General features: G+C 62.6%; 56 protein-coding genes and 1 pseudogene (2 of these 57 cut by a window edge). 39 read left to right on the top strand and 18 right to left on the bottom strand.

All coding sequences use genetic code 11. From position 1 onward, the window contains the following. The 7 genes from J3R84_RS19545 to J3R84_RS19515 form a co-directional block, all read left to right on the top strand. Positions 1–755, top strand: the 3' portion of a protein-coding gene (locus J3R84_RS19545) for a Gfo/Idh/MocA family protein (RefSeq protein ID WP_025425645.1). Its footprint begins 376 nt before the window's first position; 755 of the gene's 1,131 nt are visible here — the last part of the coding sequence; its start codon lies off the left edge, out of view; its stop codon occupies positions 753–755. A 117-nt stretch (positions 756–872) separates the two neighbouring features. Continuing rightward, a complete protein-coding gene (locus tag J3R84_RS19540) occupies positions 873–1,736 on the top strand; it encodes a MurR/RpiR family transcriptional regulator (RefSeq protein ID WP_025425644.1) in 864 nt (287 codons plus the stop codon). 115 nt (positions 1,737–1,851) lie between these two features. Then, the gene (locus J3R84_RS19535; protein WP_025425643.1) at positions 1,852–3,789 is read left to right on the top strand and encodes a bifunctional 5-dehydro-2-deoxygluconokinase/5-dehydro-2-deoxyphosphogluconate aldolase; all 1,938 of its coding nucleotides are present in this window, start codon (positions 1,852–1,854) and stop codon (positions 3,787–3,789) included. Between the two features lie 88 nt (positions 3,790–3,877). After that, positions 3,878–5,731, top strand: a complete 1,854-nt coding sequence (iolD, locus tag J3R84_RS19530) for a 3D-(3,5/4)-trihydroxycyclohexane-1,2-dione acylhydrolase (decyclizing) (protein ID WP_025425642.1) — start codon at positions 3,878–3,880, stop codon at positions 5,729–5,731. A gap of 244 nt (positions 5,732–5,975) precedes the next feature. Continuing rightward, positions 5,976–6,878, top strand: a complete 903-nt coding sequence (gene iolE / locus J3R84_RS19525; RefSeq protein WP_025425641.1) for a myo-inosose-2 dehydratase — start codon at positions 5,976–5,978, stop codon at positions 6,876–6,878. Positions 6,879–7,113: 235 nt separating this feature from the next. Then, a complete protein-coding gene (gene iolB, locus J3R84_RS19520; protein ID WP_025425640.1) occupies positions 7,114–7,914 on the top strand; it encodes a 5-deoxy-glucuronate isomerase in 801 nt (266 codons plus the stop codon). A 216-nt stretch (positions 7,915–8,130) separates the two neighbouring features. Further along, positions 8,131–8,535 (top strand): GFA family protein, encoded by a 405-nt coding sequence (locus tag J3R84_RS19515; RefSeq protein WP_025425639.1) that lies wholly within the window; start codon positions 8,131–8,133, stop codon positions 8,533–8,535. A 6-nt stretch (positions 8,536–8,541) separates the two neighbouring features. On the opposite strand, the gene J3R84_RS19510 is transcribed toward J3R84_RS19515, so the two are convergent. Further along, complete coding sequence (locus tag J3R84_RS19510) at positions 8,542–9,246, bottom strand: DUF2268 domain-containing putative Zn-dependent protease (protein WP_025425638.1); 705 nt, start codon at positions 9,244–9,246, stop codon at positions 8,542–8,544. Between the two features lie 229 nt (positions 9,247–9,475). Here J3R84_RS19510 and J3R84_RS19505 point away from each other — a divergent pair, with 229 nt between their 5' ends. The 4 genes from J3R84_RS19505 to J3R84_RS19490 all read left to right on the top strand — a co-directional run bounded on the left by J3R84_RS19505 (position 9,476) and on the right by J3R84_RS19490 (position 12,611). Beyond that, positions 9,476–10,288 (top strand): AraC family transcriptional regulator, encoded by an 813-nt coding sequence (locus tag J3R84_RS19505; protein ID WP_025425637.1) that lies wholly within the window; start codon positions 9,476–9,478, stop codon positions 10,286–10,288. Positions 10,289–10,440: 152 nt separating this feature from the next. After that, complete coding sequence (locus J3R84_RS19500; RefSeq protein ID WP_025425636.1) at positions 10,441–11,343, top strand: DMT family transporter; 903 nt, start codon at positions 10,441–10,443, stop codon at positions 11,341–11,343. Positions 11,344–11,377: 34 nt separating this feature from the next. Further along, positions 11,378–12,088, top strand: a complete 711-nt coding sequence (locus tag J3R84_RS19495) for a B3/B4 domain-containing protein (RefSeq protein WP_025425635.1) — start codon at positions 11,378–11,380, stop codon at positions 12,086–12,088. 154 nt (positions 12,089–12,242) lie between these two features. After that, the gene (locus tag J3R84_RS19490; RefSeq protein ID WP_225906196.1) at positions 12,243–12,611 is read left to right on the top strand and encodes a hypothetical protein; all 369 of its coding nucleotides are present in this window, start codon (positions 12,243–12,245) and stop codon (positions 12,609–12,611) included. A gap of 61 nt (positions 12,612–12,672) precedes the next feature. Here the strand turns inward: J3R84_RS19490 and J3R84_RS19485 are convergent, their stop codons facing one another. After that, positions 12,673–14,256, bottom strand: coding sequence for a peptide chain release factor 3 (locus J3R84_RS19485; RefSeq protein WP_025425633.1), 1,584 nt, complete (start codon positions 14,254–14,256; stop codon positions 12,673–12,675). A gap of 96 nt (positions 14,257–14,352) precedes the next feature. Between J3R84_RS19485 and dut the strand changes: the two genes are divergently transcribed. After that, positions 14,353–14,820 (top strand): dUTP diphosphatase, encoded by a 468-nt coding sequence (gene dut, locus J3R84_RS19480; protein ID WP_107026886.1) that lies wholly within the window; start codon positions 14,353–14,355, stop codon positions 14,818–14,820. A gap of 64 nt (positions 14,821–14,884) precedes the next feature. On the opposite strand, the gene J3R84_RS19475 is transcribed toward dut, so the two are convergent. After that, positions 14,885–15,322 carry an Lrp/AsnC family transcriptional regulator gene (locus tag J3R84_RS19475; protein WP_025425631.1) on the bottom strand — a complete coding sequence of 146 codons (438 nt, stop codon included), beginning with the start codon at positions 15,320–15,322 and terminating at the stop codon, positions 14,885–14,887. Positions 15,323–15,455: 133 nt separating this feature from the next. On the opposite strand from J3R84_RS19475, the gene J3R84_RS19470 reads away from it, so the two are divergent. Continuing rightward, a complete protein-coding gene (locus tag J3R84_RS19470) occupies positions 15,456–16,370 on the top strand; it encodes a DMT family transporter (RefSeq protein WP_025425630.1) in 915 nt (304 codons plus the stop codon). Next, positions 16,367–16,672, top strand: a complete 306-nt coding sequence (locus J3R84_RS19465; RefSeq protein ID WP_025425629.1) for an NIPSNAP family protein — start codon at positions 16,367–16,369, stop codon at positions 16,670–16,672. Before J3R84_RS19470 ends, J3R84_RS19465 begins: the two co-directional genes overlap by 4 nt. A 282-nt stretch (positions 16,673–16,954) precedes the next feature. On the opposite strand, the gene J3R84_RS19460 is transcribed toward J3R84_RS19465, so the two are convergent. Next, the gene (locus tag J3R84_RS19460) at positions 16,955–17,587 is read right to left on the bottom strand and encodes a LysE family translocator (protein WP_025425628.1); all 633 of its coding nucleotides are present in this window, start codon (positions 17,585–17,587) and stop codon (positions 16,955–16,957) included. A gap of 174 nt (positions 17,588–17,761) precedes the next feature. On the opposite strand from J3R84_RS19460, the gene J3R84_RS19455 reads away from it, so the two are divergent. Together J3R84_RS19455 and cysK are read left to right on the top strand one after the other, a co-directional pair. Beyond that, positions 17,762–18,379 carry a LysE family translocator gene (locus tag J3R84_RS19455; RefSeq protein WP_025425627.1) on the top strand — a complete coding sequence of 206 codons (618 nt, stop codon included), beginning with the start codon at positions 17,762–17,764 and terminating at the stop codon, positions 18,377–18,379. A gap of 137 nt (positions 18,380–18,516) precedes the next feature. Further along, positions 18,517–19,485: a cysteine synthase A gene (cysK, locus tag J3R84_RS19450; RefSeq protein WP_025425626.1), complete on the top strand. Its 969-nt coding sequence runs from the start codon at positions 18,517–18,519 to the stop codon at positions 19,483–19,485. Between the two features lie 467 nt (positions 19,486–19,952). On the opposite strand, the gene J3R84_RS19445 is transcribed toward cysK, so the two are convergent. After that, positions 19,953–20,321 (bottom strand): SRPBCC domain-containing protein, encoded by a 369-nt coding sequence (locus J3R84_RS19445; protein WP_225906195.1) that lies wholly within the window; start codon positions 20,319–20,321, stop codon positions 19,953–19,955. Between the two features lie 475 nt (positions 20,322–20,796). Continuing rightward, positions 20,797–22,328 (bottom strand): annotated as a pseudogene (locus J3R84_RS19440) (YifB family Mg chelatase-like AAA ATPase). A 331-nt stretch (positions 22,329–22,659) separates the two neighbouring features. Between J3R84_RS19440 and J3R84_RS19435 the strand changes: the two are divergent. After that, a complete protein-coding gene (locus tag J3R84_RS19435) occupies positions 22,660–23,424 on the top strand; it encodes a TylF/MycF family methyltransferase (protein ID WP_225906194.1) in 765 nt (254 codons plus the stop codon). 62 nt (positions 23,425–23,486) lie between these two features. Next, a complete protein-coding gene (locus tag J3R84_RS19430; RefSeq protein WP_025425623.1) occupies positions 23,487–23,861 on the top strand; it encodes a hypothetical protein in 375 nt (124 codons plus the stop codon). 215 nt (positions 23,862–24,076) lie between these two features. On the opposite strand, the gene gshB is transcribed toward J3R84_RS19430, so the two are convergent. From gshB to rsmI, 8 genes are all read right to left on the bottom strand, one after another. Beyond that, positions 24,077–25,024, bottom strand: a complete 948-nt coding sequence (gshB, locus tag J3R84_RS19425; RefSeq protein ID WP_025425622.1) for a glutathione synthase — start codon at positions 25,022–25,024, stop codon at positions 24,077–24,079. Between the two features lie 209 nt (positions 25,025–25,233). After that, a complete protein-coding gene (locus J3R84_RS19420) occupies positions 25,234–26,226 on the bottom strand; it encodes an exonuclease/endonuclease/phosphatase family protein (RefSeq protein ID WP_025425621.1) in 993 nt (330 codons plus the stop codon). After that, entirely contained in the window at positions 26,223–27,338 is a 1,116-nt protein-coding gene (locus tag J3R84_RS19415) for a sn-glycerol-3-phosphate import ATP-binding protein UgpC (RefSeq protein WP_025425620.1), read from the bottom strand. The genes J3R84_RS19420 and J3R84_RS19415 overlap by 4 nt, the downstream gene beginning before the upstream one ends. Positions 27,339–27,402: 64 nt before the next feature. Next, positions 27,403–28,245, bottom strand: coding sequence for a sn-glycerol-3-phosphate ABC transporter permease UgpE (gene ugpE / locus J3R84_RS19410; RefSeq protein WP_025425619.1), 843 nt, complete (start codon positions 28,243–28,245; stop codon positions 27,403–27,405). Between the two features lie 10 nt (positions 28,246–28,255). Beyond that, on the bottom strand, positions 28,256–29,251 hold the full coding sequence (locus tag J3R84_RS19405; protein WP_025425618.1) for an ABC transporter permease subunit: 996 nt from the start codon (positions 29,249–29,251) through the stop codon (positions 28,256–28,258). Positions 29,252–29,256: 5 nt separating this feature from the next. Next, positions 29,257–30,555: an extracellular solute-binding protein gene (locus J3R84_RS19400; RefSeq protein WP_025425617.1), complete on the bottom strand. Its 1,299-nt coding sequence runs from the start codon at positions 30,553–30,555 to the stop codon at positions 29,257–29,259. Between the two features lie 160 nt (positions 30,556–30,715). Further along, complete coding sequence (locus J3R84_RS19395; RefSeq protein WP_025425616.1) at positions 30,716–31,084, bottom strand: YraN family protein; 369 nt, start codon at positions 31,082–31,084, stop codon at positions 30,716–30,718. Next, positions 31,074–32,003, bottom strand: a complete 930-nt coding sequence (gene rsmI / locus J3R84_RS19390) for a 16S rRNA (cytidine(1402)-2'-O)-methyltransferase (RefSeq protein ID WP_025425615.1) — start codon at positions 32,001–32,003, stop codon at positions 31,074–31,076. The genes J3R84_RS19395 and rsmI overlap by 11 nt, the downstream gene beginning before the upstream one ends. 255 nt (positions 32,004–32,258) lie before the next feature. Here rsmI and dnaN point away from each other — a divergent pair, with 255 nt between their 5' ends. The 7 genes from dnaN (at position 32,259) to J3R84_RS19355 (ending at position 37,441) form a co-directional block, all read left to right on the top strand. Beyond that, the gene (gene dnaN, locus J3R84_RS19385) at positions 32,259–33,377 is read left to right on the top strand and encodes a DNA polymerase III subunit beta (RefSeq protein WP_025425614.1); all 1,119 of its coding nucleotides are present in this window, start codon (positions 32,259–32,261) and stop codon (positions 33,375–33,377) included. A 222-nt stretch (positions 33,378–33,599) separates the two neighbouring features. Continuing rightward, positions 33,600–34,202: a phospholipid N-methyltransferase PmtA gene (gene pmtA / locus J3R84_RS19380; protein WP_025425613.1), complete on the top strand. Its 603-nt coding sequence runs from the start codon at positions 33,600–33,602 to the stop codon at positions 34,200–34,202. Between the two features lie 12 nt (positions 34,203–34,214). Continuing rightward, positions 34,215–34,811: a histidine phosphatase family protein gene (locus J3R84_RS19375; protein ID WP_025425612.1), complete on the top strand. Its 597-nt coding sequence runs from the start codon at positions 34,215–34,217 to the stop codon at positions 34,809–34,811. Further along, positions 34,808–35,512, top strand: a complete 705-nt coding sequence (pyrF, locus tag J3R84_RS19370) for an orotidine-5'-phosphate decarboxylase (RefSeq protein ID WP_025425611.1) — start codon at positions 34,808–34,810, stop codon at positions 35,510–35,512. The genes J3R84_RS19375 and pyrF overlap by 4 nt, the downstream gene beginning before the upstream one ends. 140 nt (positions 35,513–35,652) lie before the next feature. Further along, positions 35,653–35,940, top strand: a complete 288-nt coding sequence (locus tag J3R84_RS19365; protein WP_025425610.1) for a DUF1330 domain-containing protein — start codon at positions 35,653–35,655, stop codon at positions 35,938–35,940. Between the two features lie 119 nt (positions 35,941–36,059). Then, positions 36,060–37,040 carry a complex I NDUFA9 subunit family protein gene (locus J3R84_RS19360; protein ID WP_203527332.1) on the top strand — a complete coding sequence of 327 codons (981 nt, stop codon included), beginning with the start codon at positions 36,060–36,062 and terminating at the stop codon, positions 37,038–37,040. Positions 37,041–37,279: 239 nt separating this feature from the next. Continuing rightward, positions 37,280–37,441, top strand: a complete 162-nt coding sequence (locus J3R84_RS19355; protein ID WP_025425608.1) for a hypothetical protein — start codon at positions 37,280–37,282, stop codon at positions 37,439–37,441. 202 nt (positions 37,442–37,643) lie between these two features. Here the strand turns inward: J3R84_RS19355 and J3R84_RS19350 are convergent, their stop codons facing one another. Beyond that, positions 37,644–38,450 (bottom strand): undecaprenyl-diphosphate phosphatase, encoded by an 807-nt coding sequence (locus J3R84_RS19350; protein WP_203527331.1) that lies wholly within the window; start codon positions 38,448–38,450, stop codon positions 37,644–37,646. Between the two features lie 162 nt (positions 38,451–38,612). On the opposite strand from J3R84_RS19350, the gene J3R84_RS19345 reads away from it, so the two are divergent. The 10 genes from J3R84_RS19345 to J3R84_RS19300 all read left to right on the top strand — a co-directional run bounded on the left by J3R84_RS19345 (position 38,613) and on the right by J3R84_RS19300 (position 50,217). After that, positions 38,613–39,305 carry a glutathione S-transferase family protein gene (locus tag J3R84_RS19345; RefSeq protein ID WP_025425606.1) on the top strand — a complete coding sequence of 231 codons (693 nt, stop codon included), beginning with the start codon at positions 38,613–38,615 and terminating at the stop codon, positions 39,303–39,305. Between the two features lie 10 nt (positions 39,306–39,315). Further along, positions 39,316–40,488, top strand: a complete 1,173-nt coding sequence (queG, locus tag J3R84_RS19340) for a tRNA epoxyqueuosine(34) reductase QueG (RefSeq protein ID WP_025425605.1) — start codon at positions 39,316–39,318, stop codon at positions 40,486–40,488. Then, positions 40,476–41,351: an SDR family oxidoreductase gene (locus tag J3R84_RS19335; protein ID WP_025425604.1), complete on the top strand. Its 876-nt coding sequence runs from the start codon at positions 40,476–40,478 to the stop codon at positions 41,349–41,351. The genes queG and J3R84_RS19335 overlap by 13 nt, the downstream gene beginning before the upstream one ends. Before the next feature lie 475 nt (positions 41,352–41,826). After that, positions 41,827–42,201 carry a septal ring lytic transglycosylase RlpA family protein gene (locus J3R84_RS19330; protein ID WP_025425603.1) on the top strand — a complete coding sequence of 125 codons (375 nt, stop codon included), beginning with the start codon at positions 41,827–41,829 and terminating at the stop codon, positions 42,199–42,201. Positions 42,202–42,349: 148 nt separating this feature from the next. Next, positions 42,350–43,639 carry an RsmB/NOP family class I SAM-dependent RNA methyltransferase gene (locus J3R84_RS19325; RefSeq protein ID WP_025425602.1) on the top strand — a complete coding sequence of 430 codons (1,290 nt, stop codon included), beginning with the start codon at positions 42,350–42,352 and terminating at the stop codon, positions 43,637–43,639. Between the two features lie 211 nt (positions 43,640–43,850). Further along, positions 43,851–45,131: an imelysin family protein gene (locus tag J3R84_RS19320; RefSeq protein ID WP_025425601.1), complete on the top strand. Its 1,281-nt coding sequence runs from the start codon at positions 43,851–43,853 to the stop codon at positions 45,129–45,131. A gap of 49 nt (positions 45,132–45,180) precedes the next feature. Further along, positions 45,181–46,719: a di-heme oxidoreductase family protein gene (locus J3R84_RS19315; protein ID WP_057212524.1), complete on the top strand. Its 1,539-nt coding sequence runs from the start codon at positions 45,181–45,183 to the stop codon at positions 46,717–46,719. Next, positions 46,719–47,843 (top strand): imelysin family protein, encoded by a 1,125-nt coding sequence (locus J3R84_RS19310; protein ID WP_025425599.1) that lies wholly within the window; start codon positions 46,719–46,721, stop codon positions 47,841–47,843. The genes J3R84_RS19315 and J3R84_RS19310 overlap by 1 nt, the downstream gene beginning before the upstream one ends. Before the next feature lie 207 nt (positions 47,844–48,050). After that, positions 48,051–49,040 (top strand): magnesium transporter CorA family protein, encoded by a 990-nt coding sequence (locus J3R84_RS19305; RefSeq protein WP_025425598.1) that lies wholly within the window; start codon positions 48,051–48,053, stop codon positions 49,038–49,040. An 85-nt stretch (positions 49,041–49,125) separates the two neighbouring features. After that, positions 49,126–50,217, top strand: coding sequence for a DUF1513 domain-containing protein (locus J3R84_RS19300; RefSeq protein ID WP_025425597.1), 1,092 nt, complete (start codon positions 49,126–49,128; stop codon positions 50,215–50,217). Positions 50,218–50,226: 9 nt separating this feature from the next. On the opposite strand, the gene J3R84_RS19295 is transcribed toward J3R84_RS19300, so the two are convergent. Beyond that, positions 50,227–50,781, bottom strand: a complete 555-nt coding sequence (locus J3R84_RS19295; protein WP_025425596.1) for a GNAT family N-acetyltransferase — start codon at positions 50,779–50,781, stop codon at positions 50,227–50,229. Between the two features lie 84 nt (positions 50,782–50,865). On the opposite strand from J3R84_RS19295, the gene J3R84_RS19290 reads away from it, so the two are divergent. From J3R84_RS19290 to guaA, 4 genes are all read left to right on the top strand, one after another. Beyond that, positions 50,866–51,318 carry a TspO/MBR family protein gene (locus J3R84_RS19290; RefSeq protein WP_025425595.1) on the top strand — a complete coding sequence of 151 codons (453 nt, stop codon included), beginning with the start codon at positions 50,866–50,868 and terminating at the stop codon, positions 51,316–51,318. Positions 51,319–51,408: 90 nt separating this feature from the next. Beyond that, the gene (locus J3R84_RS19285; RefSeq protein ID WP_025425594.1) at positions 51,409–51,861 is read left to right on the top strand and encodes a PaaI family thioesterase; all 453 of its coding nucleotides are present in this window, start codon (positions 51,409–51,411) and stop codon (positions 51,859–51,861) included. Then, on the top strand, positions 51,858–52,496 hold the full coding sequence (locus J3R84_RS19280; RefSeq protein ID WP_025425593.1) for a 5'-methylthioadenosine/S-adenosylhomocysteine nucleosidase: 639 nt from the start codon (positions 51,858–51,860) through the stop codon (positions 52,494–52,496). Before J3R84_RS19285 ends, J3R84_RS19280 begins: the two co-directional genes overlap by 4 nt. A gap of 94 nt (positions 52,497–52,590) precedes the next feature. After that, a complete protein-coding gene (guaA, locus tag J3R84_RS19275) occupies positions 52,591–54,153 on the top strand; it encodes a glutamine-hydrolyzing GMP synthase (protein ID WP_025425592.1) in 1,563 nt (520 codons plus the stop codon). Positions 54,154–54,265: 112 nt separating this feature from the next. On the opposite strand, the gene J3R84_RS19270 is transcribed toward guaA, so the two are convergent. Both J3R84_RS19270 and J3R84_RS19265 read right to left on the bottom strand, forming a co-directional pair. After that, positions 54,266–55,123, bottom strand: a complete 858-nt coding sequence (locus J3R84_RS19270) for a sigma-70 family RNA polymerase sigma factor (protein WP_025425591.1) — start codon at positions 55,121–55,123, stop codon at positions 54,266–54,268. Continuing rightward, on the bottom strand, positions 55,120–55,375 hold the final stretch of the coding sequence (locus J3R84_RS19265) for an alpha/beta fold hydrolase (RefSeq protein WP_239637583.1). 500 nt of this gene lie beyond the right edge of the window; 256 of the gene's 756 nt are visible here — the last part of the coding sequence; its start codon lies off the right edge, out of view; its stop codon occupies positions 55,120–55,122. Before J3R84_RS19265 ends, J3R84_RS19270 begins: the two co-directional genes overlap by 4 nt.

Here is a 55,375-nt window from a genome sequence, read left to right as displayed (position 1 = left end):
GCGTCACGACCCAGGTCGGTTTCAACTACCTGAAAAACCCGCTGATCTTCCTCGCCAAGGACATCATCGAGAGCGGCGAGATCGGCGAGATCCGCTCCATGCGCGGCGTCCATGCCGAAGACTTCATGGCCGATGCCTCGGTGCCGTGGGGCTGGCGGCTGAACCCGGCCAGCGGCGGCGGCGCGCTTGCCGATATCGGCAGCCACATCATCGCCTCCATGCGTCACCTCGTCGGGCCGATCAAATCGGTGCTTGCCGAAACCATCATCCAGATCCCTGAGCGCCCCGTCTCTGCCGGCGCCAGCGAGATGCGCGCCGTCGAGGTCGACGACATCACCCGCGCCTTCGTGCGCTTCGAAAACGGCGCGACCGGCAGCTTCGAGGCCAACTGGATCGCCACCGGCCGCAAGATGCAGCACGATTTCGAGATCTACGGCTCCAAGGGCAGCATCGTCTTCACGCAGGAGCGCCTGAACGAGATCCGCGTCTACTCCACCGGCGACGATATTCGCAGCCGCGGCTTCCGCACCATCTGGGCCGGGCCCGAGCATCCGCCCTACGGCGCCTTCTGCGTGGCACCCGGCCACCAGATCGGCTTCAATGATCTGAAGGCCATCGAGGTGAACGAGTTCCTTGAGGCGATCGCCAAGGGCAAACCGCCATCGACCGATTTCCGCGAGGGTTATGAGGTGCAGAAGGTGCTCTCGGCCACCTATCAATCGGCAAAGACCAACGAATGGGTCCAGATCGGCTGACGAAAAGTCGGAATGGAAAAGGCGGCAAAAAATGGAATGCCTGTTCTATCCCAGCCGCCGCTATTCGATTAGTGTGAGGTCACTAGAGAACACGGGTCAGACTGGAGACAGACAAGAATGGCAACGCCTGAAACGACGACGGAGGTCCCGCAGGATTTCGAAGCGCTGAAGGCGGTCATTCTGGAGCGAAAGGCGCAGCTGCCGAAACGGTTGAAGCAGGTGGCCGCCTATTCGCTTGACAATCCCGACGAGATTGCCTTCGGCACCGCCGCAAGCATCGCCACCTCGGCCGACGTCCAGCCGTCGACCCTGGTGCGCTTTGCCCAGCACTTCGGCTTCGAGGGCTTCTCCAGCCTGCAACAGATTTTCCGCGCCCGCCTGCGCGAGCGCACGCCTGGCTACGAAGACCGGCTGAAGGCACTGAGCGAGAACGAACACAGCAAGCTCGAGAGCGGCTCGATCTTCAACGGCTTCGTCGCCGCCGCCCACCGCTCGCTCGACAACATCGCAACCTCGGTCGACCCGGAAGCCTTTGAGCGCGCGGTCGACATCCTCGCCAAGGCCGAGACGGTCTATCTGATCGCCAAGCGCCGCTCCTATCCGATCTCCAGCTACATGGCCTATGCCTTCGGCAAGCTGAAGGTGAAATACCAGCTGGTCGGCACGGCCGCCGGCATCGATGACGACATGCTGGCGATGGCTGGCAAGAACGATGCCGCGTTTGCCGTCAGCTTCTCGCCTTACGCCTCCGAAAGCGCCACCCAGGCGCGGCTGCTTGCCGAGCGCAAGGTGCCGGTGGTGTCGCTGACCGACTCGGCGTTCTCGCCGCTGGCGGAATCTTCCAAGGTCTGGTTCGAACTGGTCGAGGCGGATCACGCCGGCTTCCGCTCGCTTTCCGCCAGCATGGCCTTCGCCATGGCGCTGACAGTCGCCATTGCCGAGAAGCGTCGCCGCCTGCTTGAAGAGACGAGGACGGAATAGAACGGATAGAATGAAAATTCTATATTGACGAAACGCCGGAATTTATGTTTCATACCTGCATCACCCACAGAACGAGAATGGTCGGGGCCGCAAAGGCGTCCGCGGGGAGGAAGCAGTGAGCCAGAACGTTTCGCCACAGGGAGCAAAGCCGCTCGACCTCATCACCATAGGCCGGGCATCGGTCGACCTCTATGGCCAGCAGATCGGCACCCGGCTTGAGGACGTTGCGAGCTTTGCCAAATCGGTCGGCGGCTGCCCCTGCAACATCTCCGTCGGCACCGCGCGGCTCGGGTTGAAGTCGGCGCTTTTGACCCGCGTCGGCGACGAGCAGATGGGCCGTTTCATTCGTGAGCAGCTGACCCGCGAAGGCGTCGAGACCCGCGGCATGGTAACCGACCCGGAGCGCCTGACGGCGCTCGCCATCCTCGCCGTCGAGAACGACAAGTCCTTTCCGCTGCTGTTCTACCGCGACAACTGCGCCGACAATGCGCTGTGCGAAGACGACGTTTCTGAAGACTTCATTCGTTCGGCGCGGGCCATCCTGGTTTCCGGCACGCACTTTTCCAAGCCCAACACCGATGCGGCGCAGCGCAAGGCGATGCGTATCGCCAAGGAAAACGGCGCGAAGATCGTCTTCGACATCGACTACCGCCCGAACCTCTGGGGCCTTGCCGGCCATGATGCCGGCGAAAGCCGCTACATCGCCTCCGACCGCGTCTCGGCCCATCTGAAGACAGTTCTCGCCGACTGCGACCTGATCGTCGGCACCGAGGAAGAAGTGTTGATCGCGTCGGGCGAAAGCGACCTGCTGCAAGCGCTGAAGACGATCCGGGCGCTGTCCACGGCGACGATCGTCCTGAAGCGCGGCCCGATGGGCTGTATCGTCTATGACGGTCCGATTTCCGATAACCTCGAAGACGGCATCGTCGGCAAGGGTTTCCCGATCGAAGTCTACAATGTGCTCGGCGCCGGAGACGCCTTCATGTCCGGCTTCCTGCGCGGCTGGCTGAAGAACGAACCGCATGCGACCTCCGCGACCTGGGCCAACGCCTGCGGCGCCTTTGCCGTCTCCCGCCTGCTCTGCGCGCCTGAGATCCCGACCTGGACCGAGCTGCAGTTCTTCCTGGAGAAGGGCAGCAAGGAACGGGCGCTGCGCAAGGACGAGGCGATCAATCACGTGCATTGGGCGACCACGCGCCGCCGCGAAATCCCGCTGTTGATGGCGCTGGCGATCGACCATCGCAGCCAGCTGGAAGATGTGGCCGCCGGCAACCCGGAGCTACTTGCCCGCATCCCGGCCTTCAAGGTTCTGGCAGTCAAGGCGGCGGCACAGGTGGCGGCCGGCCGTTCCGGCTTCGGCATGTTGATCGACGACAAATACGGCCGCGACGCGCTTTATGCTGCCGGCGCCCACCGCGACTTCTGGATCGGCAAGCCGATCGAGCTTCCGGGCTCGCGGCCGCTGCAGTTCGAATTCAGCCAGGACCTCGGCAGCCGCCTGATCGACTGGCCGGTCGACCACTGCATCAAGGTGCTGTCCTTCTACCATCCGGACGACCCGGCCGAGATGAAAGCGACGCAGGTGGCCAAGCTGCGCTCGGCCTTCGAGGCGGCTCGCAAGGTCGGCCGCGAAATCCTGATCGAGATCATCGCCGGCAAACACGGCAAGCTCGACGACCAGACCATTCCGCGCGCGCTCAACGAGCTTTACGATGCCGGCCTCAAGCCCGACTGGTGGAAGCTCGAGCCGCAGGCAAGCCGCAGCGCCTGGGCAGCGATCGATGCGGTCATCGAAAAGCGCGATCCGCTCTGCCGCGGCGTCGTGCTGCTCGGCCTCGAAGCCCCCTACGAGGCGCTGAAGGACGGCTTTGCCGCGGCCCGCACATCGAAGACGGTCAAGGGTTTTGCCGTCGGCCGCACCATCTTTGCCGATGCCAGCAAGGCCTGGCTCGGCGGCACCATGACCGACGAGCAGGCGATCGCCGACATGGCCGGAAAATTCAAGGCGCTGGTGGATCTCTGGCTGCAACTGGGTGAAACAAAGGCGGCGTAGGATCGGCGGAGTCCTTAACTCGATTCCGATCTGAGAAATTATACAGTCGGCGAAACGGGACGATTTCGCCACGAGGAGGAAACAGAGTATGAGCCAGAAGACCGTGCGCCTGACCATGGCACAGGCCGTGGCGCGGTTCCTGACCCGCCAGATGACCGTCATCGACGGCAACAAGGTACCGATCTTCGGCGGCGTCTTCGCCATCTTCGGCCATGGCAACGTCGCCGGCGTCGGCGAGGCGCTGCACGGCATCAAGGATACGCTGCCCACCTACCGCGCCCAGAACGAGCAGGGCATGGCCAATGCCGCGATCGCCTTTGCCAAGGCGAGCTTCCGCCGCCGCTTCATGGCCTGCACCACCTCGATCGGCCCCGGGGCGCTGAACATGGTGACGTCGGCAGCCCTTGCCCACGTCAACCGCCTGCCCGTTCTTTTCCTGCCCGGCGATGTCTTCGCCAATCGAAGGCCCGATCCGGTGCTGCAGCAGGTGGAAGGTTTTGCCGACGGCACGATCTCGGCCAACGACTGCTTCCGTCCGGTTTCGCGCTATTTCGACCGCATCACCCGGCCGGAGCAGATCATCCCGGCGCTGCGTCGCGCCATGCAGGTTTTGACGGATCCGGCCGATTGCGGCCCGGTCACGCTCTCGCTTTGCCAGGACGTGCAGGCGGAAGCCTATGACTATCCGGAAGCCTTCTTCGACGAGAAGGTCTGGTCTTCGCGCCGCATCGAGCCCGATGCCGATGAGCTCGCCTCTGCTATTGCTGCGCTGAAGGCAGCCGAGAAGCCGGTGATCGTCGCCGGCGGCGGCGTGCTCTATTCGGAAGCCAGCAAGGCGCTGGCCGCCTTCGCGGAAAAGCATGGCATTCCGGTTGTCGAGACCCAGGCCGGCAAGTCCTCCCTGCCGCACAGCCATCCGCTCAACATGGGTTCGGTCGGCGTCACCGGCACGTCAGCCTCCAACCAGCTGGCGGAAGCGGCCGACGTCGTGCTCGCCGTCGGCTCGCGGCTGCAGGACTTCACCACCGGCTCCTGGTCGCTGTTCAAGAACGAAGGGCTGAAGATCGTCGGCCTCAATGTCCAGCCGTTCGATGCGGCCAAGCATGAGGGGCTGCCGCTGGTCGCCGATGCGCGCATCGGCCTCGAACGCATTTCCGCCGGGCTCGGCAATCACAAGGCCGACACCGCCTGGACCGACAAGGCCAAGGCCGGCAAGGCCGAGTGGCTGAAGGCCGCCGACAAGGCGACGGCAACCACGAATGCGGCGCTGCCTTCGGACGCACAGGTCATCGGTGCGGTCCAGCGTGCACGCGGCGGAGCGGAGACGGTCCTCGTCTGTGCGGCAGGCGGGCTGCCCGGCGAGTTGCACAAGCTCTGGCAGGCGGAAACGCCCGGCGGCTACCACATGGAATACGGCTTCTCGACCATGGGCTATGAAGTCGCAGGCGGCCTCGGCGCCAAGCTCGCCCGCCCCGACAGCGACGTCATCGTCATGGTCGGCGACGGCAGCTACATGATGCTGAATTCAGAGATCGCCTCGTCGATCATGCTCGGCGCCAAGATCACCATCGTGCTGCTCGACAATGCCGGCTACGGCTGCATCAACCGGCTGCAGATGGCAACCGGCGGTGCCAACTTCAACAACCTCTTGCGCGACACGCACCATGTCGAGCTGCCGGTGATCGATTTCGCTGCGCACGCCGCGGCGATGGGCGCGCTCACCCGCAAGGTCGGCTCGATTTCCGAACTGGAATCGGCGCTGAAGGAAACGGCAGGCGAAGCCCGCACGACCGTGATCGTCATCGACACCGATCCGCTGATCACCACCGACGAAGGCGGCCATTGGTGGGATGTCGCAGTCCCCGAGGTTTCCAACCGTACGGAAGTCAACGAGGCCCGCAAGGGCTACGAGAAGGCGCTGACCTCCCAGCGCTTTGGCTGAGATTGCCCTTTCGGCGCCCGCGTTGTCCACGTGGGCGCCGTTGCGCATTTATGCCCCTCACCCTAACCGTCTCCCCGCCTGCGGGGAGAGGGAACTTCGGAGAGCGCGGCATATCCCTTCTCCTGCAAGCGGGGAGAAGGTGGCGGCAGCCGGATGAGGAGCCATCGTCGCCCTCCCCTGCCGTACGAGTGAGACACAACAAACCTTCCGCCCCAAGCGGATGACGCAAGAGAAAGTGAAAGACATGATCCGCTACGGAACCAATCCGATCGCCTGGAGCAACGACGACGATCATTCGATCGGCGCGCATCTGACGCTCGAGGATTGCCTCTCCGATTGCCAGAAGATCGGCTTCGACGGCATCGAGAAGGGCCACAAGATGCCTTCCGATCCGGAAGCACTGAAGGCAAAGCTCGCCTCCTACGACCTCGTCTTCGTCTCCGGCTGGCACTCGACCAACCTGCTCACCCATGACGTCGAGACAGAGAAGAAGGCGATCCAGCCGCATCTCGACCTCCTGAAGCACAATGGCTGCAAGGTGGCGATCGTCTGCGAGACCTCGAACGCCATTCACGGCGATGACACCAAGTCGGTCGCCAACGACAAGCCGGTGCTGCCGGCAGACCAGTGGAAGAAATTCGGTGCAGACCTCGAAGCGATCGCGCAATATTGCGCCGACCAGGGCGTCGATCTCGTCTACCATCACCACATGGGCACGATCGTCCAGACCGGCGAGGAAATCGACCTGTTGATGCAGAACACCGGTCCGGCAACCAAGCTTTTGCTCGACACCGGCCATGCCTGGTTCGGCGGCTCCGACCCGGCCGAGGTTGCGAAAAAATGCATGCACCGCGTCCGCCATATCCATTGCAAGAACGTGCGCACTGCCGTGCGCAAGGTCGTCGAAGGCGAAGGCCTCTCCTTCCTCGAAGGCGTGCGCCGCGGCGTCTTCACCGTTCCGGGCGACAGCGAAGGCGGCGTCGATTTCCTCCCCGTCCTGAAAATCGCCGCCGAACACAATTACGATGGCTGGCTGGTGATCGAAGCCGAGCAGGATTCCGCCGTGCGCAATCCCTTCGAGTATCAGTCGCTCGGACTGAAATCGCTGAAGGCGTTTGCCAAGGAAGCCGGGCTCGATCGGGCTTAGCAGCCCCTCATCCGGCTGCCAGGTTCGAGGGGAACGCCCCTCATCCGGCTGCCGCCACCTTCTCCCGCTCGCGCGGAGAAGGGAAATGCCGCTAGCTCCGCGCCCCCCCTCGCAGCGTAAGGCGAAGAAGATCAGGCGCACTCCAGAATCCCCTCTCCCCGCTTGCGGGGAGAGGGCTAGGGTGAGGGGCAGGCCAAGAATGCCGCCGCCAAGTAAGAAGTCAGGAGACCCCCAAATGTCCAAACTGCTCGTCAAACCGAAGGCCAAGTCCGGCCTGATGCAGAACGTCACACCCGAAAGCGCCGGCTGGACCTATGTCGGTTTCGCGCTCAATCGGCTGAAGCCGGGCGAGACGACGCAGGGCGAGGCGGGCGACAAGGAAATTTGCCTTGTGCTGGTTTCGGGCAAGGCGAAGGTTTCGGTCGATGGCGAGGATTTCGGCGAGCTCGGTGAGCGCATGACGCCGTTCGAGGGGCAGCCCTATGCCGTCTACGTGCCGAAGGGCAGCCGCTGGCAAGTGGCGGCGACGACCGATCTCGATCTTGCGATCTGCTCGGCCCCGGGCGGCGAGGGTTTCAAGGCCAAGGTGATCAAGCCGGGAACACACCCGCAGCTGACCCGCGGCAAGGGCACCAACACCCGCTATGTCACCAACATCATGCCCGAGGACGACAGCTCCGCCCAGTCGCTGCTGGTGGTCGAAGTGATCACGCCGGGCGGACACACCTCTTCCTACCCGCCGCACAAGCACGACCAGGACGATCTGCCCGCCGAGAGCTACCTGGAAGAAACCTATTATCACCGCCTGAACCCGCCGCAGGGATTTGCCGTGCAGCGCGTCTATACCGACGATCGCTCGCTGGACGAGACCATGGCGGTGGAAGACGGGGACGTGACGCTGGTGCCGAGGGGATATCACCCCGTTGCGGCCGTGCACGGCTACGACGTCTATTATCTCAACGTCATGGCCGGGCCGAAGCGGGTCTGGAAGTTCCACAACGCCCGCGAACACGAGTGGCTGTTTACCGGCGTTTAGGAGCGACGTGGCGCACCTACCGATCAGGACCTTAGGTGTGCGCCGATCCGTACGGCACCGTGCCGTACCGTTGCACTGGGATGGACGGAAGCGGGCCGCCCCAGAGCCGTTAGTGCGAAGCGGCTTTCCTTCAGGAAATGCGAAAAATGGAGCGTTTCCGTGACTCCGTTTAGGACGGAAACGCTCTAGGTTATGGTCTTTCAGGGAGGCTTTGCCATGCGGATCGACGGACAATGCCATTGCGGCTTCGTGACCTATGAGGCGGAGATCGATCCGGACGATGTCGCGATCTGCCACTGCACCGATTGCCAGCAACTGACGGGAACGGCCTACCGGGTGTCGGCCGGCACGGCCCGCGAGAATTTCCGACTGACCGGGGGCGAACCAAAGCTCTACGTCAAGACCGCAGAGAACGGCCGCAAGCGGCTGCAGTTCTTCTGCCCGAACTGCGGTTCGCCGGTTTACACCACCGGCACGGACGAGGACGCCGAAGAGGTCGGCATTCGCCTCGGGACGATCAACCAGCGCCGTGAGCTCACCCCGAAATCACAGATCTGGCGCTCGTCCGCCCTGCCCTGGATCAACGACGTCGGTGCACTGCCCGGTCACGACAGGGATTAATCCCGGTCATGCCTCGGCCGTCATCCTTATTTTCAAGTGTGCCCAGGCTTGGCCGATCACCTCGGGTGCCGGGGTTCCGGTCATCTGCGACGGACGCGCGTCCGGGTTGGCCGCGAGGTAGGCTTTGACGAGATGATAGCCGATCGAATAACCGGCCCAGCGGGGAAGCGGGTTGCCATGGCTGCTCCAGCCGAAGAACCAGGCGCTGTGGTTGTAGGCGTCGGCCCAGAGCTCCAGCTCGGCCTGCTCGATAACCCCCAACCAGTCTTCGGCAGGGATAGCGTGGTTCCAGCGATTGCCATCGCCACCGTTGATCTCGGCGTCGAAAGCGTCCGCCAGGCCCTCGGTGACCAAGACTTCTCCCAGCCTGAAACCATAACCGCACATCGCGTGGCGGAAGGAATGGTGAAGTTCGTGCGTGAGCGTCTTTCGCAGCTCGCCATTGGCGAGACTGGCGGCGAAGTTGGGATTGTCCGGATCGAGCGTGACCGTCACGAGCCCGCGGCGGTAGCAGGCACCCGACAACCCAAGCTCCGGAATCGTCTCGCCCGGCCGGCGCTCGACGATGACATCGACGGGCGCAGCCCTGTCGGCCGCGGAAACGCGGCCGCCGACACGCTCTGCCGTCACTTGCACGTCTGCGAGGATCTGCTCGCGCCATTGTGCAAGGGCTCCATCGGCTTCGAGGAAGTGAACGCGCAGGTCCAGCATTCGGCACATCTCCGGTCGTCATCGTCATTCGACGGCGGAATTTAAGCATGCGGCCGTCGATTGCAACGCCGGAAGGACAAAAGCATCAGCCCATGCCTGCGCCCATTGTCGCGCCGACCTTGCGGCCGTCGCAGCGGTTACAGTCGATCGCCATGGCCGGAAAGGCGCGGCCGGTGTAAGAAAGAACTGAAACATCCGACGGGCCACCAGTGCCCGACCAGGCGAGGCGATGGCAAAGGGCCGATTCACGATATTCCCCGGCCGCATTGGCGGCATCGAGGCCGTCGAGGCGGCGTCGGGGCACGTGTTTGCCCGCCACACGCATGAGCAATTCGGCATCGGCCTCATCCACCAGGGCGCCCAGAAATCGCTGAGCGGTCGCGGCATGGTGGAAGCCGGCGCCGGCGACATGATCACGGTCAACCCCGGCGAGGTCCATGACGGCATGCCGATCGGCGATGCGGGACGGTCCTGGCGGATGCTCTATTTCGAGCCTTCCGCAATCGCCGACGCCATGGAGGACATCAGCCAGGGCAGGACGCGAAGTGCAGAATTCACCGCTCCCGCCTTCCATGATGAGCGAACGTCGAAACACTTCCAGGCTCTTTTTAGCGCGATCACCGCACCCGATGGCGATCGGACGGGGATGCAGGGCGAGGAGCACGTCCTGACGCTGCTGGCCGATGTGATGCGCGTGCGTGAGGGGAAAACGCATGGCGGACATGTGCCGTCGGCGATGCGCAGAGCGCAAAGCCTGATCGACGACGATCCGACCGTCGCCATCACCCTGTCCGACCTTGCGCAGGCAACCGGCCTCAGCCGATTTCAGGTGGTGCGCGGTTTTTCGAAAACCTTCGGGCTCACGCCGCATGCCTATCTCGTGCAACGCCGCATCGATCTGGCGCGGCGGCTGATTGCGCGGGGCGTGCCGCTTGCCGAGGCGGCAGTGGAAGGCGGCTTTGCCGACCAGAGCCACATGACCCGAATCTTCGTGCGCAAGTACGGCATTTCGCCGGGCGCCTATGCCGATGCATTCCATTGACCTGAAGACGCGCTTTGCGTTCTTGTTTTCGCGGATGTCGTCAATGCAGAATCGCTACACAGTTTTGCTCGCCACGCCTTAACGCCTGCAATTCCGTTCAAGACCGAAAGATCCGGATGAGGTTTTCTGCGCGCCAACGCAGGAGTGGCCGCATGACGGAAAAAATTCAGGGATACCTCTACCTCTCGCTGGCGATGATCACGGTCGGCAGCACGGTGATTGCCAGCAAGCTGATCGCTTCCGGCTTACCGCCGTTTAGCGCCACCGCCTTGCGCTTCGCGGTCGCCTTTCCGCTGTTCTTCACCTTGGTGCGACTGACCGGCACGCCTTGGCCAAGGTTGGAGCGGCGCGAGTGGCTGATCCTGCTCTTGCAGGCCGGAGCCGGCAGCGTCGGCTACACGACACTTCTGATTGCCGGGTTGCGCTACAGTTCGGCGACGGATGCCGGCGTCGTTATCGGCACTCTACCGGTCGTCTCTGCCGGAATCGCCATCCTGCTGCTCGGCGAACGGCCCAGCCGCTCGACCCTTGTCGCGATCGGGCTGGCGGCAGCGGGCGTTCTGACCATCGTGCTTCGGCCCGACGATGGTGCACACCATTCGCCGCTCGGCATCACTCTCGTCTTCGGCGCGGTGATCTGCGAAGGGCTGTTCATCCTGATCAACAAACGCATCCGAACGCCGATCGCACCTCTCGCCTTGTCCACCATCATGGCCGGCATGGGCGTTGCCGTCGCCATCGTGCCCGCTCTGTTCGAAGCGCCGTCGCAGCAAGGGGTCACGATGCAGTCGCTGGCAGCCGTGCTTTATTATGCCCTGGTCCCGACCGTTGCCGGCTTCATCCTCTGGTACGCAGGATCCGCCAGGGTGAGCGGAACGGAAGCCTCGGTTTTCACCGCTCTTGCACCCGTCTCCGCCGTGCTGCTGGCCTTCGTCATTCTCGGCGAACCCGTCAGCATCAACCAGCTCGCCGGCATCGGCTGCGTGCTTGTCGCCGTCCTCAGTCTTGCCATGCCGCATTTCCGGCCCAAGACTGCCGGCCAAACGCAGAGCTGACGCCGTCATCATCTCTTCCACTTCGAGGCATCCCATGCATTTCCAGCATTCAGACAGCATCTGGCGTGATTTTCCCGAGCTTGCAGCCGGCGCGCTCCACGTCGAGGGCATTCGCAGCGACGTTTCGGTCGCCGATGCCGTCGAGCGGTTTCAGGCGATCGCCAGGGACGTTCTTGCAACGCGCGCCGAAGGCGAACTTGCGGAAATTCAGGCGTGGCGCCGCACCTTCGCCAGGATGGGACTGAAGCCGACGCAGTATCGCTGCGCGTCCGAAGCCTTGCTGCGCCGGTTCAGGAAGGAGGGCGACCTGCCGTCGATCCATCCGTTGATCGACCTGTGCAACGCCGTGTCGCTGGCCTTTGCCATGCCCATCGCCGTCTTCGACGTTTCCCGCATCTCCGGCAATCTCGAGGTTACCCGCGCGGGCGGAGACGAGGTCTATGCAACCTTCTCCGGTGAAACGGAACACCCTGAACCTGATGAAGTGATCTTTCGCGATGCGGAGGGACGCGCCCATGCGCGCCGATGGACCAACCGGCAAAGCGGCTATTCGGCGATCCACCCGCAGACCACGTCGGCCCTCATCGTCGCGGAGGCGCTGCATGAAACCGCAGCGGCTGACGTGGCCGAACTCGTTGCCGCATTGGAGGAAGCCATCGCCGCCGCCTGGCATGTCCGCCCGACCTCTATGCTGCTCAGCCGAGCGGCGCCGCGGTTTGCCTTTGCCACACATGAGAGTCTTTGACGCAAGGCCACCGGTCATACTATCGCAGCCTCCCGGCAGCCTGCAGCGCCCCACGTCAAAAGGGGCGCGATGCTGCCGTTCTTTAAATTTGCCGCAAAGTTCCGCCTTTAACTCGACCCCGATTTAAGGATCATGCGGCGAGCAAGAGGCGATGATGACTGAAGGTACGCGATCAAAACTCGGTCTGGCGCGGCGAATGCTGTTCGATAATGGCGGGCTCGAAGAGATTTTTCGCCATGTGCGCAACCTGGTGATGGCGACCTTGGTGATCGCCGCCGGCATGCATGCGATCGAGAATGGCCGCAGCCTGGAGATCAAGGGCCTGCCCAACATCGCCGTGGCGGGCTACATCGTCTCCGTCATCGGCACAGTCCTGTTTCTGCTCAACCTGGCGGATGGTCTGCACAGGCTGTCGAAGGTGCGCCGGCACCTGGCGCTGCAGATCCTGCTTTTGGCGATCTACGTCTTCATAACCCTCAGGGTGACGCAGCTGGTGCTGGCGCTGCGCATGTCGGCCTTCTGATCGGCCGATGGTCAGCCGGCGAACGCCGCCGGCTGACAGTGTCATCGTTCACGCCGCCTTCTCACGCCGCTTTGGCGACGTGATATTCCTTGATCGCGACCATCTTGATCGCGGGATAACGTTCAGCCTCATAGCGCAGCGAGAAGCTGTCCTGCGCCAGGAACACCGGGTCGCCGTCGAGGTCGCGGGCGATATCGCCGCGACGGGCAGTGACGAACTTGTCGAGGTCACCAGGCTGATCGGCCGAAATCCAGCGGCAGACGGAGAAGCGCGACATTTCGAAGGAGACAGGCAGGCCGTATTCGGCCTGCAGGCGCTCCTTCAGAACGTCGAGCTGCAGCGCGCCGACGACGCCGACGATCGCCGGTGAGCCGTCTTCCGGCGAGAACAGCTGCACGACGCCCTCCTCCGCCATCTGCTGCAGGGCTTCCTTCAGCTTCTTGGCCTTCATCGCATCCTCAAGTCGCACGCGGCGCAGGATTTCCGGCGAGAAGTTCGGCACGCCCTGGAAAACGAGATGTTCGCCTTCCGTGAGCGTGTCGCCGATGCGCAGGGTTCCGTGGTTCGGAATGCCGACGACATCGCCCGCATAGGCCGTGTCGGCCAGCTGGCGCTGTGAAGCGAAGAAGAACTGCGGGGCGCTCAGACCCAGCTGCTTGCCGGTGCGCGACAGCCGCGCCTTCATGCCGCGCTCCAGCTTGCCGGAGCAGACGCGCGCAAAGGCGATGCGGTCGCGGTGGTTCGGGTCCATGTTCGCCTGAATCTTGAAGACAAAGGCGGTCATCTTGTCGTCGGTCGCATGCACCGTGCGCGTGTCGGCAACCTGGTCGCGCGGCGGCGGGGCGATCTCGCCAAGCGCGTTGATCAGGTCGCGCACACCGTAGTTGCGGAGCGCCGAGCCGAAGAAGACCGGCGTCAGGTGACCTTCAAGGAAGGCTTTCTTGTCGAACGGCTTGCAGGCCTCGATCGCCAGCGACGTCTCTTCGATGAAAGCATCGCGCTCGTTTTCCGGCAGGCGGTGAGCCACCATCTCAGGACCGTTGACCCTGGTCAGCACTTCCTGCGTATCGGCACCGCGCACGGTGTTGTCGGCAAGGTGATAGGAGCCGCAGAAGGTCTTGGAGCGACCGATCGGCCAGGTCACCGGCGCACAATCGAGCGCCAGCTTTTCTTCGACTTCATCGAGGATCTCGAAGGGGTCACGGCTCTCGCGGTCCATCTTGTTGACGAAGGTGATGATCGGGATGTCGCGCATGCGGCAGACTTCGAACAGCTTCAGCGTCCGCGGCTCGATACCCTTTGCCGCGTCGATGACCATGATCGCCGCATCGACCGCCGTCAGCGTGCGGTAGGTGTCGTCGGCGAAGTCTTCGTGACCGGGGGTGTCGAGAATGTTGAAGACATTGCCGCCATATTCGAAGGTCATCACCGAGGTGACGACCGAGATGCCGCGCTCGCGCTCGATCTTCATCCAGTCCGAACGGGTCTGGATGCGATCCTTCTTGGCCTTGACCTCGCCGGCGAGTTGGATGGCGCCGCCGAACAGCAGCAGCTTTTCGGTGAGTGTGGTTTTACCCGCGTCCGGGTGGGCGATGATCGCAAATGTGCGGCGGCGGGAGACCGCCTCGGCGAGACTTTCGGCCATGTCGTAGATTCCTGTGAGTTGCGGCGTCTTTACAGGCTCAGCCCTCATTATGCAATTGACCGGCGCAGTGAGCGCCCGGCTTATGAAACGATGACCATGCACACGCCCCAGACAAAACCCGCCTTGACCTTCATCCGCCTGCCGCATGCCGAGGCGTTGGACCTGCCGGCCTATGAGACCGAGGGTGCTGCCGGCATGGACCTGCGCGCCGCAGTGGCAGTCGGCGAGCCGATGACGCTTGCGCCAGGAAAGCGGGCGCTGGTGCCGACCGGCTTCATCTTCGAGATCCCGGCCGGCTATGAGGCGCAGATCCGTCCGCGCTCGGGCCTTGCCTTCAAGCACGGCATCACCTGCCTCAACACTCCGGGCACGATCGACAGCGATTATCGCGGCGAGGTGAAGGTTCTGCTGGTCAACCTCGGCGACGAGGACTTCGTCATCGAACGCGGCATGCGCATTGCGCAGATGGTGATCGCGCCAGTGACACAGGTGAGCGTTCGGGAAGCCGACAGCGCCAGCGACACGGCACGCGGTGCCGGTGGCTTCGGCTCCACGGGCGTCTAGACCATTTCCAGGAAAAGTGCGAAGCGGTTTTCCGTCCGGAATTGCGTGATCTCGAAACGTTGGATCAGATAAGCGGCGGCAAGCGCCGCTTGACCGGTGTCGACTTGACGATCGACGTATTGGTCTGCGCCTTCTCGGCGATGCGATCGAGCAGCGTGTCCAGTTCCCCCATATCGCGCACGAACAGCTTGGCGATGAAGCAATCGTCGCCGGTGACCTTGTCGCATTCGACGATCTGCGGCGTCTCCTGGATCAATTTCTCGACGATATGCAGCATGCCCGGCATCGGCCGCACGCGGATGATCGCCTGCAGCGGATAACCAAGCTTCACCGGATTGAGGGCGATGGTGAAGCCGTCGAGGACGCCGCGTTCCTCCAGTTTGCGCAAACGTTCGGCGGCACTTGGCGAGGACAGACCCACCTCCTGCGCCAGCTCCTTCAGCGACACGCGCGCATTCGCCGCCAGGATACCCAGAATGCGGCGATCGAGTTCATCGAGCATGGGCAACCTCATAAGCCAAAAGATCGAAACCATCTTAGATGATGAGGTATAATAGCAGAAACACCTGCGATCCTCCATATAAACCTGCGCTCTGGCCGATTAATCTTGGAGCCTCAACCGAGGAGTGATCGCCATGGGCGCAGACATTAAAAGAGGCAGTGCGGAGATGACGGCGGCCATGCTGATATCGGGCACGATCGGCTGGTTCGTGCTGATGTCGGGCCAGCCGGTGACGAGCGTCGTCTTCTGGCGCTGCGTATTCGGCGCGGTGACGCTGGTGGCGATCGCGGCCATGCTCGGCCTGCTCGACCGGCGCCATTTCACCCGGCGGACGGTGCTCCTGTCGATTGCCGGCGGCATCGCCATCGTCGTCAACTGGCTCTTGCTGTTTGCGGCCTATTCGCATGCCTCGATCTCGATCGCGACGATGGTCTACAACACCCAGCCGTTCATGCTTTTGGGGCTCGGAGCCTTGTTCCTCGGCGAAAAGATCACCGCGACCAAGGTGTTCTGGCTTTCGATCTCCTTTGCCGGCATGCTGGCGATCATTTCAGCCAAGCCCGGCGGCGGCTTTGCGCCGGAGGATTACCTGATCGGCATCGCGCTTGCGATCGGTGCCGCCTTCTTCTACGCGATCGCGGCCCTGTTGACGAAGTTGCTCAAGGGAACGCCTCCGCATCTGATCGCGTTGATCCAGGTGGTCACCGGCACGCTGATGCTGGCGCCGATGGCGCTTGCCGCCCCGGCACCTTCCGGCGCCGAACAGTGGTCGATCCTGATTGCCGTCGGCGTCATCCATACCGGCATCATGTATGTGCTGCTTTACGGCGCGATCCAGCGGCTGCCGACGCACATGACCGGGGCGCTATCCTTCATCTACCCGATCGCTGCCATCGTCGTCGATCGGCTGGCTTTCGGCCATGCGCTGCAGCCGATCCAGATCTTCGGTTCGATCGCCATCCTGGTCGCCGCAGCCGGCATGAATCTCGGCTGGAAACTTCGCCTGCCCTCGCCTATCAAGCGGAGACGCGAAGGGAGAACCGCATGATCACCTGCTATCTGAAATACGTTATCGACCCTTACAAGCTGGCCGAGTTCGAGCACTACGCCAAGCTCTGGATACCGCTCGTCAACCGGCTCGGCGGCACCCATCACGGCTATTTCATGCCGCACGAGGGCGCAAACAACATCGCACTGGCGCTCTTCACCTTCCCGAGCCTGGCCGAATATGAAGTCTATCGCGGGAAAATGGCCAAGGACCCGGAATGCCTGGAGGCTTTCGCCTTCGGCGAAAAGACGCGCTGCATCGTCAGCTACGAGCGCAGCTTCATGCGGCCGGTGTTCGAATAGGAAAGACCACGCCGCGTGTCGCCGTAGAGCGGCGCGCGGCAGCGAATTGCCTGAAGCCCGATAGAGGCCGCTTATCTGAAACGCGTCGCGATCTCTACAGCGCCGCGCGTCCTATTAGACGCGCAAAGGTCGCTGTAGCACTTTGAATGGCTGCATGTTTTTATCGCTAAATCGAATAGGATTTAACGAAACATGCAGTAGGATTCGCTGACTGCGCTTAAAGCTTTGGTTTTTGCGCATGTCGTGATCGCAAAGCCACTGCCCACTTTTGCGCGACATGTGTCAACGGCGCGCTTCGGCGGCCATGCTGAGGGCAAAGCCGAACAGTGCCGTGCCCATCGCCCAGCGCTGCACGACCATGAACAGGGGACGCCCGGCCAGGAAGGCGGCGATAGAACTTGCCGCCAGCGCAATCATCGCGTTGACCGAGACACTGGTGGCGATCTGGATCGAGCCGAAGATCATCGACTGCGCCAGCACATTGCCCGCCTCCGGGCGGATGAACTGCGGCAGGAGCGAGAGATAGAGCACGGCCACCTTCGGGTTGAGCAGGCTCGTCAGGAAGCCCATCAGGAACAGCTTGCGCGGACCGTCCTTCGGCAGGTTCTTGATCTGGAACGGCGAGCGCCCGCCGGGCCTGACCGCCTGCCAGGCGAGATAGACGAGATATCCGGCACCGGCGAGCCGCAGGACATCATAGGCGAAAGGCACGGCCAAGAGCAGCGCGGTGATGCCGAGCGCCGCCGAGACCATATAGACGACGAAACCGAGCGCGACGCCGCCAAGCGAGATCAGGCCGGCCGCCGGCCCCTGGCTGATCGAGCGGGAGATCAGGTAGATCATGTTCGGCCCGGGTGTCAGCACCATGCCGAGAGCAATGAGGGCAAAGCCGATGATGTTTTGGATCTCGGGCATAACGCGCGCCTTTATTGAGTATTTCCCAAAGCTCTACGCATCTCCAAAAACCGGGCAACGCCAGACTTGTCACCCGATCAATTTTGTCGCGAAATTGCCGCTCGCCCGCCGATCCCGATTTCCATTTTCGACGCTCTTTGGTAAAAGCGGCGTCGCCACCCGGGAGGAACGATCATGACGCTTGCAGCCCTGCTTGCCTATAGCGGCGCTCTCTTCATCGCAGCCATCATTCCCGGCCCCGGCGTGACGGCGCTCGTTGCGCGAGCGCTCGGCTCCGGCTTTCGCGAGACCTTCTTCATGGGGCTCGGCCTGATCCTCGGCGACATGGTTTACCTGACCGCCGTGGTGCTCGGCCTGGCGCTGATCGCCCAGACCTTCACGACCGCTTTCCTGATCGTCAAGTTCGCCGGCGTGCTCTACCTCGGCTACATCGCATGGAAGCTTTGGACCGCCGGCCTGTTGCCGCGGGACATCAAGGCGAAGACATCCGCAAGCGTGTCGATGTCGTTCCTTTCGGGCCTATTGGTCACGCTCGGCAACCCGAAGACAATGCTGTTTTATGTGGCGCTGGTGCCGACGCTGATCGACATTGCGGTGATCGGGCCGCGCGAATACGGGCTGCTTTTGATCGCGACGTTCCTCGTGCTGCTGACCGTGCTTCTGCCCTATATCCTGCTTGCCGCACGGGCGCGCACGCTGCTCAAACAGCCCAAGGCATTGCTGGCGCTGAACCGCGTTGCCGCTGGCGTGCTGGCAGGCACCGCCGCCTATATCGCTACCCGCGCCGCCTGAAAAAACATTCCCCGGACTGGGCTTCCGCCGGTGGTTTTTCCTCCGGCTGATCGTCGCGTCGCGGTTACCGTTCTGGAATAGAACGGGCATGGCCCCTATTGTCACAACCAAATCGTCACACCCAAGGGAGAAACTTAATGTCTGACACGCGCAAGCCCGGCCGCGGCCGCGTCTACTCCTCGATCACGGAAACGATCGGCGACACTCCCATCGTGCGGCTCGACAAGCTTGCCAAGGAAAAGGGCGTGAAGGCCAACCTTCTCGCCAAGCTCGAATTCTTCAACCCGATCGCTTCGGTCAAGGACCGCATCGGCGTTGCCATGATCGAGAGCCTGGAAGCGCAGGGCAAGATCGTTCCCGGCCGCACGACACTGGTCGAGCCGACCTCGGGCAACACCGGCATTGCGCTCGCCTTCGTCGCCGCCGCCAAGGGCTACAAGCTGATCCTCACCATGCCGGAAACCATGTCGGTCGAGCGCCGCAAGATGCTGGCGCTGTTCGGCGCCGAGCTGGTACTGACCGAGGGCGCCAAGGGCATGAAGGGCGCGATCGCCAAGGCGCAGGAGCTGGTCGAGACCTTGCCGTATGCCATCATCCCGCAGCAGTTCGAAAACCCGGCCAACCCGGAAATCCACCGCAAGACGACGGCCGAGGAGATCTGGAACGACACCGACGGCAGCGTCGACATCCTCGTCTCGGGCATCGGCACCGGCGGCACAATCACTGGCGCCGGCCAAGTGTTGAAGGCACGCAAGCCGTCGATCAAGGTGATCGCCGTCGAGCCAGAGGAATCGCCCGTGCTTTCGGGCGGAAACCCTGGCCCACACAAGATCCAGGGCATCGGCGCCGGCTTCGCGCCCGCGATCCTCGACACCAGCGTCTATGACGAAGTCGTCACCGTCAACAGCGGCGAAGCCGTCGAGATCGCCCGGCTCGTTGCCCGGCTCGAAGGCGTGCCGGTCGGCATCTCCTCGGGTGCGGCCCTCACCGCCGCCATCGAGATCGGCCAGCGCCCGGAAAACGCCGGCAAGAACATCGTCGTCATCATCCCATCCTTTGCCGAGCGGTACCTTTCGACGGTTCTGTTCGAAGGCCTGGGCGCGTAAGCCGATCATTGCAAAGTGCAAACGAAAGGGCGCTTCGGGCGCCCTTTTTTGTTGCCCACTGCTGGACTGCGGGCGTCACCGCCGGCCCCGCGTGCGCCAAACCGGACCTTCAAACCACGTCGCTGGCCTGAAACACCGGCATCCGTTCTCTTCATTGAGAATGTTCCGGTTTAAACGGAGGCGCAAAAGCGCTCTATCTTCTTGTTTTTACGAATTCTGACGAGATTCCGCTTCGTACTTTTTCTCGAAGCGCTCGAAAGCGCTTCACGATCTCCAGGATTCGCTTGCTGCCCTTTCAGCTCTTGTTTTTTGCGCATGTCGTGATCGCGAACCCGCTGAACACTTTGCGCGACATGCTTTTCGCGCCGCGATCTTTCAGATTCGCTTTCTGCGCTTTAAGCTCTTGTTTTTGCGCATGTCGTTATCGCAAAACCGCTGCACACTTTTGCGCGACATGCTTTAGGAAGCTATGCTCTGGGGTTTCGCTCGGTGAAACCAGCAAGATTGGCAAGCGTCGATGAAAGACCCGCCTCGTGATCCTCCCGCGATATGCCTTCAGGAACATTCGCGCAGGTTACACGCACCCGGGTGCCACCGGATATCGTCTCCGGTGCCCAGGTGATCGTCATGATCCCGGCAAATGCCGGATCTTCGGATTCGAACTCCACCTGCTGCACGACGCGTTCATTCGGGCGCAACTCGACGAAGCGCCCCTCGACAATATCGGTCTCATCCGACGTCTTGCCGCGATTGCCATGTTCGGATTTATCGTAGACGAGCGCCATGCGATAGCGACCGCCCTCTTTCGCCTCAAATGCATGGACATGGCCCGTCATCCCCTCCGGGGGCAGCCCATCGCGTCACGGCTTTCGGATCAAGCAGTGCCAGATAAACCACCTGCGCGGACGCCACGATCACACGTTCGGCGCTATCCGTTCGTCTGAGCGAACCGTTCGTCATGACAAACCTCCCAAATTGAGCAGTGCGGCAAGTATCCGGTGCCGTCATCAAGATAGGGCACTCGACCGTTTCCGCCTATTGCCGACGGCAAGCGCGGAAGAAGCGTTGCAATGACCACTCGAGAGAACCTGCAACGAAGGACGACCATCGCCGCAGAGCGCCGCGACTCCGCCAGTCAGACATGGCGCCCAGTGGACGCGGCAAGGCTCCAAACTTGCCCCGTTAGTTTCCAACTTGGGTCGATGCGCATGTCAGGAATTGTGCGGCAGCATACAAAAGCAAAGTCGCCGACTTCCGAAACCGCAATTGCAGGTAACGCGGACGGCGACTGCCCGACGCCGTCAACGACCGTCAGGCGGCCGCTTGCAGACGCTCGCCGGCGATGCGGTAGGAGATCGCTTCGGCCAAGTGCAGCCGGCCGACGGTCGCGCTGCCATCGAGATCTGCGAGCGTACGCGCCACCTTCAGGACGCGGTGGTAGCCGCGCGCTGAGAACTTCAGTTTTTCGGCAGCGTCGCGCAGCAACTGCAGGCCGGCTGCATCCGGTTCGGCAATGCGTTCGATCATCGCCGTCGAGCAGCGGGCGTTGCTGGATGGCTCGCGACTGCCGAGCGCGGCGAAGCGATCGATCTGCAATTGCCGGGCGCGGGCGACACGTCTTGCCACAGCAGCACTGGCCTCTGCCGCCATCGGCCGGATCAGGTCTGCGGCGCTGACAGCCGGTACGTCGATGCGCAGATCGATCCGGTCCATCAACGGGCCGGAGATGCGCGCCTGGTAATCGCTCATGCAGCGCGGGCCACGGGCGCAGGTGCGGCCGGGTTCACCCGCCATGCCGCACCGGCACGGGTTCATCGCTGCCACCAGTTGGATCGCGGCGGGATAGGTGACGCGATGGTTGGCACGGGCAATGATGCATTCCGCCGTTTCCAGCGGCTGACGCAGGGCATCAAGCACCTGCGGGGGGAACTCGGGAAACTCGTCAAGGAACAGAACGCCGTTGTGGGCGAGCGATGCCTCGCCTGGTTTCGCTCGCAAGCCGCCACCGATCATCGCCGCCATGGTGGCGGAATGGTGCGGCGTGCGGAACGGCCGCCGGTCGGACAGCTTGCCGCCCGGCAACTGGCCGGCGATCGAGTGGATCATCGAGACTTCGAGAAGCTCGGCAGGCGTCAAGGGCGGCAGGATCGACGGCAAACGCGAGGCCAGCATCGATTTGCCCGAGCCCGGCGGTCCAACCATCAGCAGATTGTGGTTGCCGGCGGCGGCGACTTCGAGCGCCCGCTTGGCGCTCTCCTGTCCCTTGATATCGGCAAGATCAGGCAGATCGGTAGCGCCGGCGCGAATGGCAGGCTCCGGCCGGGAGAGCACCTGCGTGCCCCTGAAATGATTGGCGATGGCGATCAGGCTGCGGGGTGCAAGAATATCGATCTCGGCGCCGGCCCAGGCGGCCTCCGGACCGCTTTCGGCCGGACAGATCAGCCCCTTGCCGAGCGCATTGGCGCCAATTGCGGCCGGCAGCGCGCCGGCGACGGCCGCGACCGTACCGTCGAGATTGAGCTCGCCGATCACCACATAGCCATTCAGCGCGTCGCCGGGGATGGCACCGAGCGCGGCCATCAGCCCTAGCGCGATCGCGAGATCAAAGTGGCTGCCTTCCTTGGGCAGATCCGCGGGCGCGAGATTGACGGTGACTTTCTTGGCTGGCAGCGCTAGACCAGACGCATGAAGGGCTGCCTGCACCCGCTCGCGGCTTTCGGCCACGGCCTTGTCGGGCAGGCAACGATCTGCATGCCGACCCGCCCGGGTGCAACCATCACCTGAACGTCGACCGGCACACCTTCTATCCCCTGGAATGCAACCGTACTGACCCGCGCAACCATGACCGCCTCTTCGACCAGGGCGGCCCGCCATGCCGCCGCAACCCCGGTGGTTGCAGCGATAAATCTTGCACGGAAAACACACAAAAACAAGAACAATAACAGAACATCACGCCTTGCGTCGCGCAGATGCTTGAGCAGCACATCGCTCGACCGTCCCACCGTCACCAGACGTGCTGAAACCCAGAGATCGCCCGCCGGCCATCGGCGCGCGTTCGCAATCGGTCTCGAAACGTATCAACCGCTTGCGCTCAACTTGGATCCAAGCGGCCACAGGCGGATTGCCGATGCCATTCGAACGCCTACTTAGTCCTCATGTTTCCAGAGGGGATTGATGATGGTTGGCATCCGCGAACTGAAAAAGCGCACTCGATACTTTCTACATGGAGACAAAACGCTGCCTGGGTATGCCGCTGACGGCCTCAGGACGACGAACAAGAACACGTCGTTCATGGACGAGCCGCAGTTTGCAGCAGCATGGACCATTGCCGAGGAAGGCAACCGGGAGGCCTGGCGGAAGCGCGGCCGCGTTCCCGATGTTCGCTGGCGCGCGCACACGTGCTGTTGGGCGGCATCGCGGGCGCTTCGCCTGGAAGGCGACTTTGTGGAATTCGGCGTGAACGCCGGTCTTCTGTCAATGACGGTGTGCCGGTATCTCGGTTTCGAAGCGCTCGATCGCAAATTCTGGCTGTTCGACACGTTCGGCGGCATCCCGCACGGGCACATGACCGACGTGGAACGCCGCCTGACAACGCAGCGAAACACCGGCATCTACGAGGACGTTTTTGAGGTCGCGAAGCGCAACTTTGCACCTTTCCCCAATGCACATCTCATTCGCGGCGTGCTGCCCGATACCCTCGAAGGCGTTCCGCTCGGAAACATTGCCTATCTTTCGATCGACCTGAACGTCGCGCAATACGAGAAGGAATGCATCGAACGAGTGTGGGACAATCTCGTACTGGGGGCAACAATCGTTCTCGATGACTATGCGTTCCGCGGCAGCGAGGAACAAAACGCGATGTGGAACGACTTTGCGAGGAAAAACGGTCAGGCGATTTTGACGCTGCCGACCGGCCAGGGAGTGATTGTCGTCCAGTGAACCGTTTTGCTCCCGTTCATGATTCCGTCGGTAAAATGCTCGGGCAGTCAAAGGAGAGCCCTATGATCAGGATGATCAAAACATGTGCGATAGCCACCATCGCGTGCACCTTCGTAGTAGGAGCGGCAGCTTCCCAGGATCTGGATATTTATATCGACGGCGGTGGCCCGCGCTACCGTGATCAGCCACGCTACTATGACGAGCCCCGGTACTATGACGAAGACGACGGCTGGGGCGAGCAGCAATATCGCCGCCGACCGCCGGAAGCCTATCAGTGCACACCGCGCCAGGCGCTTAACAAAGCCCAAAGATATCTTCGCAATCCACGCGTCGGCCGGACGTCGCAGGAGATTATTGAAATTCGCGGAATCGGCAGCCGTGGCGAACGCAATCGCATCATCTTCGGTACGCGACGCGGGTGCCCGCGCATAGGCTGACAAAGCAACCAATCACGGTCCAGGGAGCACTCGCTCGGCTGGCCTTTTTGGAACGGTATTGCTGGGAGCCTGTTCCCATAGAGCGTCTGCAACAGCTCGGTGATGGACGCCAGCCAATCAGCACCACGATCGGGATCGGCCAGAGCGCGTCTGCGCGCTGGTAGCATCTCGTGGCTACAGCGCGCGCCTGTCGTCTAACACGTGCGCCGCCTGCGCTAGGCGCGCTTGCGCTCGATCGCGTCCCAAAGCAGGCTGGCGACGTCGGCGCCGCCGAACTTCTTGACTTCGCGGATGCCGGTCGGCGACGTCACGTTGATTTCGGTCATGTAGTCGCCGATGACGTCGATACCGACGAAGAGGAAGCCGCGCTCCTTCAGCGCCGGTGCGATGCGGGCGCAGATTTCCTTCTCGCGCGCCGTCAGTTCGGTCGGCTCGGGCCGGCCACCGGCGTGCATGTTGGAGCGGGCGTCGTGCTCGGCAGGCACGCGGTTGATGGCGCCGACCGGCTCGCCGTCGACGAGCAGGATGCGCTTGTCGCCCTTGCGCACCGCCGGCAAATACTCCTGCGCGATGAAGGGCTCGCGGAACATCTGGCCGAACATTTCAAGCAGCGACGACATGTTGCGATCGTCGCGCGCGGAATGAAACACACCAGCGCCGCCATTGCCGTAGAGCGGCTTCAGGATGATGTCGCCCATTTCCTCGCGGAATCGCGCGATCTCGGCGGCATCGCGGGTAATCAGCGTCCTCGGCATCAGATCAGCGAATTCGGTGACGAAGATCTTTTCCGGCGAGTTGCGCACCCAGGCCGGGTCGTTGACGACAAGCGTCCTCGGATGCAGGCGCTCGAGCAGATGCGTCGAGGTGATGTAGGCCATGTCGAAGGGCGGATCCTGGCGCAACAGGATCACGTCCATGGTCGAAAGATCAAGCCGTTCCGGCTCGCCGAGCGTGAAGTGGTCGCCCTTGACGTCGCGCAACGTCATCTGCTGCGCAGTGGCGAAAACCTTGCCGTCACGCAGCGACAGCTTCTCCGGGGTGTAGTGGAAGAGCCGGTAGCCGCGGGCCTGTGCCTCAAGGCACATCGCGAAGGTGGAATCACCTGCGATGTTGATGCCCGACACATGGTCCATCTGGACCCCGACATTGACGATTTTCGCCATCTTCCTATCCCCGTTAGATCGCGATGACCTTGGAGCGGTCCGATCCAAGGTCATAAACGTGATCGATATTAATACGTTAGAGCGAGATGCGGGCGGAGAACCGAGCAAACGTTTCCTCATCCCGCTCTAGAAATGCCCGCAACATGTAGAATGCGGACTCGCCTTAGGCAAGGCTCGAGCGCCAAGCATCGAGCGCTTCAGCGGCAAGGCTATTCAAAGCCCTCGATGACGCAGGTGATGAGATCATGATCCGAAAGCGGACGGCCGTCCGCGTCGAGCGAAGGAATGATCCCGCTTTCGCCGATCTTCAAGCCCCGTGACAGAAACCAGTCGAGTTTCATCGCCCGCTCCGGCCAGCGCGTGATCAGGCTGGGGCGGGTCGTCATCAGCTCGATCGGCCCGCCATGGCGGGTGAAGCCGCGCGCAGCGCTCGTGGTGAACAGCCCTTCGGCCTCGAAATCACCGCCAGCGTGGTTGCCGGTGTTGAGGTCGCCGCCGATCAGCACAGGCAAGGCCAGGAAGGCTTCATCGAGCGCCTCGATCAGTTCCTTCACCTGGCGCTCGCGATAGGGCGCCGTGGTGGCGCTTTCGAGATGGGTGGAAACGGCAACGAAGGGCCCGGCTTGCGTCTCGATCACCGCGCCGATGGCAAAGCGTTCGCCGACGCGCGGCTGATCGCCGCCATCCATGAACCACAGCCGTTTGCCCCAGAGGCGGAGCATGAACGGCCGGCCGAGCGGCACCGCAGCCATCAACGCATTGCCGTGAAAACCCTTTTCGTTGAAGTCGTCCTTGCAGAATTCCAGTTCAGTATCGGAACCGAGGCCGAGCTCGATGAACTCGACGCCGTAGGCATATTGCATCTGGAGCGTGGCTGCGACCTCCGCGGTCGGGTGGCGCTGGCCGGTGCGGGCCATGCCGTTGTCCATTTCCGAGAGCAGCACGACCGGCGCGTCGGTTGCCGCCAGATGCGCGGCACTTTCCGGCGCAAACAGGCAGCGCTCCAGGTTCCAGGCGGCGATGGTAAACGGAAAGGCAAGCGGCTCGCCCGACGACGGCGCGCCGCCGATCTCGATGCTGTTCATCTCGGGAAGTGCTGCCATCACGGCATCATGGGCTGCGATCGAACGTTCAATCGCCGTGAAACCGGCGCGGGTTTCCTGCGAGGGCACGGTGAGGCTGATGACAGTCTTTTCGATCACAATGCCGGCTCCAGGCTGACGGGACGAGCGCTTTCGGCAGTATTGGCGAAAGACGTTCCGCGCTCCAGTCGCTTGCCGTTCTCGGGCGAGAAGAAATGCAGGCGGCCCGTTGCAATCGTGACAGCAAGATCGCCGGACAAGGGAATTTCGGGAGAAAGCGCCACGGTCAGCGCCTGATCCTCGATGGTGCCGTGGACGAGGCGTTGCGCGCCGAGTTCCTCGACATAGTCGACCTGAAACAGCATCGCATCCTCGCCGACGGCGGCAAGCCGCAGGTCCTCGGCGCGCAGGCCGACGGTGACCGGCCCTTCGACCGGCGCACTGTCGCCAAGCTCGATCCTGTAGGTGCCGACAGAAAGGCGCGAGCCTTCGATGCGGCCCTTGATCAGGTTCATGGCGGGCGAGCCGATGAAGCTCGCGACGAAGGTCGAGGCCGGGCGATGGTAGACATCGAGCGGGCGGCCGATCTGCTCGATCCGGCCACCGTTGAACACCACAAGCCGATCGGCCAGCGTCATCGCCTCGAGCTGGTCGTGCGTGACATAAAGCGATGTGGTGCCGAGGCGCTTCTGCAGCCGCTTGATCTCGCCACGCATGGAAACGCGCAGCTTGGCGTCGAGGTTGGACAACGGCTCGTCGAAAAGGAAGGCTGCCGGCTTGCGCACGATGGCGCGGCCCATGGCCACACGCTGACGCTGGCCACCGGAAAGCGCACGCGGCTTGCGGTCGAGATAGGGCTCGATCTCCAGCATGCGCGCGGCTTCCGCTACACGGGCGTCGATCTCGGCTTTCGGCGTCTTGCGGTTCTTCAGACCGTAGGCGAGGTTCTGGTAGACCGTCATATGCGGATAGAGCGCATAGTTCTGGAAAACCATGGCGATGTCGCGCTCAGCCGGATCGACCTCGTTGATGACGCGTGGGCCAATCTTGACCGTGCCTTTCGAGATGCCTTCAAGGCCTGCGACCATGCGCAGAAGCGTGGACTTGCCGCAGCCGGACGGGCCGACAAGCACGATGAACTCGCCGTCCTCGATATCGATCGAGACGGACTTTACCGCCTCGACGTTGCCGGTATAGATCTTCGAGACCTCGGCGATGGTGATGGCCGCCATGGCTGCCTCCGTTGGTAAATTGCGGTTTGAGGAAGCGGCAAAGACGGCTTCGCCTCTCCTTTGTCTACTTGTCGCTTTCCGTCAGGCCCTTGATGAACCAGCGCTGGAAGATCACCACGATCAGGACCGGCGGCAGCATGGCAAGGATCGCCAGAGCAAAGGCCTCGTTGTAATCGGGGATGTTCGAGCCGACCCAGACGAGCAGGATCTGCTTGATGCCGCGCACCAGCGTGAAGAAACCTTCGTCCGTGGTCATCAATGTCGGCCAGAGATACTGGTTCCAACCATAGACGAACATGATGATGAAGATCGCCGCCATCATGGTGCGCGACAGCGGCACCAGCACGTCGATGAAGAACTTGAACGGGCCGGCGCCATCGATGCGCGCTGCCTCGAGCAATTCGTCCGGCACCGACTTGAAGAACTGACGGAAATAGAAGGTACCCGTCGCCGACGCGAGCAGCGGCACGATCAGGCCGGTATAGGTGTTGGTCAGCTTCAGCGTGTTCATCACCTCGTAGGAGGGAAGAATGCGCACTTCGAGCGGCAGGAGCAGCGTCGTGAAGATGATCCAGAAGAAGAAGGTCGCGAGCCGGAAGCGGAAATAGACGATCGCATAGGCGGCCAGCATCGACAAGACGATCTTGCCGAGCGCGAAGCCGAGGCCGAGGATCATCGAGTTCATCATCATGTTGAGGCCGGTGATCTTGCCGGTGAAGCCCCCCTTGCGGGTGAGCACCGTCTCGTAGGTCTCGACGAAATGGCCGCCCCAGCTGAGGCTGAGGCCGTTGCGGTGGATATCCGCCGCCTCGTGCGTCGACGTCATGAAGGCGACCACGACCGGTGCCACCATGATGAAGACGCCGGTGAGGAGGATGACGTGGTCGAAAAACTTGGTGCGATACATCGGCCCCGCCTCAATTGTAGTGCACGCGCCGCTCGATGAAGCGGAACTGGAAGATGGTGAGCACGAAGACGATGAGCATCAGGATGACCGACTGCGCCGAGGAGCCGCCAAGGTCGTTGCCGCGGAAACCGTCCATGTAGACCTTGTAGACAAGGGTGATCGGATTGTTCGCCGCCTTGTCTTTCACCATGACGTCGATGACGCCGAAGGTGTCGAACAGTGCGTAGGTGACATTGATGATCAGAAGGAAGAAGGCGGTCGGCGCGAGCAGCGGCAGGATCACGGTCCAGAAGCGGCGGAAGCCCGAGCGGCAATCCATGGCCGCCGCCTCGCGCACCGCGACCGGAATACCCTGCAGGCCGGAGAGGAAAAAGATGAAGTTGTAAGGGATCTGCTTCCAGACCGAGACGACGATCATCGAAAAAGCCGTATCGAAATAGTTGAGACCGACCTTGATATCCCAGCCGAACCAGCGGGCAAGCTCGACGATCGGGCCGATATGCTGGTCGAAGAACATCATGCCGATGAGGCCGGCAACCGGGGGCGCGATCGCATAGACCCAGATGAGCAGCGTCTTGTAGGTGGCGTTGCCGCGGATGACCCCATCCGCCTTGACGGCGAGCAACAGGCCGATCGACAGCGCGAAGAAGGTGACGAGCGTGGTGAAGATCGCCGTGAAGCGCGAGATGCCCAGATATTCGCCCGACTTCAGCACGTCGGTGTAGTTCGCCATGCCGACGAAGGTCGAGCCGAAGCCGAACGGGTCTTCCAGATAAAAGGACGACTGGATCGCCTGGATCGACGGCCAGTAGAAGAACACGAAGATGATCGCCAGCTGCGGCGCGAGAAAGAGGTAGGGCAGGTAAGGCGAGGAGAACTGCACGCGCTTGGCAGTCGCGTCGCCGTCCTTCGGTTTGCCGCCGAACAGCCGGAGGGCGCCGAAGCGACGCCCGTCCGTTCCCGTCCCTCCCCGCGGTGCGGGGAGGCTTTCCGTTCCAGAGGTCATCGAGATCAGCCAGCCGTCTTGGCGAAGCGGGCGAGCAGCTCGTTGCCGTCCTTCTCGATCGTGTCGAAGGCGTCCTTGACCGTGGTTTCACCGGAGAAGATGCGGCCGTATTCGCGTTCCATGATCTCGCGGATCTGCGGGTAGAAGCCGAGGCGGTAGCCCTTCGACCAGTCGCCGGCCGGCAGCATCAGCTGCTTGATGCCGACTTCCGCGACCGGCTTTTCCTTGTAGTAGCCGTCCTTCTGGGCAAGCTCGTAGGCTGCCTTGGTGATGGCCACGTAGCCGGTTGCCTTGTGGTAGAAGTATTGGATTTCAGGCGAGGTCAGGAACTGGAAGAAGTCGGCGACGCACTTATTTTCCTCGTCCGACTTGCCCGACATGGCAAACAGTGCCGCGCCGCCGATGAAGGAGTTAGTGCCGGCACCCTCGATTGCGTTCCAGTAGGGCAGGAACGTCGCCGAGAACGGCATCTGCGCCGTCTTCTGCAGGCCGCCGAACGAACCGGACGAACCGATCCAGAATGCAGCCTTGCCTTCTTCGAAGACCTTCTGGTTGTCGTTCCAGCCGGCGCCGTAAAAGGCGAAGTAACCTTCGTCCTTCCAGGCCTTGAGCTTGTCGAACATCATGACCAGGTTCGGATCGGTGACCTTGAGCTTGGTGTCGGCGACGCTGTCGTAGCCGTTGTTGTTGGTGGCGAACTGGATGTTGTTGCGCGAGAAGAAGTTCTCGGTGAACTGCCAGGTGAGCTGCGACTGGACGAGCGGGATGTAGCCGGCGGCTTTCAGCTTCGGTGCTGCAGCCTCGAACTCCTCCCAGGTCTTCGGTGCTTCGACGCCGGCCTTTTTCAGGGCTTCGTCGTTCACGTACATGATCGGGGCCGACGAGTTGAACGGCATGCCGACGAACTTGCCTTCGCTATCGGCGTAGAAGTAGCGCACGCCGTCGATGAAGGCATTGCGGTCGAAGTTGTGGCCGGCCTTGATGATCAGATCTTCGGCGGGAACGACGGCGCCCTTGGCGTTGATGATGGTCGCTGCACCGGCGTCGAAGACCTGCAGAATGTTCGGCTGTTCGCCAGAGCGGAATGCGGCGATGCCGGAAGCGAGCGCTTCCTCATAGGTGCCCTTCGAAACCGGGGTCAGCGCGCAGGCGCTCTGGGCTTCGTTGAACTTCTGCGAGATCTCGTTGATGACCTCGCCGTTGCGGCCGGCCATGCCGTGCCACCAGGTAATATTGGTTGCGGCTAGCGACGAGGTTGCCGAAAAAGCAAGGGTGAAAGCTGCGAGTGAAATTTTCTTGAACATGACTGGTCCTCTCCACCGAGTTGCGGATGGCAGTGGACTAGTGGCCTTCAATGACAGGCCGGTAACGCTTTTATGTCGGGACGATTACAAATTCGCGAATCTGTTCCAAGACGGGATGCGGGCGGAACACCGCAATCATTTTCCCTCATCCCGCGCCGGTTCAGAACGCATCGGGCAGGTGTCGCGGCCAGCGCCAGGGTGTCACCGTGATGATATCGTAACGGACGGAAAGCCTGGCGAAATCGGGTTGGCGTGCGAGCCAGAGATCGCTGGCCGCGCGAATGCGGTGCTGCGCCGTTCCGGTGACGGCGAAGACCCCGTCGTCGGCCGAGCGCCGGGCCTTGACCTCGACGCAGGCGATGAGATCACCCCGCCGCGCAATGATGTCGATTTCGCCCAGTTTGGTGCGATGACGCATGGCGACGATGCGGTACCCTTTGACGATCAGGCAGAGGGCCGCGCGATACTCGGCGAACCGACCGCGCCTCTGAGCCCCAAGCCTGCGTCGATCGGGCCCTTCAGTCGCCATGGCGGCCCTTGAGTTCCAGCAGCCGGTCGTAAAGCTCCTTGCGCGGAAGGCCCGTCTGCTTTGCTGCCTCGGTCGCCGCCTTGCCGGTCGACATATCGGCGATGAGCCGCGTCAACAGCGCATCAACGTCGGCGGCCTCCGGTTCCGGCGGCGCGTCCGGCGGGCCGATCACGAACACGATCTCGCCCTTGACCGCGCCGGCATCGTCGTAAAACGCCTTGAGTTCGCCGAGCGTGCCACGGCGGAATTCCTCGAAGGTCTTGGTCAGTTCGCGGCACACGGCCGCCTTTCTGTTTTCGCCGAGCACGGCGGCGGCAGCCGCCACCGTGGCGGCAATCCGGTGCGGCGATTCGAAGAACATGAGCGTCGACGGCACCGTCGCCAACTCCTGCAGCCGATCGCGCTTGGCCTTGTCCTTGGTCGGCAGGAAACCGGCGAAGAGAAAGGCGTCGTTGGGCAGGCCCGAACCGACAAGGGCGGCAAGCGGGGCTGAGGCGCCTGGGATCGGCACGACGCGATAGCCTGCATCGATCGCCAGCTGCGCCAGGCGATAGCCGGGATCGGAGACAAGCGGCGTGCCGGCATCGGAGACTAGCGCCACCGATCTGCCCTCGCCAAGAGCCGCCAGCAGCCGCGGGCCGACCTCGTCGGCATTATGCTCGTGGTAGGCGTAGGGCCGGTTGACGATGCCGTAACGGTCGAGCAGCACGCGGGTGACGCGGGTGTCCTCGCAGGCGAGCACGTCGGCGCCGGCAAGCGTTTCAAGCGCCCGCAGGGTGATGTCGCCAAGATTGCCGATCGGCGTCGCCACCAGATAGAGCGCGACATCGAGCGGACGCGCGGGAATGCTGGCATTGTGCAGCCGATAGCTGCGCTGCTTCTGCCCATCCGAGGCGTCCGACGTCTTATGTTTTTCCAACTGCAGCTTCCTGATGGCGATGCCGGCTGACCGGTTTTAGTCTTTATGAGTGAGCCGACATGGCAGAGCAAGGGCGCCAAGCGGCCGGCTGGTGCGTCATCTGGGGACAGCGCCAGTCAAACCCCTTGCTTTTCAGGCGCTGTTTCTGCCATTTTGCCGGTCCACATCCTTCCGGTCGGTCGGCCGGGACACTCGCAGTTGACGCTGCGGCGGGAGCCTCGCCCGCCCAGCAACGGTTGAAAGCGGTAGCATCCCATGCGCATTACTCTCGAGCGGTCCAATCTCCTGAAGTCGCTGAACCACGTTCACCGCGTGGTCGAACGGCGAAACACGATCCCGATCCTCTCGAACGTTCTTTTGCGCTCCGACGGCGCGAGCCTCGAGATGAAGGCGACCGACCTCGATCTCGAGATCACCGAGGCGACGCCGGCGCAGGTGGAACAGGCCGGCGCCACCACGGTTCCGGCGCACCTGCTTTATGACATCGTGCGCAAGCTGCCCGATGGCTCGGAAGTGCTGCTGGCGACCAACGCCGAAGGCACAGCGATGACGGTCGCCTCCGGCCGCTCGAAATTCTCACTGCAGTGCCTGCCGCAATCCGATTTCCCCGACCTGACGGCCGGCAGCTTCTCCCACACCTTCCGCCTCAAGGCGACCGACCTGAAGATGCTGATCGACCGGACGCAGTTCGCGATCTCGACCGAGGAGACCCGCTACTATCTCAACGGCATTTTCGTGCACACGGTCGAGAGCAAGGGCGACCTGAAGCTGCGCGCCGTGGCAACCGACGGCCACCGCCTTGCGCGCGCCGACGTCGAAGCGCCGTCCGGCTCCGAGGGCATGCCGGGCATCATCATTCCGCGCAAGACCGTCAGCGAACTGCAGAAGCTACTCGACAGCCCCGATATCATCGTGACGCTCGAAGTATCGGACGCCAAAATTCGCCTGACGATCGGCTCGATCGTGATGACCTCAAAGCTGATCGACGGCACCTTCCCGGATTACCAGCGCGTTATACCGGCCAACAACGACAAGGAACTGCGCGTCGATTGCCAGTCCTTCGCCCAGGCCGTCGACCGCGTTTCGACGATTTCCTCCGAACGCGGACGCGCCGTGAAGCTGGCGCTGGCCGACGGCCAGATGACGCTGACGGTCAACAACCCGGATTCGGGCAGCGCGACGGAAGAGCTGCCGGTCGGCTACGAGCACGACCCGCTCGAAATCGGTTTCAATGCAAAATACCTGCTCGACATCACCTCGCAGCTGACGGGAACCGACGCCATCTTCATGCTGGCCGACCCGGGCTCGCCGACGCTGGTGCGCGATCTGGCGGCCGAGGACGCGCTTTACGTGCTGATGCCGATGCGGGTTTAGCCGCCCGTGCCGCGGTGAAAAATTAAGACCCGTCACGCCGCGCGTGGCGGGTTTTTTGTTGGCGCTGATATTCGCGTGCTGTTGATAAGACGACGCTTTCAGGCGTAGACAGACTTGTTTTTGCCGCAGATGGGATCACATTATGTCTGCAATGTCCGCTCCCCGCTCGAATCAGCGGAACCGGACGATCCGTATGAGAGGACGACGGTTTTGAGGGGTTCAATGAATTTGCGCGTGAAGGTGAAGGAACGGCTTGGCCGGAAATTCGACGAGGAGATCCGTTTCTTCAAGGGGTGGATGAGCAATGCGAAGGCGGTCGGGGCAATCCTTCCGACGTCTTCCGTCACCGCCCGCCGCATGGCGAGCGTCATCAATCCCCATTCCGGATTGCCGGTTCTTGAACTCGGCCCCGGAACCGGCGTCATCACCAAGGCGATCCTGGAGCGCGGTCTAGCAGCGGAAGATCTGGTGTCCGTCGAGTACTCCACCGACTTCTACCAGCAGCTCAAGGCAAACTTTGCCGGCGTCAACTTCATCAACGGCGACGCGTTCGATCTCAAGCAGACGCTTGGCGCGATGACGGACCGGACCTTCGACAGCGTCGTGTCTGCCGTGCCGCTGCTCAATTTCCCGATGCATCGTCGCGTCGAGCTGATCGTGGATCTTTTGTCGCGCATCCCGGTCGGCCGTCCCGTCGTGCAGATCTCCTATGGTCCGCTGTCGCCTGTGGTTGCCATGCCCGACCGCTACAGCATCCAGCATCTCGATTTCGTCGTGCGCAACATTCCCCCGGCGCAGCTCTGGGTCTACCGCAAAGCGCACTGACAGGGCACACCATTGTTCGGTCTGTATATCACGCACCCGCAAGTGCAGATCGATCCGGCAGTTCCCGTGCCGAAATGGGGACTGTCGGAGATCGGATATGCGCGAGCGGAAGCGACGGCGCGGCAGCCGTGGGTCCGAACGCTCGGGCGGATCGTTTCGAGCGACGAGACCAAGGCGATCGAGACCGCGAACCTTCTGGCCGGAGCGGCCGGCGTCGCGATCGAGACCGACGACACGATGGGCGAGAACGACCGCTCGGCCACCGGCTTCCTGCCGCCCCCGGAATTCGAGAGGGCGGCGGACTGGTTCTTCGCCAATCCGAACGAAAGCTTCAACGGCTGGGAGCGCGCCGTCGACGCGCAGGCCCGCATCTCGGCTGCCGTCTTTCGTATCCTTGACGAACACGACGCCAAAATCCCGATCGCTTTCGTCGGCCATGGCGGCGTCGGTACCCTCTTGAAGTGCAAGCTGGGCGGCACCGCCATCAGCCGAAGCGCCGACCAGAAGGGCGGCGGCGGCGGCAATCTCTTCGCGTTCCGTCTTGCGGATCGCGCCCTCACATGCGACTGGACCCCGATGGAATTCTGGCAGGGGGTGACCGCGACATGACCGAGACCGCACGCGACCGACTGATCGTCGGCCTGGATCTTCCGACAATCGCAGAGGCTGAAAAGATCGTTACCACGCTTGGTGACGACGTGACCTTCTACAAGATCGGCTACCAACTGGTGTTTGCCGGAGGGCTCGAGTTCGCCCGCGATCTGGCCGCAAGCCGCAAGAAGGTCTTCCTCGACATGAAGCTGCTCGACATCGACAACACGGTGGCCAAGGGCGTCGAGAACATCGTCAAGATGGGCATGTCGATGCTGACGCTGCACGCCTACCCCAAGGCGATGAAGGCGGCGGTCGAGGCAGCCAGGGGATCGGATCTCTGCCTGCTCGGCGTTACCGTGCTCACCTCGATGGACGAGCAGGACGTGATCGATGCGGGCTACGAATACGACCCGCACACGCTGGTGCTGCGCCGGGCCGAACAGGCCCGTGCCGCCGGCATGGGCGGCATCGTCTGCTCGGCCGAGGAATCCTCCGCGGTGCGCAAGATCATCGGCCCCGACATGGCTCTGGTGACCCCAGGCATCCGCCCGGCCGGAGCCGAGAAGGGCGACCAGAAGCGCGTCATGACACCCGCCGACGCGCTGAAGGCCGGATCGAGCCACCTCGTCGTCGCGCGCCCAATCGTCGCAGCCGCAGATCCGCTTGTCGCCGCGCGCGGCATCCTCGACGAGATGAACGGCGCGCTTTCGCGCTGATCGTGACACCCGCGTGCAACAGGTCGGCGATCCCTCTCGTACATCGCCGCCCTCTGCAACCGTTCCGCTTGACCTTGCCCGGAATTTGCCGGAAGTAACACTCCCGTCTGCTTTCGATGCCTGAAGACGAGGAGTTCAGCATGGCAAAAGGATATTGGATCGCACGGGTCGATGTGCGAGACCCCGAACGCTACAAGGACTATGTGGCGGCCGCAAAGCCGGCCTTCGAGAAATACGGCGCCAATTTCCTGGCGCGCGGCGGTGAATTCGAGCGGCTGGAAGGTGGGGTTCGCGCCCGCAACGTCGTCATCGAATTTCCATCGCTTCAGGCCGCTGTCGACTGCTATAATTCCCCCGAGTACCAGATTGCCGCGGCGATCCGCCAACAGGTGGCAGACGCCGAGATGGTGGTCGTCGAGGGCATCTGACCGACGAGTGTTGCCAACCACGGCAACGCCGCCCGCCGCGAGGATTGGCCTTCACCTCTCGCGGCTGTTGGGCTATGTAGCAAACAATTCTTCCAAATGAGATCAGGAGTGCACTTCCCATGACCTTGTCCAACCTTCCGCCGCTGGTGACGATTTTCGGCGGATCCGGGTTCGTCGGCCGTCATGTCGTACGTGCACTCGCCAAGCGCGGCTACCGCATCCGCGTTGCCGTTCGCCGGCCGGATCTTGCAGGCCACCTGCAGCCGCTCGGCAATGTCGGCCAGATCTCGTTCGTCCAGGCCAACCTGCGCTATCGCAAGTCGGTCGACCGCGCCGTCGAAGGCTCCGACCATGTCATCAACTGCGTCGGCGTCCTGTTCGAGAGCGGCCGCAACACCTTCGACGCCGTGCAGGATTTCGGCGCCCGAGCGGTTGCGGAAGCCGCGCGCAATGTCGGCGCCAAGCTAACGCATATCTCGGCGATCGGCGCGGACGCCAAGTCGGAATCGAGCTACGCCCGCACCAAGGGGCGTGCCGAAGCCGCGATCCTGGAAACGCTGCCGGACGCGATCATCCTGCGCCCGTCGATCGTCTTCGGACCGGAGGACGGCTTCTTCAACAAGTTCGCCCAAATGGCCCGGTTCGCACCGGCGCTGCCACTGATCGGCGGCGGGAACACCAAGTTCCAGCCGGTCTATGTCACCGATGTCGCCGAGGTCGTTGCCCGCTCGGTCGACGGCAAGCTGTCGGCTGGCACGATTTACGAACTCGGCGGACCTGACGTCCTCACCTTCCGCGAATGTCTCGAGATCATGCTCCAGACCATCGATCGCAAGCGCTCGCTGGTATCGGTGCCCTTCGGCATCGCCTCGCTGATGGGCCGCGTCGCGTCGATGACCCCCTTCATCACGCCGCCGATAACGCCCGACCAGGTGGTGTTGCTGAAATCCGACAATATCGTCTCGGCCAAGGCCGAATCCGAAGGCCGGACGCTTGGCGGCATCGGCATCACGCCGACGATGCTGGAATCGATCCTGTCGACCTATCTCGTGCGCTATCGCCCGCAGGGCCAGTATACACGCAGCGGCCGCGCCGCCTGAGGCAGCAGCCCAGAAAGCCTCTTTCGATCGCCGCCGGCCCTGCCGGCGGCTGTTTTATTGTGTCATCAAGGCAACAGCGTTGCAGTTCTGCCGCAGTGACAAAAGCGAATGGCATTTACCGCAGATTCAACATGTCCTGATATTGATCAAGACATATCCAACGCATAAAAACCGCCCCGCGCCCCGATCACAGGTAAGTCTCGGCGGCGGCAGCATCACTCTCGAAAGGCATGGCGTCCATGGGCAAGTCGATCGCAATCTTTTTTGCGTCTGCGGCACTGATCATTCTGGCTGGCTCCTTCGTCGCGCCGAACACGGTCGCGAGCAGCCGCAAGGGCTGCACGCCGGCCTATGGCGTCGACCCGTGCACGACGGCGTCGATCGACCTTTCCGGCAAGTAAGCCGGCGCCCATCGGGCGATTAGCTACAAGTTTTTGGCGGGGGCCAGGGACCGCGTGCGTTTCATCTGAAACGCACGCGGTTTTATTTTTACAGCGCCGCGCGTCAAATATGACGCGCAAAGGACGCTGTATCTCTTTATATTTGCTGCATAATTTCGCCCTTAAATCGGATCCGATTTAGAGAATTATGCAGTAGCTGTTCTCAGCCGAGCATCCAGAGGCCGATAAGGCCGGCGGTGCCGACGACGATGCGCCAGATCGCAAATGGCGTGAAGCCGCGGCGCGAGACGAAGTCCAAGAGCGAGCGGACGACGAAGATGCCGGCGACGAACGCCGCGATGAAGCCGACGGCAATCAGTGTGAAATCGTCGAACGACAGCGCATCACGGTTCTTGTAGAGGTCGAGCGTGAAGGCGCCGAGCATCGTCGGCATGGCCAGGAAGAACGAGAACTCCGCCGCCGACCGCTTGTCCGTTCCCATCAGCAGAGCGCCGGCAATCGTCGCACCGGAGCGCGAGGTGCCGGGAATCATCGCCAGGCACTGGAACAGGCCGATCTTCAGCGCCAGCGACGGCGGATAGTCCATGATGTCGGTGTAGCGCGGCGTCAGCGGCATCCGATCGATCGCAAGCAGGATGAAGCCGCCAATGATCAGCACGACACAGATCAGGATCGGCGTTTCGAACAGCACGGTCTTGATGAAGTCATGGGCGATTGCGCCGATGATGGCGGCCGGCAGGAAGGCGAGCAGCACCGACACGACGAAGCGGCGGGCCTTGACGCTCGTCGGCAGCGCCAGTGCGATCGACAGAAGTCTTTGGAAATAGACGAGCAGGATCGCCAGGATGGCGCCGAGCTGTATCAGAACGGCAAAGGTGTTGCCCGGCGATCTGAAGCCGAGGAAGTGCCCGGCGAGGAGCACATGCGCCGTCGAAGACACGGGGATGAACTCCGTCAATCCCTCGATGAGACCGAGGACGAGCGCGCTGATGATCGATTGATCCGCCATATATAAGATTTTCCTGACAAGTTTTGGAGTGGGAGGAAAAGGCTGATTCGCTTGTGTTTGCCACCACAAGTTCCTATAGCTTTTTCTGATGAGCCGTGGCCAGACGCATGCGCCGCCACGCTGACGTTCCCTGAAAAAAGACCATAAGAAGCCAGATCATCGATGCCGACACTGTACCATCACCCCATGTCCTCCGCTTCGCGGTTCGTGCGCCTGATCCTTTCGGAATACGGCTACCAGACGGAATTGACCGAGGAACAGCCCTGGGAAAACCGGCGAGACTTTCTGACGCTGAATCCGGCGGGCACGTTACCGGTCTATGTTGACGACAGTATGAGGGCGCTTTGTGGCGCCACGATCATCTCGGAATATCTCGACGAGACGAACGGCATCATGAAGCGGGATCGGCGGCTTCTGGCGGAAGATCCGTTCCAGCGCGCCGAAATCCGCCGGCTGGCCGAATGGTTCCTTCACAAGATGGAAGCCGACGTGACGCGCCCCTTGGTGCGCGAGCGCATCTTCAAACTGCAGATGACGCCGGACCAGGGCGGCGGCGCACCTGACAGCAAGGTGCTGCGCACCTCGCGCGCCAATATCCGCCAGCACATGAAGTACCTGTCGTGGCTTGCCGGGTCGCGGCCCTGGCTTGCAGGCGACCGGATCTCCTATGCCGACCTTGCGGCGGCCGCGACGGTTTCGGTGCTCGACTATCTCGGCGAGATCGACTGGTCGGACGCGCCGACCGCCAAGGAATGGTATCAGCGGCTGAAGTCCCGCCCCTCCTTCCGCCCGCTGCTCTCCGAGCGCGTGCGCGGTATCACACCGGTTCCGCATTATGCGGATCTCGATTTCTGAGGATAGTGCCGTGCCCGGCAGTGCTGCCAAGGCTGAAAACCAGGAGCGACGGCGGCAGAAGCTGACGGAATTCCTGAAGGCCGAGGCGGCCGACAAGGGCTTCGACGTCTGTCGCATCACCCGGCCCGATGCCATACCGGAGGCGCCGGCGCGGCTCGTGGAATTCCTCGACGAGGGCTTCCACGGCACGATGGAATGGCTGGCCGAAACGGCGGAGCGCCGCTCCGATCCGCGAACCCTCTGGAGCAACGTGCGCTCGGTCGTCATGTTCGGAATGAACTACGGCCCGGAGGAAGACCCGCGCGGCATCCTCGACCAGCCGGATCGCGGTGCGATCTCCGTCTATGCCCAGAACCGCGACTATCACGATATCATCAAGGGCCGCCTGAAAGAGGTCGCGACCCGCTTTGCGGCACGTGCCGGCGAAGACGTGAAGGTGTTCGTCGACACGGCACCGGTGATGGAAAAGCCGCTCGCCGAAAAGGCAGGCATCGGCTGGCAAGGCAAACACACCAATCTCGTCAGCCGCGAGTTCGGCTCCTGGCTGTTTCTCGGCAGCCTGTTCACCACGGCGGAACTTGCCTTCGACGCCGCCGAGCGCGACCATTGCGGCTCCTGTCGTGCCTGTGTCAACGCCTGTCCCACCGCTGCCTTCCCCGCCCCCTACCGCATCGACGCGCGGCGCTGCATTTCCTACCTGACAATCGAGCACAAGGGGCCGATCGACCCGACGCTGCGTCCGCTGATCGGCAATCGCATCTATGGCTGCGACGACTGTCTTGCCGCCTGCCCCTGGAACAAGTTCGCGCAGCAGGCGTCGGAGATGAAACTGAAGGCGCGCGATGACCTGAAGGCGCCGTCGCTCGCCTTTCTCCTGACCCTCGACGACCCGACATTTAGGACCTTCTTCTCGGGCTCGCCGGTCAAACGCATCGGGCGTGACCGCTTCGTCAGAAATGTCTTGATCGCAGCGGGCAATTCCGGCGATGACAGCCTGGTCGCAGCCTGCAAGACGTTGACCAGCGATACCTCCCCGATGGTGAGGGCGATGGCGGTGTGGGCTTTGTCACTATTGATCTCGCCCGATGCGCTTGCGGCCCATGAGAGGCAATGCGGTGCGGAGAGCGACGAAGAAGTGTTGTCCGAATGGCAAATGGCGGGAGTAAGCCGATGCATGTCCTGATTCTTGGCGCCGGTTATTCCGGCATGGCGATCGCGCGCGCACTGGCCGACAAGGCCGATAGCGTCACTGGTACGACCCGCAGTGCGGAAAAGGCTGCCAAACTCGCAAAAGCGGGCATCCGCCCGATCGTCTTCGACGGCGATACGGTTTCCGACGAACTGGCAGACGCCTTGCGGCAGGCGACCCATCTGATCCAGTCGATCGCTCCCGGCCGCGACGGCGACCCGATGTTCCGACCCGGCAGCACCGACCTCGCCACGCTTGCCCCTGCCCTTCGCTGGATCGGCTATCTCTCCACCGTCGGCGTCTATGGCGACCATGGCGGTCAGTGGGTGACGGAAGACATGTTGTCCAAACCGGTCTCGGCGCGCTCGGTGGAGCGAGTCGAGGCGGAAGACGCCTGGCTTGCCTTCGGCGCCAAACACGCTGTTCCCGTCGCTGTGCTACGGCTTTCCGGCATTTACGGCCCCGGACGCAACGCCTTCTGCAATCTCGCCAACGGCACGGCCCGCCGGCTGATCAAGCCCGGCCAGGTGTTCAATCGCATTCGTGTGGAAGATATCGGCGCTGCCACATCCTACCTCTCCGAAAGACTTCAGGGTGGGATCTTCAACATCACCGACAACGAGCCGGCACCACCGCAGGATATCGTTGCCGAGGCCGCGCGGCTGATGGGCGTCGAGCCGCCGCCCGAGATGCCGTTCGAAACCGCCGAGCTTTCGCCGATGGCCCGATCCTTCTATGGCGAAAACAAGCGCGTTTCGAATGCACGCCTGCGGGAAACCGGCTTCGAACTCGCCTATCCCGATTATCGCGTCTCGCTTGCGCAAATGTGGCAGACGGACAGCTGGCGCGGCCAATGAACAATTGCTGCGCGAACCAGTCAAAATATTCCGTTCGCAATGGAACATTGTCGATAGCCTGATCGTTAGTAATGGTGATCTCACGGAGGCGCTTAATTGTGACCTTCGTGAGATATTCATTCTATACTCGGCGAATTGAATGCAACCACAGCGGTAGTGACGCATTTTTGACCATCCGGATTCCGGACGATTCGTTCAATTCGAAATTTTTAATGATTTTTTTCGTTAAGCCGATATCTCGGCTCGCGTGCGCGCCGCATTTAGCGCGTTCAACCGCTGATTCCAAAGAACTTCCGGGTTCTATTTAAACTATTTCAAACAATCTTCGTTTTTTTAATTTTCGTCCTTTTTTAATAGATCCTAATAAAACGTAAATGGTTGAAGCACGTTTTCGCCATTTTTCGCCCCAATTAGCGATCTTCGACAGAATTAACCAAGAGCTCCAGCCCAAGAGCTCTAACCGAGGGTCGCCAGTTTGACGCCAGCGAAAATCAAGACTGTTGCTGCGGCAGCGCTGTTCACCGCCGGGATCGGCCTCGGTTCCGTTTCCGACAGCCAGGCAGCAGGCGCCGGCTGCGGCGGTGCTTCCTGGTATGCGCTGACCTCCAAGACGGCTTCCGGCGAACGTATGAACGCCGCCCGCCTCACCGCCGCCCATCGCAGTCTGAAATTCGGCACCAAGGTGCAGGTCACCAACAAGCGCAACGGCAAGAGTGTAATCGTTCGCATCAACGATCGTGGCCCGTTCATCCGTGGCCGTGTGATCGATCTTTCCAAAGCAGCCGCCTCGCAGATCGGCATGATCAGCTCCGGCCACGCCAGCATCTGTTATCGCGTCGTCAATTCCTGATCGTAAAATACTTCCGTCCGGCATCCGATCCGGGCGGTTCTGCTTTGAGAAGTACTGTTCCTCGCCACTTCCCCGCGTTTAATCCCGGCCAGCGTCTTGCTCTTCGATGCCATCGCCGCTACCACGGCGAAAAAGGAGTTGATCGAAGATGCGATTGGGCGGCAGGCTCGCTGGAGCCATTGAGGTTCTTGAGGACATCGAAAAGCGGAAGCGCCCGGTCGCCGACGCACTCAAGGACTGGGGCCTTTCCCATCGCTTCGCCGGCTCCGGCGATCGATCGGCGATCGGCAACATCGTCTATGACGCGCTTCGCATGAAGCTCTCCCACGCCTACCTGATGGACAGCGACAGCGCCGCCGCTCTCGGCCACGCCGTGATGTACCGCCAGTGGGGCTTTTCCCCCGAAGCGCTGGCGGCCGAACTCGATGGCGACAAATTCGCACCCGAGATGCCGTCCGCCGACATGGCGCAGGCCTTCGCGACGCGCCGCCTCGATGATGCCGCGCCCCACATCCAGGGCGACATTCCCGAATGGGTGCAGGCATCCTTCGAGGAAAACTTCTCCGAGGATTGGCTCGACGAAGCCAAGGCGCTCGCCGGGCGTCCGACGCTCGATCTGCGCGCCAACACGCTCAAGTCGACCCGGGACAAGGTGCTGAAGGCGCTGGAGCGCAGCGGCGCTGAAGCCGCAACGATCGCCCGCAACGGTATTCGTATTCCCGCCGGCGAAGGCGCCTCGCGCCTGCCGAACGTCACCGCCGAGCTTTCCTTCCAGAAAGGCTGGTTCGAAGTCCAGGACGAGGGATCGCAGATCGTCGCCGATCTCGCCTTCCCGCAGGAAGGCGAACAGGTGCTCGACTATTGCGCCGGCGGCGGCGGCAAGACGCTCGCCATGTCGGCTGCGATGAACAACAAGGGCCAGGTGCACGCCTACGACACCGACCGCAAGCGCCTGGCGCCGATCATCGAACGGCTGAAGCGCGCTGGAACGCGCAATGTCCAGGTACACGATTCCGCCGACAGCCTGGCGCCGCTTGCCGGCCGTTTCGATCGGGTTCTCGTCGATGCGCCTTGCACCGGCACCGGAACGTGGCGTCGCCGCCCCGACACCAAGTGGCGGCTCAACCAGAAGAACCTCGAAGAGCGGATCTCCCAGCAGGAAGAAGCGCTGGCAAGTGCTGCGCAGTTCGTGCGGCCGGGCGGACACCTGATCTACGTCACCTGCTCGGTGCTTCCCGAGGAGAACGAGGCGCAAGTCTACGGCTTCTGCGAAGACAATCCGGAATTCGAGATCCTGTCGGCCGCCGACATCTGGGCCGGGCTATTCGGTACCGACAAGCCGCAGCCATGGTCCGCCGACATGAAGACGGTGACGCTGACGCCGGCTTCCACCGGCACCGACGGCTTCTTCTTCTGCCTGATGCAGCGCAAGGCCTGAGCGCCTCGCCGGCGGCTTCGACACTGCGCCAAACCGCCGGCATCAGATTGAAAACGTTCTAAACTATACACTTTGACACCAGTTTACTTTTGGTTCATGACAATCAAGCTCCGGCGGGTCGGCGGGGGATTTTCCACGACCCATTGCCGAGCAATGACGCCGTCCCGCGGTGTCCGTTCCGGTCACGCCGGGAGAAGAACAGGAGAGGGTCATGACCAAGAATTTCATCCGCGCCGCGGCGCTGGCGCTCATGACGGCAACGTCGACGCTGGCCCTGCAGCCGGCGCAGGCCGCCACCGATGCGGCCGCCGTTGTAAAGCACTACACCGTCGTCGCGCACGCCAAGTTCGAAGATGCGCTGATCACCGCTGAGGCGCTCGACAAGGCAATCGACGCGCTGATCGCGACCCCCAGCGAAGCAACGCTGAAGGCGGCGCGCGAAGCCTGGCTCAAGGCCCGCCACCCCTACCAGGAAACGGAAGTCTACCGCTTCGGCAACGCCATCGTTGACGAGTGGGAAGGCAAGGTCAACGCCTGGCCGCTGGACGAAGGCCTGATCGACTATGTCGATCCGAGCTACGGCAGCGAGAGCGACGAGAACGGTCTCTTCACCGCCAACGTGATCGCCAACAAGACGATCAAGATCGACGGCAAGGATGTCGACGCCACCAACATCACGCCGGAACTGCTGGCGGGTACCCTACAGGAAGCAGGCGGCATCGAGGCGAACGTCGCCACGGGCTATCACGCCATCGAATTCCTGCTCTGGGGCCAGGACCTGAACGGCACCAAGGCTGGCGCCGGCAACCGCCCCTACACGGATTACGACACCAAGGCCTGCACCGGCGGCAATTGCGATCGGCGTGGCGCCTATTTGAAGGCTGCATCCGAACTGCTCGTTTCGGACCTGAAGGAAATGGTTGCCAACTGGACGCCGGATGGCGCGGCGACCAAGGCCGTCGAAGCCGATCCGAAGGCTGGCCTGACCGCCATCCTGACCGGCATGGGATCGCTCTCCTATGGCGAGCTTGCAGGCGAGCGCATGAAGCTCGGCATCCTGCTGCATGACCCGGAAGAAGAGCACGACTGCTTCTCCGACAACACCCACAACTCGCACCTGCACGACGCGATCGGCATCCAGTCGGCCTATACCGGCGAATATACCCGCGTCGACGGCACCAAGCTGACCGGCGCCTCGCTTTCCGAACTCGTTGCCACCAAGGACGCGGCACTCGACAAGGAAATGACCAAGGATCTCGCCACCACGGTCGAGAAGATGCAGGCGATGGCCAAGCGCGCCGAAACCGTCGAGGCCTACGACCAGATGATCGGCGAAGGCAATGCCGAGGGCAACGCCACCGTCCAGGCCGCGATCGACGGCCTGATCGCCCAGGCCAAGACCGTGCAGCGCGTCATCGCGTCGCTCGACCTCGGCACGATTGAGCTTGAAGGTTCCGACAGCTTGGATAATCCTAACGCTGTTTTCCAATAAGCTGAAAAGGCGGGCCGCGCCGTTACGGACGCGGCCCGATCCTCAATCGATGAACGCATGCATTGCCCGCTCCCTTCTGCAGTCGCTCCTGGCGCTGTTTCTTGTTGCGGCGGCAGTTCAGGCGTCAGACGATACCTCCGCGCTCAAGCACAAGCGCGACGATCTCTCCGAGGCCGACCTTCGCCGCGTCGAGGCGATCACTGTGCCGGTCACGGATTTCTCCAAGGCAGAACGATACGAGGCGATGTCGGCGGGAGCCGGAACGTCGATCGCCCCGAACGATCAGGACAGCTTCACTCAGTTTTCCGCAAACTTGGCTTTCGAGGATGAAGAGGGATTCAAGCTGGGCGATGCGCTGTTCGAAAAGCTCTGGGTGTCCTCGCCCTCGTCAACCCAGGCGTCCGATGGCCTGGGGCCGCTCTACAATGCAAGGTCCTGCCTCAGCTGCCATCCGCGCGATGGGCGTGGCGGCCCGCCCGAAGGCGCCAGCGACGGCACCTCGATGCTCTACCGGCTCGCCCGGGCGCCGCGCAACGACGGCGAACGGCAGATGCTGGCGACCTACGACATGGCCAATTTCCCCGACCCGATTTACGGCGCGCAGTTGCAGGACAGGGCGGTGCCGGGGCTTGCCGCCGAAGGTCAGATGAAGATGACCTACTCCGAGCTGCCGGTCACGCTGGCGGACGGCGAACTGGTCTTCCTGCGCAAGCCGACCTATGCGGTGCGCGATCTCGCCTACGGCGCCCTTGATCCGACAACGACGCTTTCGCCGCGGGTGGCGCCGCAGATGATCGGATTGGGACTGATCGAGGCGATCCATGAGGCGGATATCCTTTCCCGTGCAGACCCTGATGACGCCGACGGCGACGGCATCAGCGGGCGCGCCTCGCTGGTTCGCGATCGCGCGACCGGAGAAATTGCGCTTGGTCGCTTTGGCTGGAAGGCACAGACCCCGACGGTGCGCCAGCAGACGGCGGATGCCTTCGCCGCCGATATCGGCCTTTCGACCCCGGATCTCGACCGCAGTTTTGGCGACTGCACCGAAGGGCAAACGGCCTGCCTCGGCCTGCCGACCGGCGTCCAGGCGCGTCTCGGCGCGGTCGAGGCTCCGGACCCGGTGCTGGGACTGGTCACCTTCTACTCGGCCAATCTGGCCGTTCCGGCGCGGCGCAAGGCGAGCTTTCCAAAAACCCTGCGCGGCAAGGAGATCTTCTACCAGAGCGGCTGCGCTTCCTGCCACACCCCGAAATACGTGACGCGTCGCGACGCTGCCCACAAGGCACAGGCGTTCCAGCTGATCTGGCCCTATTCCGACTTCCTGCTCCATGACATGGGAGACGGCCTTGCCGATGGCCAGACCGTAGGTATCGCCAATGGCCGCGAATGGCGCACGCCGCCGCTCTGGGGCATCGGACTGACGAAGGCGGTGAGCGGCCATACGTTCCTGCTGCACGACGGGCGGGCCCGCAATTTTACCGAAGCCATTCTGTGGCATGGTGGAGAGGGCGAAAAAGCGCGAGACGCCTTTGCCGCGCTTTCCACACGTGACCGCCGTGACCTCCTCGCATTCCTGGAGTCTCTTTGATGTCTCATATGCCTTCGCTTGCCCTCGGCCTTTGCCTGGCCGCTCTGTCCCTGCCGGCCATGGCGCAGGAGGGAAGCGCGCTGTCGCCCCGTGTCGTCAACGAGGCTGCCGTGCCAGCCGTGATGGCTAGGGCGGTCGACGATTTCATTATCCCCGGCTACCGCAACCTGTCGGACAAGACCGCGCTGCTGACGAAGGCGTCGGCCGCCCTTTGCGAGGTCCCGTCGGCGGCATCGCAGGAGAAAGCGCAAGAAGCATTTTCCGACCTGGTACAGGCCTGGTCGACGGTCGAAATCATCCGTTTGGGGCCGGCGCTCGAGCAGAACCGCTTCGAGCGCTTCCTGTTCTACCCCGACCGCAAGAGCACGGGCCTGAAACAGGTGCAGGCCATTCTTGCCAAGGGCGACGAGACGGCGACCGACGTCGCATCGCTCAAGGGCAAGAGCGTCGCGGCGCAAGGACTGGGCGCACTGGAATACGTGCTCTACGGCAATGGCTCCGATGTGCTGGCGAGCAAGGACGGCGATTTCCGTTGCCGCTACGGCGTGGCGATCTCGCAGAACCTCGACGCCATCGCCAACGAGTTCCTGGCGGAGTGGCAAAAGCCTGAGGGCATCCAGGCCGCCTGGAAAAAGCCGGGCCCTGGAAATCCTCAATTTCGCGACAGCAAGGAGGCGGCAACCGAGCTGCTCGGCATTTTCGTGCACGGCGTCGAGATGGTGAAGGACCAGCGGCTGAAGCCGTTCTATGCCGGAACCGTCGACGGCAAGCAGGACAAGGGACATCCGAAGTCGGCGATCTACTGGCGGTCGGAAAACACCATGCCCTCGATCGCCGCCAACTTCCGCGGCCTGCATACCCTGTTCAAGGTGGCCGACATGGAAAGCCTGCTTCCGAACGACAGCCGCTCGGTCGCCGGGTCGGCAGACTTCGTCTTCAAGTCGGTCATCGGCATCTCGCAGACCATCGACGGTCCGATCGGCGAGGCGATCGCCGATGACAAGAGCCGGGCCAAGCTCGATTTTCTCACGCTCAACACCGCCGATCTTCTCGACCGGCTGAACAAGGATTTCGGCGGTGCCATCGGCCTTGGCGCCGGCTTCTCCTTTGCCGACGGCGACTGAGCAGACAGCCCTTAGCCGAGGCTGTTGACAATCCCCCCGTTTGGGCGCAAAGCGCTCCCGTGTCCGCTCTCGCGGCCACGTTTCACCACAAGGATCAACTTGCAATGAACCCCGACAGTCGAAGTCGAGCCTTCATGCTCACGACCGCTCGGTCCTGATTGATCAGGGCTTCGTGGCGGTCGGATGACTCGCCCTATGGAGCCCAAAATGCTGCGCATCTACAAAAGCCAGAACAGCCATCTCGTGCTCGTCGACATGCTCGACGGCCTTGCCTCTCCGACGCCGGTCATCTGGTTCGACCTGCTCAATCCGTCCGTGGAGGAGACCCGGCTGGTCGAAGGCCAACTCGGCATCGAAATCCCGACCCGGGACGAGATGCAGGAAATCGAGCTGTCCGACCGGCTCTACCAGGAAGACGGCGCGCAGTTCATGACCATGACGGCCGTTGCCAAGCTCGACAGCGACTACCCGGTCAAGGTTCCCGTGACCTTCATCGTCAAGGGCGTGACGCTCGTGACCGTACGTCACGCCGACCCGAAGCCGTTCCAGACCTATGCCAACCGGCTGCAGAAGGCCAACGGCCAAGGCTGCGAAACTGGCGAACTGGCGATGCTGGGGCTTCTCGAAGCGATGATCGACCGCACCGCCGACGCACTCGAGCGGGCCGGCAGCGAGGTCGACGGTATTTCGCGTGAAGTGTTCCGCAAGACCAATGCCAGCGCCACCAAGAAGACACGCGACTTGCAGTCGCTGATCGAGCAGATCGGCCAGAAGGGTGACCTTCTGACGATCATTCGCGAAAGCCTGGTCAGCATCGGTCGGCTGGTCGCCTATCACGTGGCGCTCGAAGGCATCGGTCCGCGCAAGGCGGCCAAGGAAAGCCGGCAGCGGATCAAGTTGATCCAGCGCGATGCGACATCGCTCGGCGACCACGCGCTGTTCCTGTCGAACAAGATCAACTTCTTGCTCGACGCGACGCTCGGCCTGATCAATCTGGAGCAGAACCAGATCATCAAGATATTCTCGGTCGCTGCCGTCGTGTTCCTGCCGCCGACACTGGTCGCCTCGATCTACGGCATGAACTTCGAGGTCATGCCCGAGCTGCAGTGGCAGTTCGGATATCCCTATGCCCTGGCGCTGATGGTGCTTTCGGCGATCGTGCCGTTCCTCTACTTCAAGCGGCGGGGCTGGCTCTGACAGAGTCATCTGCTACATCGTAGCGACAAGGATCGGCGGCGGAATTCCGGTGCCGGTCCGATAAGATGGCAGGCGAGGAATGGCCATGCGCGCCACCACGGGTCTGATCGACCGTCGCAATTTCATCAAGATGGCCGGCGCCGCCTGGGTGGCGACGCTCGGCGCTCGCGGCGCCTTTGCGCTCGAGCGCGCCGACGCGGTCTTTGCCTCCGCTTTCATGGCGCCGGACGGAAGCTATGGCGTTGCCACACTGACCGAGGCCGGCGAGATCGTCGAGCGCACGGCGCTTCCGGCACGCGCCCACGGCATGGCCCATTCAGCCGCCAGCAAACGGACGGTGGCGTTTTCCCGCCGCCCCGGCACCTATGCGATGATCCTTGCGACCGACGGCAGCGCCGAGCCGGTGGTCATCGCGGCCGCCGAGGGCCGGCACTTCTATGGCCATGGCTGCTTTTCTGCCGATGGCCGCCTGCTCTACGCCACCGAAAACGACTTTGCCGCCAATCGCGGCATGATCGGCATCTACGACGGCAGCCGACATTTTGCCCGCATCGGCGAGTTCCCGACCTATGGCATCGGCCCGCATGACATGACGCTTTCCGCCGATGGACGGATGCTGGCCATCGCCAATGGCGGCATCGAGACTCATCCGGATTTCGGCCGCACCAAGCTCAATCTCGACCATATGGAACCGAGCCTGACACTGGTCGACACCGAGACCGGCGCGCTGATCCAAAAACACATACTGCCGGGCGAACTCAACCGTCTCTCCACCCGCCACGTCGATATCGGCCCGAAGGGCGAAATCTGGTTTGCCTGCCAATACGAAGGTGCGCGCGACGACCTGCCGCCGCTCGTCGGCCATTTTTCCCATGGCGAAGATCTCGCCTTCGTGTCGCTGCCCGAAAGCACGACCGAGGCCTTGGCCAATTATGTCGGCGCCATAGCCGTCAACCGCCAGGAGGGATTGATCGGCCTCACCTCGCCCAAGGGTGGCGTTGCCGTGACGCTCGATGCCCGCACGGGTGCGGTGTTGAGGCAAGAGCGCGTGACCGACGCCGCCGGTGTCGCGGCGGCCGAGCATGGTTTTGCCGTGTCGTCCTATGACGGCCGCTTCAAGGACCGTCAAAGCCGTGTCGCCTGGGACCAGCATATCGTCCGGCTCGGCCGGGACTGACGGCCCACGTCACGCGGAGAAGCGACCCTCGCCGGCCAGCTTTGCCAAATTGTCCCATCGATAGGCGGTCTGATCGTGGTTCTCACCGCCGAGGCTGACCTGGCCCTGGCCGACGGCGACCGCCCCCAGGCGTTCGTAAAACGCTCGGTTCGGATTGCTGGAAAGCACCCAGGCAAACAGCGACGCGCCGCCCAGCTCCCGGCAGTGGGCCGCGACGCTGCGCACGAGCGCCGAGCCGATGCCGGCCCCTTGAAACTCCTTGAGGATATAAAGCGCATAGAGTTCGCGGTCGAAGCGCGGCGGCATCGAGCGGGCCTTTCCATAATTGGCAAAGCCGATCACCCGGTTCGTGCTCATGTCGACCGCGACCAGGTGGAAAACGTCGACAACGCGCATGCGCCGGGCATGGCGCAACGCCTGTTCCTCGATGCTCATGGCATCGAGGAAGGCATCGGAAATCAGCCCGCGAAACGTCGATCGCCAGGTTTCGACGATGACGGAAGCGATCATCATGATGTCATCAGGACCGGCCGGCCGGATGTCGATGCGTCGGAAGCTTTTCATGGCAGAGATATAGGTGGCGCATGGTCGCTTCGAAACAGCAGCCCCCGCTGGAAAGCGCATCAGGGCACTCTATCTGTCGACGCCATGAACAGACCCCTCGTCTACACAGTCTTCATCGCTGCCGTTCTCGGTCTCGGGCTTCTCATCGGCTACAACAACATCCCCGGCGAATGGTACCAGTCACTGGCAAAGCCGGTCTTCAATCCACCCAACTGGATCTTCGCCCCGGTCTGGTCGGTGCTCTACGTGATGATCGGCATCGTCGGCGCCCGGCTGTTTCTTGACCATCGCCGTACCGCCGCGATGCGATTGTGGCTCGCGCAGATGATCTTCAACTTCCTGTGGTCGCCGCTGTTCTTCGGCCTGCAGGACATCGCGTCGGCACTGATTGTCATCATCGCGCTGCTGATCGCAGTCGCCGGTGTCATCGTCGCAAGCTGGCAAAGAGACCGCGCTTCGGCCTTGCTCTTCCTGCCCTATCTCGCCTGGGTGGCATTCGCGACCGTACTCAACGGCTCGATTTTCCTCATGAATTGAGCTTGTCGCACTGGTGCGGCCGTGCCACTGTCCGTCGATCGATATGGGAGGCAATCGGGCCTGCCGCGACAGCCAGGGCCGTACAGACTGATGGACGACAGCGATCCCCCAGATTTCCGCAGGCGCATAAGGGAAAGCTTCGCACGGCAGGCGGCCATGGAAACGATCGGCGCAGAACTGACGCTGGTCGAGCAGGGTACCGTCGAGATCGAGCTGCCCTTTGACGAAAAGCTGACGCAGCAGCACGGCTTCCTGCATGCGGGCGTGATCTCCGCCGCGCTCGATTCGGCCGGCACCTATGCCGCCTATTCCGTCATCGACCCCGACGCCTCTATCCTGACGATCGAATTCAAGGTCAACCTGCTGTCGCCGGGGCGCGGCGAGCGCTTCCTGTTTCGCGGCGAGGTCACCAAGCCCGGCACGACGATCATCGTCTCCGACGGGCGCGGCTACGCCATCCGCTCGGACGGGCCGGCCAAGCTGATCGCCTCGATGACCGGCACGATGATGGTCATCCGCGGACGCGAGGGTATCGAAGGATGAAGGTCGAAATGAAGGACGTCGCCGGCCGCAAGGTTCTCTATGTCATGGCTGTCGATGCCGAGTACGGTCCTCATCTCAAGGCACGGATCGCGCCGCTGATGACCGGCGTCGGACCGGTCGAGGCCGCAGTCACGCTGACGAAGACGCTGGCAGGCCTTGCCTCCAAAGACACTCTGCCTGATCTCGTCGTCTCGCTCGGTTCGGCGGGTGCGGCCAAGCTTGAACAGACCGAAGTCTATCAGGCGACATCGGTCGGCTACCGCGACATGGACGCCTCGGTGCTCGGTTTCGAGAAAGGCGCGACGCCGTTTCTCGACCTTCCCGCCGTCGTTTCGCTGCCGCTGCGCATTCCTGGGATCAAGGAGGCCCGGCTTTCGACCGGCGCCAACATCGTCTCCGGCACCGCCTATGACGGCATCGACGCCGACATGGTGGAAATGGAGACCTATGCGGTGCTACGCGCCTGCCAGTCTTTCGGCGTGCCGCTCATCGCGCTTCGCGGCATTTCCGACGGTAAGGCGGAACTCAAGCACGTCAACGACTGGACGGAATATCTAGATGTCATCGACGAGAAGCTCGCCGGCGTCATCGACAGGCTTGAGACAGCGATCGGCACGGGCGAAATCCGGCTCTGAAAGCCCGGAATTGTCGGGGTGCAATCTAATCGTTGCGCAGAGGACGGGCTTTGATTAAAGGCTCGCCATGATCAAGCTTGTTTGAAGGCCCGACATGACCCAGACAGCCCATCCCGACACCGTTCTCATCGTCGATTTCGGCAGCCAGGTGACGCAGCTCATCGCCCGGCGCGTGCGCGAATCCGGTGTTTATTGCGAAATCGTGCCGTTCCAGTCGGCGGACGAAGGTTTTCAGCGGCTAAAGCCGAAGGCCGTCATCCTCTCCGGCAGCCCGGCTTCCACCCTCGACATCGGCTCGCCGCGCGCGCCTTCGATGATCTTCGATTCCGGCCTGCCGGTCTTCGGCATCTGTTACGGCCAGCAAACCATGTGCGCCCAGCTGGGCGGCAAGGTCGAGAGCGGCCATCACCGCGAATTCGGCCGCGCCTTCCTCGAAGTCGAGAAGGACTGCGCGCTGTTCGACGGCGTCTGGTCGCTCGGCTCGCGCCACCAGGTCTGGATGTCGCATGGCGACCGCGTCACGGCGATCCCCGAAGGCTTCGAGGTCGTGGCGACATCCGCCAACGCCCCCTTTGCCTTCATTGCCGACGAGAAGCGCAAGTACTACGCCGTGCAGTTCCACCCGGAAGTGGTGCACACGCCCGACGGCGCCAAGCTGATCGCCAACTTCGTGCACAAGATCGCCGGCATCAAGGGCGACTGGTCGATGTCGGCCTACCGCGCCAAGGCCGTGGACGCGATCCGCAAACAGGTCGGCGACAAGAAGGTGATCTGCGCGCTTTCCGGCGGCGTCGACAGCTCGGTCGCAGCGCTCCTGATCCACGAGGCAGTCGGCGACCAGCTGACCTGCATCCTCGTCGACCATGGCCTGATGCGCAAGGACGAGGCGAAGAACGTCGTCGCCATGTTTGAAGAGCACTATAATCTGCACCTGCTGCACGTCGACGCTTCCGACCGCTTCATCGGCGAACTGGAAGGCCAAAGCGATCCGGAAACCAAGCGCAAGATCATCGGCCGCCTGTTCATCGAGGTGTTCGAGGAAGAGGCAAAGAAGCTCGGCGGCGCGGATTTCCTTGCCCAGGGCACGCTTTATCCCGACGTCATCGAAAGCGTTTCCTTCACCGGCGGCCCGTCGGTGACGATCAAGTCGCACCACAATGTCGGCGGCCTGCCGGAACGCATGAACATGCAGCTGGTCGAGCCGCTGCGCGAGCTGTTCAAGGACGAAGTCCGGGTGCTCGGCCGCGAACTCGGCCTGCCCGACAGCTTCATCGGCCGCCACCCGTTCCCCGGACCGGGCCTTGCCATCCGTTGCCCTGGTGGCATCAGCCGCGAGAAGCTCGAGATCCTGCGCGAAGCCGACGCGATCTATCTCGACGAAATCCGCAAGGCCGGCCTCTACGACGCCATCTGGCAGGCGTTTGCCGTGCTGCTGCCGGTCCAGACCGTCGGCGTCATGGGCGACGGCCGCACTTACGAGTTCGTCTGTGCGCTGCGGGCCGTCACCTCGGTCGACGGCATGACCGCCGACTTCTACCACTACGACATGGAATTCCTCGGCCGTGCGGCAACGCGCATCATCAACGAGGTCCGTGGCATCAACCGCGTGGTCTACGACGTCACGTCGAAGCCGCCCGGCACGATCGAGTGGGAATAACGGGCAATCGGCGGCAATAGCGTAGCTTTGGGCGGCGATTTTCTCGCCCGCGCTGCTGCCAGCCGTCTATTCCTCACGTGCGCCGAGCGCCATGATGGCGCTGTCCGGTCGATTAGTCCAACCGCACCCAATCGATGGCTTCGAGCACATACGGCGCGAACAGGAAGTCCCGGATCTGGATGATCCGGCTTTCCGACCAGCCGATCAGGACGAAATGTGCAGGCCGTTCCGTCGAGCCGGTGCTGTCGAACACCAGCATGGCCGGCTGTCCTTCAACCGCGCCGAAGGCGAACCGCCACTTCGTCACTTCGCCATAGCGGGTAAAATAGTGGCCGATCCTGTCGCGTCCTTCGAGTTGCAGCCGGTTTACCAGATCGAGCTTCACGTCATCGGCGAGCATGGCGCGAATTGCGTCGAAATCACCGCTCTGAAAGAGACGGACATAGGCGGTCATCTTCCGCCGGTCCGGCTCTGACATCAGCGGCAGCCTGATATCGTCGGGTGCCTGCGCAAGTTCCCGGAGTGCAACGCGCCCGCGCTGTAGCGCCGATTTGGCGGCGGCGGGCGAGCAGCCCGCGATCCCGGCGATCTCGTCGATCGAATGACCCAGGACATCCTTGAGGATCACCGCGCAGCGCTGAAGTTCAGGCAGCCGCAGAAACGTCTGGAAGCTGAACGCGACGATTTCCGCCTCAGGGATGGGCGCCGCCTCGACGTCTTCGGTGAGCGAGACGACCGTGTTGCGCGACCGCTCGCGCAGGAAATCGAGGCTCGTGTTGTGGGCGATGCGAAACAGCCAGCCCTCGAGACTATCGACCTCGACTCCTTGGGCTCGTGCGTTGAGCGCCTTGACGAGCGTATCCTGCAAGACATCCTCGCCATTGACCGCCGATCCCGTCATGCGCGCGCAGTAGCGATGAAGGCGTGGTCTGAGCGCATTCAGACGGTCCTCGAAATGGTCGGTATTCATGCACCAAGACCTCCGGCGCTTGCCCGCTCCGCCTGGGACTGGGCGCTGATTTCGATCAGTATCTTCGACAGCTTGGCCGGTTGTGACAGGAATGGCGAGTGGCTGGTCTCCAAAGTGTGGGTCGTCGTCTTGCCGCCGATGGCAACGTCTACGGTCGCAATCATGTGATCCTGACCGGCCAACGGAACCGCGCGGTCCTGTGTGGTGCGGATGTAGTGGCGCGGCACGGTGCCAAATCCTTCCGGCGTAATG

This window comes from Ensifer canadensis (assembly GCF_017488845.2).
GTDB classification, from domain to species: Bacteria; Pseudomonadota; Alphaproteobacteria; order Rhizobiales; family Rhizobiaceae; genus Ensifer; species Ensifer canadensis.
The sequence above is the reverse complement of the archived record's forward strand: the minus strand, read 5'-3'. Positions and strand labels throughout refer to the sequence as shown.

What these genes read in the sequence shown, in the direction of transcription:
- J3R84_RS19540 (WP_025425644.1), top strand. Translation starts at nt 873, where the DNA reads ATGGCAACGCCTGAAACGACGACGGAGGTCCCGCAGGATTTCGAAGCG.
- iolD (WP_025425642.1), top strand. Translation starts at nt 3,878, where the DNA reads ATGAGCCAGAAGACCGTGCGCCTGACCATGGCACAGGCCGTGGCGCGG.
- iolE (WP_025425641.1), top strand. Translation starts at nt 5,976, where the DNA reads ATGATCCGCTACGGAACCAATCCGATCGCCTGGAGCAACGACGACGAT.
- iolB (WP_025425640.1), top strand. Translation starts at nt 7,114, where the DNA reads ATGTCCAAACTGCTCGTCAAACCGAAGGCCAAGTCCGGCCTGATGCAG.
- J3R84_RS19515 (WP_025425639.1), top strand. Translation starts at nt 8,131, where the DNA reads ATGCGGATCGACGGACAATGCCATTGCGGCTTCGTGACCTATGAGGCG.
- J3R84_RS19510 (WP_025425638.1), bottom strand. Translation starts at nt 9,246, where the DNA reads ATGCTGGACCTGCGCGTTCACTTCCTCGAAGCCGATGGAGCCCTTGCA.
- J3R84_RS19505 (WP_025425637.1), top strand. Translation starts at nt 9,476, where the DNA reads ATGGCAAAGGGCCGATTCACGATATTCCCCGGCCGCATTGGCGGCATC.
- J3R84_RS19500 (WP_025425636.1), top strand. Translation starts at nt 10,441, where the DNA reads ATGACGGAAAAAATTCAGGGATACCTCTACCTCTCGCTGGCGATGATC.
- J3R84_RS19495 (WP_025425635.1), top strand. Translation starts at nt 11,378, where the DNA reads ATGCATTTCCAGCATTCAGACAGCATCTGGCGTGATTTTCCCGAGCTT.
- J3R84_RS19490 (WP_225906196.1), top strand. Translation starts at nt 12,243, where the DNA reads ATGACTGAAGGTACGCGATCAAAACTCGGTCTGGCGCGGCGAATGCTG.
- J3R84_RS19485 (WP_025425633.1), bottom strand. Translation starts at nt 14,256, where the DNA reads ATGGCCGAAAGTCTCGCCGAGGCGGTCTCCCGCCGCCGCACATTTGCG.
- dut (WP_107026886.1), top strand. Translation starts at nt 14,353, where the DNA reads ATGCACACGCCCCAGACAAAACCCGCCTTGACCTTCATCCGCCTGCCG.
- J3R84_RS19475 (WP_025425631.1), bottom strand. Translation starts at nt 15,322, where the DNA reads ATGCTCGATGAACTCGATCGCCGCATTCTGGGTATCCTGGCGGCGAAT.
- J3R84_RS19470 (WP_025425630.1), top strand. Translation starts at nt 15,456, where the DNA reads ATGGGCGCAGACATTAAAAGAGGCAGTGCGGAGATGACGGCGGCCATG.
- J3R84_RS19465 (WP_025425629.1), top strand. Translation starts at nt 16,367, where the DNA reads ATGATCACCTGCTATCTGAAATACGTTATCGACCCTTACAAGCTGGCC.
- J3R84_RS19460 (WP_025425628.1), bottom strand. Translation starts at nt 17,587, where the DNA reads ATGCCCGAGATCCAAAACATCATCGGCTTTGCCCTCATTGCTCTCGGC.
- J3R84_RS19455 (WP_025425627.1), top strand. Translation starts at nt 17,762, where the DNA reads ATGACGCTTGCAGCCCTGCTTGCCTATAGCGGCGCTCTCTTCATCGCA.
- cysK (WP_025425626.1), top strand. Translation starts at nt 18,517, where the DNA reads ATGTCTGACACGCGCAAGCCCGGCCGCGGCCGCGTCTACTCCTCGATC.
- J3R84_RS19445 (WP_225906195.1), bottom strand. Translation starts at nt 20,321, where the DNA reads ATGACGGGCCATGTCCATGCATTTGAGGCGAAAGAGGGCGGTCGCTAT.
- J3R84_RS19435 (WP_225906194.1), top strand. Translation starts at nt 22,660, where the DNA reads ATGATGGTTGGCATCCGCGAACTGAAAAAGCGCACTCGATACTTTCTA.
- J3R84_RS19430 (WP_025425623.1), top strand. Translation starts at nt 23,487, where the DNA reads ATGATCAGGATGATCAAAACATGTGCGATAGCCACCATCGCGTGCACC.
- gshB (WP_025425622.1), bottom strand. Translation starts at nt 25,024, where the DNA reads ATGGCGAAAATCGTCAATGTCGGGGTCCAGATGGACCATGTGTCGGGC.
- J3R84_RS19415 (WP_025425620.1), bottom strand. Translation starts at nt 27,338, where the DNA reads ATGGCGGCCATCACCATCGCCGAGGTCTCGAAGATCTATACCGGCAAC.
- ugpE (WP_025425619.1), bottom strand. Translation starts at nt 28,245, where the DNA reads ATGTATCGCACCAAGTTTTTCGACCACGTCATCCTCCTCACCGGCGTC.
- J3R84_RS19405 (WP_025425618.1), bottom strand. Translation starts at nt 29,251, where the DNA reads ATGACCTCTGGAACGGAAAGCCTCCCCGCACCGCGGGGAGGGACGGGA.
- J3R84_RS19400 (WP_025425617.1), bottom strand. Translation starts at nt 30,555, where the DNA reads ATGTTCAAGAAAATTTCACTCGCAGCTTTCACCCTTGCTTTTTCGGCA.
- J3R84_RS19395 (WP_025425616.1), bottom strand. Translation starts at nt 31,084, where the DNA reads ATGGCGACTGAAGGGCCCGATCGACGCAGGCTTGGGGCTCAGAGGCGC.
- dnaN (WP_025425614.1), top strand. Translation starts at nt 32,259, where the DNA reads ATGCGCATTACTCTCGAGCGGTCCAATCTCCTGAAGTCGCTGAACCAC.
- pmtA (WP_025425613.1), top strand. Translation starts at nt 33,600, where the DNA reads ATGAATTTGCGCGTGAAGGTGAAGGAACGGCTTGGCCGGAAATTCGAC.
- pyrF (WP_025425611.1), top strand. Translation starts at nt 34,808, where the DNA reads ATGACCGAGACCGCACGCGACCGACTGATCGTCGGCCTGGATCTTCCG.
- J3R84_RS19365 (WP_025425610.1), top strand. Translation starts at nt 35,653, where the DNA reads ATGGCAAAAGGATATTGGATCGCACGGGTCGATGTGCGAGACCCCGAA.
- J3R84_RS19360 (WP_203527332.1), top strand. Translation starts at nt 36,060, where the DNA reads ATGACCTTGTCCAACCTTCCGCCGCTGGTGACGATTTTCGGCGGATCC.
- J3R84_RS19355 (WP_025425608.1), top strand. Translation starts at nt 37,280, where the DNA reads ATGGGCAAGTCGATCGCAATCTTTTTTGCGTCTGCGGCACTGATCATT.
- J3R84_RS19350 (WP_203527331.1), bottom strand. Translation starts at nt 38,450, where the DNA reads ATGGCGGATCAATCGATCATCAGCGCGCTCGTCCTCGGTCTCATCGAG.
- J3R84_RS19345 (WP_025425606.1), top strand. Translation starts at nt 38,613, where the DNA reads ATGCCGACACTGTACCATCACCCCATGTCCTCCGCTTCGCGGTTCGTG.
- J3R84_RS19335 (WP_025425604.1), top strand. Translation starts at nt 40,476, where the DNA reads ATGCATGTCCTGATTCTTGGCGCCGGTTATTCCGGCATGGCGATCGCG.
- J3R84_RS19325 (WP_025425602.1), top strand. Translation starts at nt 42,350, where the DNA reads ATGCGATTGGGCGGCAGGCTCGCTGGAGCCATTGAGGTTCTTGAGGAC.
- J3R84_RS19320 (WP_025425601.1), top strand. Translation starts at nt 43,851, where the DNA reads ATGACCAAGAATTTCATCCGCGCCGCGGCGCTGGCGCTCATGACGGCA.
- J3R84_RS19315 (WP_057212524.1), top strand. Translation starts at nt 45,181, where the DNA reads ATGAACGCATGCATTGCCCGCTCCCTTCTGCAGTCGCTCCTGGCGCTG.
- J3R84_RS19310 (WP_025425599.1), top strand. Translation starts at nt 46,719, where the DNA reads ATGTCTCATATGCCTTCGCTTGCCCTCGGCCTTTGCCTGGCCGCTCTG.
- J3R84_RS19305 (WP_025425598.1), top strand. Translation starts at nt 48,051, where the DNA reads ATGCTGCGCATCTACAAAAGCCAGAACAGCCATCTCGTGCTCGTCGAC.
- J3R84_RS19300 (WP_025425597.1), top strand. Translation starts at nt 49,126, where the DNA reads ATGCGCGCCACCACGGGTCTGATCGACCGTCGCAATTTCATCAAGATG.
- J3R84_RS19295 (WP_025425596.1), bottom strand. Translation starts at nt 50,781, where the DNA reads ATGAAAAGCTTCCGACGCATCGACATCCGGCCGGCCGGTCCTGATGAC.
- J3R84_RS19290 (WP_025425595.1), top strand. Translation starts at nt 50,866, where the DNA reads ATGAACAGACCCCTCGTCTACACAGTCTTCATCGCTGCCGTTCTCGGT.
- J3R84_RS19285 (WP_025425594.1), top strand. Translation starts at nt 51,409, where the DNA reads ATGGACGACAGCGATCCCCCAGATTTCCGCAGGCGCATAAGGGAAAGC.
- J3R84_RS19280 (WP_025425593.1), top strand. Translation starts at nt 51,858, where the DNA reads ATGAAGGTCGAAATGAAGGACGTCGCCGGCCGCAAGGTTCTCTATGTC.
- guaA (WP_025425592.1), top strand. Translation starts at nt 52,591, where the DNA reads ATGACCCAGACAGCCCATCCCGACACCGTTCTCATCGTCGATTTCGGC.
- J3R84_RS19270 (WP_025425591.1), bottom strand. Translation starts at nt 55,123, where the DNA reads ATGAATACCGACCATTTCGAGGACCGTCTGAATGCGCTCAGACCACGC.